60 protein-coding genes and 1 pseudogene (1 of these 61 only partly in view) are annotated in these 57411 nt (G+C 43.5%); 38 read left to right on the top strand and 23 right to left on the bottom strand.

The features are described 5' to 3' along the window. Positions 1-1096: the 5' portion of an amidohydrolase gene (locus tag VK097_RS10770; RefSeq protein ID WP_324211813.1), read on the bottom strand. Its footprint begins 74 nt before the window's first position; the window shows 1096 of its 1170 coding nt (coding positions 1-1096); its start codon is at positions 1094-1096; its stop codon lies off the left edge, out of view. Positions 1097-1343: 247 nt separating this feature from the next. Continuing rightward, positions 1344-1778: a ferritin-like domain-containing protein gene (locus VK097_RS10765; RefSeq protein WP_324211812.1), complete on the bottom strand. Its 435-nt coding sequence runs from the start codon at positions 1776-1778 to the stop codon at positions 1344-1346. Positions 1779-1949: 171 nt separating this feature from the next. Between VK097_RS10765 and VK097_RS10760 the strand changes: the two genes are divergently transcribed. The 6 genes from VK097_RS10760 (at position 1950) to VK097_RS10735 (ending at position 6178) form a co-directional block, all read left to right on the top strand. After that, a complete protein-coding gene (locus VK097_RS10760; protein WP_324211811.1) occupies positions 1950-2597 on the top strand; it encodes a phosphatase PAP2 family protein in 648 nt (215 codons plus the stop codon). A 94-nt stretch (positions 2598-2691) separates the two neighbouring features. Then, on the top strand, positions 2692-3447 hold the full coding sequence (gene liaF / locus VK097_RS10755; RefSeq protein WP_324211810.1) for a cell wall-active antibiotics response protein LiaF: 756 nt from the start codon (positions 2692-2694) through the stop codon (positions 3445-3447). A gap of 15 nt (positions 3448-3462) precedes the next feature. After that, on the top strand, positions 3463-4500 hold the full coding sequence (locus VK097_RS10750; protein WP_324211809.1) for a sensor histidine kinase: 1038 nt from the start codon (positions 3463-3465) through the stop codon (positions 4498-4500). Between the two features lie 17 nt (positions 4501-4517). Next, entirely contained in the window at positions 4518-5156 is a 639-nt protein-coding gene (locus VK097_RS10745) for a response regulator transcription factor (protein WP_324211808.1), read from the top strand. A gap of 80 nt (positions 5157-5236) precedes the next feature. Continuing rightward, on the top strand, positions 5237-5665 hold the full coding sequence (locus VK097_RS10740) for a disulfide oxidoreductase (protein ID WP_324211807.1): 429 nt from the start codon (positions 5237-5239) through the stop codon (positions 5663-5665). Between the two features lie 3 nt (positions 5666-5668). Then, positions 5669-6178, top strand: a complete 510-nt coding sequence (locus VK097_RS10735) for a thioredoxin family protein (RefSeq protein WP_324211806.1) — start codon at positions 5669-5671, stop codon at positions 6176-6178. An 81-nt stretch (positions 6179-6259) separates the two neighbouring features. Here the strand turns inward: VK097_RS10735 and VK097_RS10730 are convergent, their stop codons facing one another. Then, positions 6260-6760 carry an antibiotic biosynthesis monooxygenase family protein gene (locus VK097_RS10730; RefSeq protein ID WP_324211805.1) on the bottom strand — a complete coding sequence of 167 codons (501 nt, stop codon included), beginning with the start codon at positions 6758-6760 and terminating at the stop codon, positions 6260-6262. Positions 6761-6979: 219 nt separating this feature from the next. Here VK097_RS10730 and VK097_RS10725 point away from each other — a divergent pair, with 219 nt between their 5' ends. From VK097_RS10725 to hemY, 4 genes are all read left to right on the top strand, one after another. After that, entirely contained in the window at positions 6980-9109 is a 2130-nt protein-coding gene (locus VK097_RS10725) for a transglycosylase domain-containing protein (RefSeq protein ID WP_324211804.1), read from the top strand. Between the two features lie 145 nt (positions 9110-9254). Beyond that, positions 9255-10292: a uroporphyrinogen decarboxylase gene (gene hemE, locus VK097_RS10720; protein WP_324211803.1), complete on the top strand. Its 1038-nt coding sequence runs from the start codon at positions 9255-9257 to the stop codon at positions 10290-10292. 24 nt (positions 10293-10316) lie between these two features. Then, positions 10317-11255 (top strand): ferrochelatase, encoded by a 939-nt coding sequence (hemH, locus tag VK097_RS10715; RefSeq protein WP_324211802.1) that lies wholly within the window; start codon positions 10317-10319, stop codon positions 11253-11255. Beyond that, complete coding sequence (gene hemY, locus VK097_RS10710) at positions 11252-12658, top strand: protoporphyrinogen oxidase (protein ID WP_324211801.1); 1407 nt, start codon at positions 11252-11254, stop codon at positions 12656-12658. Before hemH ends, hemY begins: the two co-directional genes overlap by 4 nt. Positions 12659-13037: 379 nt before the next feature. Here hemY and pepF read toward each other — a convergent pair whose 3' ends face one another. Both pepF and yhfH read right to left on the bottom strand, forming a co-directional pair. After that, positions 13038-14849 carry an oligoendopeptidase F gene (gene pepF / locus VK097_RS10705; RefSeq protein WP_324211800.1) on the bottom strand — a complete coding sequence of 604 codons (1812 nt, stop codon included), beginning with the start codon at positions 14847-14849 and terminating at the stop codon, positions 13038-13040. Positions 14850-15068: 219 nt separating this feature from the next. After that, positions 15069-15197 (bottom strand): protein YhfH, encoded by a 129-nt coding sequence (yhfH, locus tag VK097_RS10700; protein WP_324211799.1) that lies wholly within the window; start codon positions 15195-15197, stop codon positions 15069-15071. A gap of 101 nt (positions 15198-15298) precedes the next feature. On the opposite strand from yhfH, the gene VK097_RS10695 reads away from it, so the two are divergent. The 4 genes from VK097_RS10695 to VK097_RS10680 all read left to right on the top strand — a co-directional run bounded on the left by VK097_RS10695 (position 15299) and on the right by VK097_RS10680 (position 19465). Next, entirely contained in the window at positions 15299-16033 is a 735-nt protein-coding gene (locus tag VK097_RS10695; RefSeq protein ID WP_324211798.1) for an MBL fold metallo-hydrolase, read from the top strand. A gap of 71 nt (positions 16034-16104) precedes the next feature. Continuing rightward, positions 16105-17100: a lipoate--protein ligase gene (lplA, locus tag VK097_RS10690; protein ID WP_324211797.1), complete on the top strand. Its 996-nt coding sequence runs from the start codon at positions 16105-16107 to the stop codon at positions 17098-17100. Positions 17101-17237: 137 nt separating this feature from the next. Then, positions 17238-18776 (top strand): fatty acid--CoA ligase family protein, encoded by a 1539-nt coding sequence (locus tag VK097_RS10685; protein WP_324211796.1) that lies wholly within the window; start codon positions 17238-17240, stop codon positions 18774-18776. A gap of 167 nt (positions 18777-18943) precedes the next feature. Then, entirely contained in the window at positions 18944-19465 is a 522-nt protein-coding gene (locus VK097_RS10680; RefSeq protein WP_324211795.1) for a competence protein ComK, read from the top strand. Here the strand turns inward: VK097_RS10680 and VK097_RS10675 are convergent. Next, complete coding sequence (locus VK097_RS10675; RefSeq protein WP_324211794.1) at positions 19413-19802, bottom strand: YhjD family protein; 390 nt, start codon at positions 19800-19802, stop codon at positions 19413-19415. The two genes, VK097_RS10680 and VK097_RS10675, sit on opposite strands and share 53 nt — an antisense overlap. A 251-nt stretch (positions 19803-20053) precedes the next feature. Between VK097_RS10675 and VK097_RS10670 the strand changes: the two genes are divergently transcribed. The 4 genes from VK097_RS10670 (at position 20054) to addA (ending at position 28914) form a co-directional block, all read left to right on the top strand. Beyond that, entirely contained in the window at positions 20054-20716 is a 663-nt protein-coding gene (locus tag VK097_RS10670; protein ID WP_324211793.1) for a TVP38/TMEM64 family protein, read from the top strand. A 68-nt stretch (positions 20717-20784) separates the two neighbouring features. Next, on the top strand, positions 20785-21339 hold the full coding sequence (gene lepB, locus VK097_RS10665) for a signal peptidase I (protein ID WP_324211792.1): 555 nt from the start codon (positions 20785-20787) through the stop codon (positions 21337-21339). A 364-nt stretch (positions 21340-21703) separates the two neighbouring features. Continuing rightward, complete coding sequence (gene addB / locus VK097_RS10660) at positions 21704-25195, top strand: helicase-exonuclease AddAB subunit AddB (RefSeq protein WP_324211791.1); 3492 nt, start codon at positions 21704-21706, stop codon at positions 25193-25195. Beyond that, entirely contained in the window at positions 25195-28914 is a 3720-nt protein-coding gene (gene addA / locus VK097_RS10655; protein ID WP_324211790.1) for a helicase-exonuclease AddAB subunit AddA, read from the top strand. The genes addB and addA overlap by 1 nt, the downstream gene beginning before the upstream one ends. A 305-nt stretch (positions 28915-29219) precedes the next feature. On the opposite strand, the gene VK097_RS10650 is transcribed toward addA, so the two are convergent. The 6 genes from VK097_RS10650 to VK097_RS10625 form a co-directional block, all read right to left on the bottom strand. Beyond that, positions 29220-29438, bottom strand: a complete 219-nt coding sequence (locus tag VK097_RS10650) for a spore germination protein (RefSeq protein WP_324211789.1) — start codon at positions 29436-29438, stop codon at positions 29220-29222. Positions 29439-29507: 69 nt separating this feature from the next. Beyond that, entirely contained in the window at positions 29508-29882 is a 375-nt protein-coding gene (locus tag VK097_RS10645; protein ID WP_324211788.1) for a spore germination protein GerPE, read from the bottom strand. Between the two features lie 9 nt (positions 29883-29891). Continuing rightward, the gene (locus VK097_RS10640) at positions 29892-30071 is read right to left on the bottom strand and encodes a spore germination protein GerPD (protein ID WP_324211787.1); all 180 of its coding nucleotides are present in this window, start codon (positions 30069-30071) and stop codon (positions 29892-29894) included. Then, positions 30052-30624, bottom strand: coding sequence for a spore germination protein GerPC (gene gerPC / locus VK097_RS10635; RefSeq protein WP_324211786.1), 573 nt, complete (start codon positions 30622-30624; stop codon positions 30052-30054). The genes VK097_RS10640 and gerPC overlap by 20 nt, the downstream gene beginning before the upstream one ends. A gap of 65 nt (positions 30625-30689) precedes the next feature. Then, a complete protein-coding gene (locus VK097_RS10630; protein ID WP_324211785.1) occupies positions 30690-30893 on the bottom strand; it encodes a spore germination protein GerPE in 204 nt (67 codons plus the stop codon). 16 nt (positions 30894-30909) lie between these two features. Beyond that, positions 30910-31122, bottom strand: a complete 213-nt coding sequence (locus VK097_RS10625; RefSeq protein ID WP_324211784.1) for a spore germination protein — start codon at positions 31120-31122, stop codon at positions 30910-30912. Positions 31123-31247: 125 nt separating this feature from the next. Between VK097_RS10625 and VK097_RS10620 the strand changes: the two genes are divergently transcribed. Beyond that, positions 31248-32420, top strand: coding sequence for a DUF418 domain-containing protein (locus VK097_RS10620; RefSeq protein WP_324211783.1), 1173 nt, complete (start codon positions 31248-31250; stop codon positions 32418-32420). Positions 32421-32550: 130 nt separating this feature from the next. Here VK097_RS10620 and VK097_RS10615 read toward each other — a convergent pair whose 3' ends face one another. Beyond that, positions 32551-33747: an ornithine--oxo-acid transaminase gene (locus tag VK097_RS10615; RefSeq protein WP_324211782.1), complete on the bottom strand. Its 1197-nt coding sequence runs from the start codon at positions 33745-33747 to the stop codon at positions 32551-32553. A gap of 159 nt (positions 33748-33906) precedes the next feature. Here VK097_RS10615 and VK097_RS10610 point away from each other — a divergent pair, with 159 nt between their 5' ends. Continuing rightward, entirely contained in the window at positions 33907-34272 is a 366-nt protein-coding gene (locus VK097_RS10610; protein WP_324211781.1) for a YisL family protein, read from the top strand. Between the two features lie 276 nt (positions 34273-34548). Here VK097_RS10610 and VK097_RS10605 read toward each other — a convergent pair whose 3' ends face one another. Continuing rightward, on the bottom strand, positions 34549-35514 hold the full coding sequence (locus tag VK097_RS10605) for an iron-hydroxamate ABC transporter substrate-binding protein (protein ID WP_324211780.1): 966 nt from the start codon (positions 35512-35514) through the stop codon (positions 34549-34551). A gap of 128 nt (positions 35515-35642) precedes the next feature. On the opposite strand from VK097_RS10605, the gene VK097_RS10600 reads away from it, so the two are divergent. The 3 genes from VK097_RS10600 to VK097_RS10590 all read left to right on the top strand — a co-directional run bounded on the left by VK097_RS10600 (position 35643) and on the right by VK097_RS10590 (position 39380). Next, the gene (locus VK097_RS10600) at positions 35643-36662 is read left to right on the top strand and encodes a FecCD family ABC transporter permease (RefSeq protein ID WP_324211779.1); all 1020 of its coding nucleotides are present in this window, start codon (positions 35643-35645) and stop codon (positions 36660-36662) included. After that, a complete protein-coding gene (locus VK097_RS10595) occupies positions 36659-37672 on the top strand; it encodes a FecCD family ABC transporter permease (protein WP_324211778.1) in 1014 nt (337 codons plus the stop codon). The genes VK097_RS10600 and VK097_RS10595 overlap by 4 nt, the downstream gene beginning before the upstream one ends. 211 nt (positions 37673-37883) lie before the next feature. Further along, entirely contained in the window at positions 37884-39380 is a 1497-nt protein-coding gene (locus VK097_RS10590; protein ID WP_324211777.1) for an alpha-amylase family glycosyl hydrolase, read from the top strand. Positions 39381-39495: 115 nt separating this feature from the next. On the opposite strand, the gene yppF is transcribed toward VK097_RS10590, so the two are convergent. After that, positions 39496-39681, bottom strand: a complete 186-nt coding sequence (gene yppF, locus VK097_RS10585; protein ID WP_324211776.1) for a YppF family protein — start codon at positions 39679-39681, stop codon at positions 39496-39498. Positions 39682-40217: 536 nt separating this feature from the next. Next, the gene (locus VK097_RS10580; RefSeq protein ID WP_324211775.1) at positions 40218-41078 is read right to left on the bottom strand and encodes a DegV family protein; all 861 of its coding nucleotides are present in this window, start codon (positions 41076-41078) and stop codon (positions 40218-40220) included. Between the two features lie 99 nt (positions 41079-41177). Between VK097_RS10580 and VK097_RS10575 the strand changes: the two genes are divergently transcribed. Next, complete coding sequence (locus VK097_RS10575) at positions 41178-42020, top strand: YitT family protein (RefSeq protein WP_324211774.1); 843 nt, start codon at positions 41178-41180, stop codon at positions 42018-42020. Positions 42021-42162: 142 nt separating this feature from the next. Here the strand turns inward: VK097_RS10575 and VK097_RS10570 are convergent, their stop codons facing one another. From VK097_RS10570 to VK097_RS10555, 4 genes are all read right to left on the bottom strand, one after another. Next, on the bottom strand, positions 42163-42426 hold the full coding sequence (locus VK097_RS10570) for a NifU N-terminal domain-containing protein (RefSeq protein WP_324211773.1): 264 nt from the start codon (positions 42424-42426) through the stop codon (positions 42163-42165). Positions 42427-42622: 196 nt separating this feature from the next. After that, positions 42623-42829 carry a DUF3813 family protein gene (locus tag VK097_RS10565; RefSeq protein WP_324211772.1) on the bottom strand — a complete coding sequence of 69 codons (207 nt, stop codon included), beginning with the start codon at positions 42827-42829 and terminating at the stop codon, positions 42623-42625. 1 nt (position 42830) lies between these two features. Then, positions 42831-42980 carry a hypothetical protein gene (locus VK097_RS10560; protein ID WP_324211771.1) on the bottom strand — a complete coding sequence of 50 codons (150 nt, stop codon included), beginning with the start codon at positions 42978-42980 and terminating at the stop codon, positions 42831-42833. 253 nt (positions 42981-43233) lie between these two features. Then, positions 43234-44067 carry a Cof-type HAD-IIB family hydrolase gene (locus VK097_RS10555; RefSeq protein ID WP_324211770.1) on the bottom strand — a complete coding sequence of 278 codons (834 nt, stop codon included), beginning with the start codon at positions 44065-44067 and terminating at the stop codon, positions 43234-43236. Positions 44068-44249: 182 nt separating this feature from the next. Here VK097_RS10555 and VK097_RS10550 point away from each other — a divergent pair, with 182 nt between their 5' ends. The 8 genes from VK097_RS10550 (at position 44250) to VK097_RS10515 (ending at position 50163) form a co-directional block, all read left to right on the top strand. Then, a complete protein-coding gene (locus VK097_RS10550) occupies positions 44250-45011 on the top strand; it encodes an alpha/beta fold hydrolase (protein WP_324211769.1) in 762 nt (253 codons plus the stop codon). Between the two features lie 111 nt (positions 45012-45122). Beyond that, positions 45123-45434 (top strand): metal-sulfur cluster assembly factor, encoded by a 312-nt coding sequence (locus VK097_RS10545; protein WP_324211768.1) that lies wholly within the window; start codon positions 45123-45125, stop codon positions 45432-45434. Positions 45435-45574: 140 nt separating this feature from the next. Then, positions 45575-46081 (top strand): molybdopterin-guanine dinucleotide biosynthesis protein B, encoded by a 507-nt coding sequence (gene mobB, locus VK097_RS10540; protein ID WP_324211767.1) that lies wholly within the window; start codon positions 45575-45577, stop codon positions 46079-46081. Further along, positions 46074-46547, top strand: a complete 474-nt coding sequence (locus VK097_RS10535) for a molybdenum cofactor biosynthesis protein MoaE (protein ID WP_324211766.1) — start codon at positions 46074-46076, stop codon at positions 46545-46547. The genes mobB and VK097_RS10535 overlap by 8 nt, the downstream gene beginning before the upstream one ends. After that, complete coding sequence (gene moaD, locus VK097_RS10530; RefSeq protein WP_324211818.1) at positions 46540-46773, top strand: molybdopterin converting factor subunit 1; 234 nt, start codon at positions 46540-46542, stop codon at positions 46771-46773. The genes VK097_RS10535 and moaD overlap by 8 nt, the downstream gene beginning before the upstream one ends. A 538-nt stretch (positions 46774-47311) precedes the next feature. Further along, positions 47312-48310 carry an ABC transporter substrate-binding protein gene (locus tag VK097_RS10525; RefSeq protein ID WP_324211817.1) on the top strand — a complete coding sequence of 333 codons (999 nt, stop codon included), beginning with the start codon at positions 47312-47314 and terminating at the stop codon, positions 48308-48310. 69 nt (positions 48311-48379) lie between these two features. Continuing rightward, complete coding sequence (locus tag VK097_RS10520; RefSeq protein WP_324211765.1) at positions 48380-49366, top strand: ABC transporter permease; 987 nt, start codon at positions 48380-48382, stop codon at positions 49364-49366. A gap of 2 nt (positions 49367-49368) precedes the next feature. Further along, positions 49369-50163, top strand: coding sequence for an ABC transporter ATP-binding protein (locus VK097_RS10515; RefSeq protein ID WP_324211764.1), 795 nt, complete (start codon positions 49369-49371; stop codon positions 50161-50163). Positions 50164-50270: 107 nt separating this feature from the next. On the opposite strand, the gene VK097_RS10510 is transcribed toward VK097_RS10515, so the two are convergent. Beyond that, positions 50271-50960: a Crp/Fnr family transcriptional regulator gene (locus VK097_RS10510; RefSeq protein ID WP_324211763.1), complete on the bottom strand. Its 690-nt coding sequence runs from the start codon at positions 50958-50960 to the stop codon at positions 50271-50273. 309 nt (positions 50961-51269) lie between these two features. Here VK097_RS10510 and VK097_RS10505 point away from each other — a divergent pair. Then, a pseudogene (locus VK097_RS10505) lies at positions 51270-51404 on the top strand (radical SAM/SPASM domain-containing protein); the annotation flags it as partial. Positions 51405-51579: 175 nt separating this feature from the next. Here VK097_RS10505 and VK097_RS10500 read toward each other — a convergent pair. Beyond that, on the bottom strand, positions 51580-52395 hold the full coding sequence (locus tag VK097_RS10500) for an undecaprenyl-diphosphate phosphatase (RefSeq protein WP_324211816.1): 816 nt from the start codon (positions 52393-52395) through the stop codon (positions 51580-51582). A gap of 101 nt (positions 52396-52496) precedes the next feature. Here VK097_RS10500 and VK097_RS10495 point away from each other — a divergent pair, with 101 nt between their 5' ends. Beyond that, positions 52497-52829 (top strand): hypothetical protein, encoded by a 333-nt coding sequence (locus VK097_RS10495; protein WP_324211762.1) that lies wholly within the window; start codon positions 52497-52499, stop codon positions 52827-52829. Between the two features lie 128 nt (positions 52830-52957). Here VK097_RS10495 and VK097_RS10490 read toward each other — a convergent pair whose 3' ends face one another. Next, positions 52958-53137: a DUF2929 family protein gene (locus VK097_RS10490; protein ID WP_324211761.1), complete on the bottom strand. Its 180-nt coding sequence runs from the start codon at positions 53135-53137 to the stop codon at positions 52958-52960. A 111-nt stretch (positions 53138-53248) separates the two neighbouring features. Between VK097_RS10490 and VK097_RS10485 the strand changes: the two genes are divergently transcribed. From VK097_RS10485 to fabF, 4 genes are all read left to right on the top strand, one after another. After that, complete coding sequence (locus VK097_RS10485; protein ID WP_324211760.1) at positions 53249-53830, top strand: hypothetical protein; 582 nt, start codon at positions 53249-53251, stop codon at positions 53828-53830. Between the two features lie 182 nt (positions 53831-54012). Then, complete coding sequence (locus tag VK097_RS10480; RefSeq protein ID WP_324211759.1) at positions 54013-54978, top strand: BMP family ABC transporter substrate-binding protein; 966 nt, start codon at positions 54013-54015, stop codon at positions 54976-54978. Positions 54979-55121: 143 nt separating this feature from the next. Beyond that, positions 55122-56063, top strand: a complete 942-nt coding sequence (locus VK097_RS10475; protein ID WP_324211758.1) for a beta-ketoacyl-ACP synthase III — start codon at positions 55122-55124, stop codon at positions 56061-56063. Positions 56064-56092: 29 nt separating this feature from the next. After that, on the top strand, positions 56093-57331 hold the full coding sequence (gene fabF, locus VK097_RS10470; protein ID WP_324211757.1) for a beta-ketoacyl-ACP synthase II: 1239 nt from the start codon (positions 56093-56095) through the stop codon (positions 57329-57331). Positions 57332-57411: the final 80 nt, after the last annotated feature.

Here is a 57411-nt window from a genome sequence, read left to right as displayed (position 1 = left end):
CAAATTTCGGATGATGGTGGGGGTAACTGTGGCCTTCCTTTTGTGCGCCTGTGAAAAAGAAGGCGCCCGGTTTTTCCATCGTGTAATAGGCAAAATCCTCGCCGGCCATAACCGGGTTGACCTCTTCAGCAGTTTCAATATCGTTAATATCTTCTGCCGCTTCAAGAACCAGTTCAGCTTCCTTCGCATTGTTGACGAGTGGCGGGTAGCCTTTTTCATAGTTGAATGAATAGGTTACATCATTGGCGATGCAAAGGCCTTCAATTACTCGTTCCATCTCACTGATGACCTGTTCCTGAATGTCCTCCTTTAAGTATCGAACCGTACCGACAAGTCTTGCTTTATCAGCGATGATATTAAACGCGCTGCCTGCTTCAAATTGCCCGATGGTGATGACAGCTGTTTCCAGCGGATCGAGACGTCTTGAAACAATTTGCTGCAGCTGGGAGACGAGCTGTGCCCCGATTGTAATGGCGTCTTTTGTCTGATGCGGATAGCCGCCATGACCGCCCTGACCCTGCACGATTATCTCAAAGCGGTCGGGACCGGCCATGAAGACGTCCTTTGATGTCTGCAGAACACGAAACGGGGTTGTTGCCCAAAGGTGAGTTCCGAAAACTGCATCGACATCATCAAGTGCACCTGATTCAGTAATCGGTTTCGCCCCGCCTGGAGCGTATTCTTCAGCATGCTGGTGCAGAAATACTATCGTCCCAGGCAGATCATCCTGAAACATTTTCATTGTTTTGGCTAGCATCAGCAGTTGTGCTGTATGCCCGTCATGACCGCACGCATGCATCACGCCGTCGACTTTTGATTTATAGGGAACGTCCTTCTCATCCTGAATCGGTAGTGCATCAAAATCAGCCCGCAGTGCAATTTTATTGCCCGGTTTTCCGCCTTTTAGTGTTGCCAGCACACCATTTCCGCCGACATGTGTTTGATAGGGGATACCCAGATGTTCGTAAAAATCGGCTATATACCGTGCTGTTTCGGTTTCTTGAAACGATACTTCCGGATATTGATGCAGATAGCGCCGGATGTCGACCATTTCAGGGTACAGTTCATCTAATTTTTTATGTATCTCCTGTAACAAAGGAATGCCCTCCTTTTTATCTGTTTTCCGACTATTATAACATTAATTCGATGCAGCAAGTAATTAATATGAAGGTGAAATGCTCGAGTTATCTGCATAAGAATGGAATTATCAACAGAACAATCGAAGTATCGACAGAAGAAAGGATATATCACCAGAAGAACAAAAGAAGTAAAGAGTGCGCTGTATGTCAGTTGATTGCAAAAAAAGCTCCGGAAATTCGCTTCCCGGAGCAGATTGTTATCTCTTAGTTAACTCTTGGATCGGTCAATAGACGTTGAATTTCTTCTTCATGACCTGTTTCGTCTGCGATCATATCTTCAATTTTTACAACTAACTCGGTGTAGCCTAACTTCTCAGCTTGTTGCTTGCGCTTCTCATAACGCTCAATAGTAGCTTTTTCAGCTTCCAATGAAGCTTCCAATAGATCTTTCACTTCTGTAGGCTGCGGGACATCAGCCGATTTTGTCGTTGGTGTTCCGCCTAATGATTTAATCTTTTCGGACAAGTACAGCGCATGTCCCATCTCGTCATTGATCTCGCCTTCGAAAAACGGCTTCAATGCAGAACGATATAATCCGGAAACAACGGATGCGCTATACGTATATTGAATGGCAGCTGCATATTCATGTGATAAATCTTCATTCAGTCCATCAATTAAATTTTGAAGTTCTTGATCCATACTATATCCCAACCTTTCTCATATAATGAGCACATAATTAATATACCCTTCATTATTTTTTTGAAACATGAGAGCAGGGGGGGACTTTTTCCTGAAAACTTTAAAAAGAAAATTTATCTGACTGTAATGGCAAAGAAAAATAAGATATGATGGAGTCAGGAGGTTTGGGACGTGTGGCATAGACGGAATTATTTCGTATTATTTTTATTAATGGCATTATTATTGGCAATAGGCATTTGGGTGTTTCGGATCATCAGCGGGAAAGTCCTTTATGTCGATCAGCTGACCCGCGACTTCGTTGAAAAATTGGATGATACCGCTGTTTTCACATTTTTTCGCTGGGTCACTGAGTTAGGGTCGGGTACTTTTTTAACACCCTTCACGATTTTAATGGCACTTGTGCTATGGTTCTTGTTTCGGGACTGGCTGCCGGCACTGGTATTTGCTCTTGGCACTTTGAGCAGTCATGGACTTAATATACTCATTAAACATCTCGTTGAGCGTGAACGCCCAAGTATTTTTGTCGCAGCTAATGCTGAAGGATTCAGTTTTCCATCCGGACATGCGATGATTCCAATGGTATGTTACGGACTGCTCGCTTACTTTCTTGCTAAAAAACTGACGTCGTCCCGAGCTGTTTTAATCGCTCAAATCAGTCTTGCACTGCTGGTTTTTATGATCGGAATCAGCCGTTATATCATTAACGTTCACTATTTAACGGATGTCCTTGCCGGATTCATTTTTGGTTTCATCTATCTGATCGGTTTGATTTATTTATATGAATGGCTGCAATATTTAAGATATCCGTCGCAAGGCTGAGACAAAAACATGCTGAGGACGATTACCGTTTATACAAACGTCATGTAAAATGGAGACTAAGAAAAATCTTAGCAGGGGGAGCGGGGTGAATTAATTGGGACGGTTTATGCAGTATGTTTTGGCGATTATTCTAATTTCGATTGGTGCAGCACTGGTGCTTGAGAATATCGGAATCATTGAATTTAATGTTAATAATGCCTGGCTGTACATTTATCCGATTTTGTTCATTATATTTGGACTGAAGTGGATGGCTGATCGCATCAGGCATCGCGGCGGCAGCTGGGTCTTCGGATCGTTTTTCTTCATCTTTGGCACACTGCTGCTGATTGACCGATTTGACGTGATTACCTTTCATTTTAATGATGTCTTTAAATTATGGCCGCTCTTGATCATTTATATAGGGTTTTCATTCATCAGCAGTACAAGGGGCTATAAGCGGACGTTTAAACATCACCGGAGAAAATACAAGGGGAAAGATGCCGGTGATTTTGGGTTTTTTTCAGTCGGCGAATATGAATACAGCCAGCCGAACTGGAAGGTTGAACCGATGAACTTAAGGAATATGGCGGGGGAATTTTACCTGGACTTTTCAAAAGCGTATATTCCAGAAGAAGAAATCCCGATTTCGATCAATTCTTTGGCTGGTGACGTTCATATAATCATTCCCGGGAATGTAGTGTTTCGGGTCGAAGCATTGGTCAAAGCCGGTGATATTGATATTGCCGGTCAGAAAAAGGATGGAATTAACCGGGCCATGAGGTATGAAACACCGGATTATGAAGAAGCAACACAAAAATTGGATTTGTTTATAAAAATACAGGCAGGCTCAATCAAAGTGGTCAAGGTTTAAGGGGGCAAGGGCTGAATGCTGAAAAAACTGAGCAGTATCCGCTATATGTACATTCGTTCCCATCTGTATGCGGTTTTTTTGACGACTATTCTATTACTGTCCACCCTGTTAAGCATTTATGTCATTTTTTCACCTAACTGGCTCTCGGTGGGAAGTATTGTTGCATTTATTTTGTTCTATGACCTGTTTGGAACCATCATATCCTTTTATGCCGGTTTTAAGTTTGGCGGACAAATGAAAGAACGGTTCGATAACTTGTCGGTTCTGATTACACAGTTTGCGAACGGCAATTATGATTATCGCATTTATTTTCATGAACGTGACGAGATAACGAGAATCAGCAATGAAATGAATGAACTTGGCGAAAAGCTGCAGAACCAGGTGATGTCTCTTAAGCGGATGGCTGATGAAAAAGCGGATTATGCCAAATCAGCGCACAAGGCTGCCGCCATGGAAGAGCGACAGCGGCTTGCCCGTGATTTGCATGATGCTGTCAGTCAGCAGCTGTTTGCCCTAACGATGATGTCGGAAGCGGCAGTCAGACAGGTTGATAAACAACCGGAAGCTGCCAGGTCACAGATTAAGGAAGTGGCAGAGACTGCATTAAAGGCGCAAACCGAGATGCGGGCACTGCTTCTTCATTTGCGGCCCGTTCATTTATCTGGGGACCCGTTGCCGGTTGGAATCAGAAAGCTAGTTGAAGAACTGCAGCATAAAACAAAATTGGAATTCACAGTTAATATTGATGATGACCTGACGCTTTCTGAGACGATAGAGGAGCATTTGTTCCGAATCATTCAGGAAGCATTATCAAATATATTGCGCCATGCCGGAGCGGACTTAGTAAAACTCGAACTTTTCACTCGTTCAAATGAACTCTTTTTGCACATTCGCGATGATGGACAGGGGTTTGACGCAGAAGAAAACAAAAATCGCAAAACATCGTACGGTCTGAAAACAATGAAAGAACGTACGGAAGAGCTTGGGGGAATATTCATAGTAAGGTCCGTCAAGGGGGAAGGGACGTACATTGATATTCGTATTCCGTGTTAAGTAAAGGGGGAGTTTAATTGATTCGGGTTGTCGTTGTTGATGATCATGAGGTCGTACGGAAAGGCATTGTGGCATATTTGCAGACAGAGGACGAAATAGATGTTGTCGGTGAGGCGTCGGGCGGTCATGAGGGGGCGGATTTGATTTTAGGCACCGAACCTGATGTGGTCCTGATGGATTTAATTATGGATAATGGCAGCGGGATTGACGCTACTGAAAAAGTGATGAAGCAGCTTCCGGCATGTAAAATTATTATTCTGACAAGTTTTTATGATGATAATCAGGTATTTCCTGCACTTGAGGCAGGTGCGTTTAGTTATCTTCTGAAAACCGCTTCCGCCTCGGAAATTGCCGATGCGATCAAAAAAGCTGCCAATGGTGAGAATGTGATTGAGTCAAAGGTAGCCGGGAAAATGATGTCCAGTTTCCGCAGCGGGGAGAAGAAACTGCATGAGGAATTAACCGAACGTGAGCTTGAAGTGCTTCTGAGTATTGGTGAGGGGCTTACAAATCAGGAAATAAGTGAAAAATTGTATATCGGTGTTAAAACAGTGAAAACACATGTAAGCAATGTTTTGTCCAAACTGGAGGTTCAGGATAGGACGCAAGCTGCTGTATATGTTCATAAAAATGCCTTATTTAAAGAAAATGATTAGCAGCTGAGAGACTTCTCTTTTGATTTTTCGCTGTTTTTAATTGTATAATACGTAAGAAAATGAAATGAGAGGACGTCCATATGGAAAACAAAAAAACAAATGAAACGCTGCTTATGATTATATGGGCGCAGTCACTTATCGCCACACTGGGCAGTCTGTTTTTCTCAGAAATCATGGGCTATGTGCCGTGTGAACTGTGCTGGATGCAACGGATTTTCATGTATCCGCTGGTCGTTATCTATGGGACGGCTCTTATTAAAAAAGATTTATCCATTGCACTACCTGGCTTAATTCTTAGTGGTATCGGCATGTTTATCTCGCTATACCATTATTTGGTACAAAAATTGCCGGCTCTGCAAGAAGCTGGAGGCTCGTGCGGGACAGTACCCTGTAATACGGAGTATGTGAATTATTTCGGTTTTGTCACGATACCATTTTTAGCGGGCATCGCTTTTATCATTATTTTTGTATTGCACATCATGCTGCTGAAAAATCGCGGGAGGAATTAATGAATGAAGAAGAAAATGCTGATTATTATCGGTTCGATTGTCGTATTATTTGCCGCCCTTTATTTTGTGATTGATTATAAAAATCAGCAGGCAACCGGCGGTGGTGATAACCCATATGGCACAGATGACTTGGAACAGGCAACTATTGATCAGTTGGATAACCCCAACTACCAGAATCAGATTTTACCGGATGAATTGGAAACAAAACTGAACAACGGTGAAGATATGATGGTTTATTTTTACGATCCGACATGTCCGCACTGTCAGGAATTAACACCGCGGCTTGTTCCTATTGCGGAAGACATGGGAGTAGATATGAAGAAACTGAATCTGCTTGAATTTCAAGCTGCGTGGGGAACATATGGAATTGAGAGTACACCAACACTTGTATACTTTGAAAATGGTGAAGAGGTCGACCGTGTGAACGGGGCCCAGTCAAATGAACTATTCCGGGCATTTTTCAATGAGTATGCCGTTAACGATTCAGGAAACAGTGATGAACAAGCAAGCTAAGGGAAACCCGGCTTGCTTGTTTTAGGCTCTTTTTGTGAAAGGTTGTTATTATCTAACCCGCAGCCCGCATACATTCACTCGTTATTCATCCATGTCGATCATCTGATATTTTGTCACAAATGGTCTGTCCAGGAAGTAAGCAGGCGGTTTAACGTCTCCGCCGTCTTTGTGTGCCTGTTTAAATTGATTCGAGTTCTTCCAGTTTTCAAAGTCAGCTTCTGAGCCCCATTGGGTCATGACTACATAGGTGTTGCCTTTTTTCGGCCGCAGTAGTCGGAAGGCCTGGAATCCGGGCATTGACTCTACATTTTGCTTACTTTGTTTGAATTTGTCCTCAAATATTGCCATTCCGTCATCAGCCACTGGGATATTGTTCATGACAACATAACCATTCTCTTGTAATGTACCGCTTGTGGTGACTGTTTCATATTCCTTGCCTGAAGCAAAGATGTTTTTCTTTTCATTTTCGTAATAAACTAAAGTACTGCCGCTTTCACGCATAAAATAAAAGTCGATGTTCGTATGTTTTTCCGGCAGCTTTTTCAAAAAGTCGAATGTTCCTTTTGTCATAAATACATTCATGACGTAACCCCCTAACAAATAATGTACCACTATGTTAACATACCCTTTTTGTTTGTACGTTAGTCCCCAAGCTTTCATTAAGGTTTCTTAGAAATCGTTTATTTTATGGTGATACTGAATTGGATGTCATTTAATAATAATTATTATTTAACAGTAAATATAATTCTTTCATCACTGCAAAAATTGTCGTATACTGATTTTGAGGTGAATTCACATAAGATGAAAAAGCTAAAATGGCTGTTGCTTTCACTAACTTTCATGTTGGGAATCGCAATCGTTGGATATGCTGTCATACTGTTCGGCGGAGGTCTAATCGCGGATGATGAGGATATGATTCTTGATGCCACAACAACGATTGAAACAAATGATGGAATGGTCATCGGCAAGTTATATGATGAAAACCGGATACCTGTCTCGCTCGAAAGTATTCCCGACCATGTCCAGGAAGCATTCATAGCTATAGAGGACAGGCGATTTTATGAGCATTCGGGAGTTGATTTCATTTCAGTTGTCCGTGCCGTTTATCGGGATATCGTGGCAATGGCAAAAGTGGAAGGCGCCAGCACAATCACTCAGCAGCTTGCGAAAAATTTATTTCTAAGCAATGATAAAACGTGGCTGCGCAAAACCAAAGAAGTGATGGCTGCCATTCACCTGGAGCGTACCTTAACCAAAAACGACATTCTGGAATTATACTTAAATGAAATCTATTTTGGTGAAGGTATCTACGGGATTGAAGCTGCATCCCGGAATTTTTTTAATAAATCAGCTGACGCGTTATCCTTAACAGAAGGAGCGCTTTTGGCAGGGATGGCGAAAGCACCGAACGGCTACTCGCCAATCCATCATCCCGAAAAAGCTGAGAACAGGCGGAATATTGTTCTGCAGGCAATGGAGGAAACCGGAACGATTTCAACTGAGGAACGGTTGGCGGCACAAGGGAAAACACTTGGGCTGGATGTGCAGGAATATGAGCCTAAACCATGGGCTGCAAGTTATATTGATCTTGTGATAAAAGAGGCAGAAGATGAATACGAGCTGTCGGCTGAAGAATTACAGCGCGGCGGCTATGAAATAGTTGTTAACATCGATCCTGAGATTCAGCAGGCTGCCTATGAAAAAATTCAGGATGGGTCCTATTTTCCGGGGAATACCGACGGGGCTGAAGGTGCCTTCGTGATGCTCGAACAGGCTTCAGGAAAAATTGCTGCAGCGATCGGGGGCAGGGATTACAAAATAGGTGATTTGAATCGTGTGACATTGAACCGACAACCGGGATCGGCCATGAAACCACTTGCTGTGTATGGTCCCGCCATGATGCAGGAAACGTATCGGCCGTATTCGCTGATTCCTGACCAAAAAATGGAAATAGACGGCTATACGGCAACGAATTATGATGACCGGTATGCTGGTGCGGTTTCTGTTTATGATGCTTTGGTGGAATCGAAAAATGCACCTTCCGTATGGCTGTTAAACGAAATAGGCATTTCGTATGCGAAGGAGTATTTGAAAAAACTGAACATGCCGATTGATGACGAGGGATTGGCAATCGCGTTAGGCGGCTTATCAGAAGGTGTGACACCTTTACAAATGGCAGAAAGCTACCACGTGTTTGTGAATGACGGTGAGATAATTGATGCGCTTGCGATCGAGCAAATCATCAACAGGAAAGACGAGGTTATCCATCAAGCAGAAGCCAAAACCGCTGAAGTGTTCAGCCCGCAAGTAGCCTGGAACATGACAGAGATATTATCCAGCGTTGTCACAGATGGCACCGGTCGTGCGGGCGATTTTCCGAAAGCGCTGGCTGGCAAAACCGGTTCGACCCAGCATCCGCATGTTGAAGGGGCAGTGAAAGACGCGTGGTTTGTCGGCTACACACCAGAGTATGTGAGTGCCGCCTGGATGGGGTATGACACGTCTGATGAAAATCATTATTTGACAACAGGAAGTGAGATGCCGACTAAACTGACAAAAGATATTTTAACAGAAATTGATAAACGGAAGAGTCTGGCAGCATCATTTGAAAAACCGGACAATGTGGCGGCATTGCCGGAACCGATTGATTTGCCGGAGAATATTACATTACATGGCGATTATTCGTTTGGCGGCTTTTCCTTATTCAATGGCAGACTTGAATGGACGAAGCCTGAAGATGACCGGATTGTTTATCATGTTTATCAGGAAAAGGAAGGGCTCGACGAACGGATCGGCAGAGTGGAAGGAGCCAGCGAATTTACAGTTGAACGTCTTCGGATTTTCGGTTCATCACGGTACTATGTCGTCCCGTATGATCCGCTGACCAAAACGGAAGGACAGAAATCAAATACGGTTGAACTGCCCATGTGAAGGTAATGCTGGTAGCAGGGCTGAAAACGAATCCCAATTTAGACAAATTGATGACAATCCCCGGTGTTTTCTATACAATAAAACGGGATATCGCTATAGTTAAAGTTAGGCAATTGTACTTACGTTGAGAAAAAGGGTGAAGTAAGTGACGAATAATTTTAATGATACAATCTTGAAAGCATACAACGGAGAAAAGACGGATTATACGCCTGCATGGTTTATGCGTCAGGCGGGCAGATCGCAGCAAGAATATCGCAAACTGAAGGAAAAATACTCCTTGTTTGAAATTACGCACCAGCCGGAATTATGCGCCTATGTTACGCGTCTTCCAGTGGAACACTACGAAGTTGATGCAGCTATTTTGTATAAGGATATTATGTCACCGCTGCCGTCACTTGGCATAGACGTTGAAATTAAAAAGGGCATCGGTCCGGTGATTGACAACCCGATTAGGAATTTTCAGGATGTTGAACGGCTGGGGATGATTAATCCGAAAACGGACGTGCCATATGTACTTGATACGATTCGTCTTTTGACGGAAGAACAGCTAAATGTGCCGCTCATTGGATTCAGTGGTGCCCCGTTTACATTGGCAAGTTATATGATTGAAGGCGGGCCATCCAAAAATTACAGTAAAACCAAAGCACTCATGTACAGTCAGCCGGATGTGTGGTTTACCCTGATGGATAAACTGGCGGACATGACGGTTGCTTATGTGAAGGCACAAATTGATGCCGGTGCCCGTGCGGTTCAAATTTTCGATTCATGGGTCGGCGCTTTGAACGCAGAGGATTACCGGTATTATATCAAACCGGTTATGAATCGGATTTTTACGGAACTCCGACCAAAAAATGTGCCGTTGATTGTGTTCGGTGTTGGTGCACGGCATCTGCTGATGGAATGGAACGATTTGCCGATTGATGTCATCGGACTTGATTGGCGCACGTCCATTCGTGAGGCAAGAGAATTGGGAGTTACCAAAGTATTGCAGGGTAATCTTGATCCGACAGTGCTACTCGCCGAATGGGACACAATTGAAACGAAAACGAAAGCCATTTTAGATGAAAGCATTGAACAGCAGGGAGCACATGTCTTTAACCTTGGTCACGGTGTCACACCGGACATAAAGCCGGAAACACTTAAGAGGTTGACAGAGCTTATTCATACGTATTCGAAACGATAAATTGAAACTGATGAGGTGTTGCAAATGGGAAAGAAAAAATTGGGACTGCTTGTGATGGCTTACGGAACGCCTTACAAGGAAGAAGACATTGAACCGTACTACACGGATATCCGCCATGGAAGAAAGCCATCCGAGGAAGCATTGCAGGATTTGAAAGACCGCTATAAGGCAATCGGCGGTATTTCACCGCTTGCCAGAATTACGGAAGAACAGACAAAAGCGCTGGAAGAAAAATTAAATGCCTCTCAGGATGATGTTGAATTCAAGGCATACATTGGTCTGAAGCATATCCACCCGTTTATTGAAGATGCTGTTGGGCAAATGGCGGAAGATGGTATTGAGGAAGCTGTTTCAATTGTTCTGGCACCGCATTATTCAACATTCAGCGTCAAATCGTATAACAAGCGTGCTAATGACACAGCTGAAAAATACGGGATTTCCATTGAATCAGTTGAAAGCTGGTATGACGAGCCGGGCTTTATCAAATACTGGGCTGACGAGATCAGTGCCGTTTATGATGAAATGCCTGCGGAAGAGCGGGAAAAAGCTGCCCTGGTCGTTTCCGCACACAGTCTCCCGGAAAAGATTTTGAAAGACGGCGACCCGTATCCTGACCAGCTGAAAGAAACAGCCCGTCTGATTTCTGAAGCGACCGGGATCACAAATTATGCAATCGGCTGGCAAAGTGAAGGGAACACCCCTGATCCATGGATTGGACCGGATGTTCAGGACCTGACCCGTGATTTATATGAGCAGAAAGGCTACCGTTCGTTTGTGTATGCGCCGGTCGGCTTTATTGCTGATCATCTGGAAGTGTTATATGACAATGATTACGAGTGTAAGGTGGTTTGTGATGAACTTGGGGCAAGCTATCACCGTCCGGAAATGCCGAATGCCAATCCGCAATTCATTGCCACACTTGCTGATGTTGTCATGAAAAAAGTGAAGCGTGAAGTGCGATGAGTAATTCGAAAAAGATATTGATAGCAGGCGGCGGCATAACAGGTTTATCCGCTGCCTACTATTTGCAAAAAGAGATTAACGAAAAGGATTTGCCGTGTGAGGTGAAGCTTGTCGAAGCAGGAAGCCGGCTTGGCGGCAAAATCAAAACAACCAGACGCAATGGTTTTGTCATTGAGCAGGGGCCTGACTCATTTTTATCGCGTAAACAGCCAGGTGTTAAACTGGTCAGAGAACTCGGATTAAGTGATCAGCTGGTTCGAAATGGCACCGGTCAATCCTTTATTCTTGTTCATAACAAATTGCATAAAATACCTAAAGGTTCTTATATGGGAGTCCCTGTTAGCCTTCGTCCATTTTTATCTTCGGGTATTTTTTCAACTCAGGGGAAACTTCGTGCCGGAATGGATTTTGTGCTGCCAAAAGGAAAAACAGGCGATCAGTCACTGGGAGGATTTTTCCGCCGGCGCTTTGGAAATGAGTTGGTAGAGAATTTAATCGAGCCGCTTCTGTCGGGGATTTATGCCGGTGACCTTGATGATATGGGCATTATGGCGACATTTCCGAACTTTTATCAGCTTGAACGGGAGCATCGCAGTCTGATGAAAGGCCTTCGGGAAACAATGCCGGAAAAAAAGGTTCAAAAAAAATCAGGCGGAAAAAAGCAGGGGATGTTTTACTCGTTCGAAAACGGACTGGAAACGTTGGTTGAACGTCTCGAGGAAGTCCTGGGCGATAGTGTTTCGCTCGGCATCGGAGTTGATCACGTCGAGAAGAAAGAGCATGGTTACCACGTTTTATTGAGCAATGGTGAAGTGTACAAGGCGGATGCGGTTGTGATGGCAACCCCGCATGATACTATGCCGAAGCTGTTCAGTCAATTTGATGTATTCGATGAATTCCAGGATATCCCGGCAACCTCTGTTGCCAATGTCGCCATGGCATTTGACGAATCAGTGGTTAAACAAGATATCGACGGAACCGGGTTTGTTGTATCACGAAACAGCGACTTTAGGATTACGGCATGCACCTGGACACATAAAAAATGGCCAAATGCCGCACCCGAAGGCAAAGCACTTGTCCGCTGCTACGTCGGCAGGCCAAGTGATCAGTCTGTTGTAGATTTATCAGATGACGAGATTACCGACATCGTCCTGAGTGATTTGAAAAAAACCATGGACATAACAGCAAAACCGGAATTCAGCGTTATCAGCCGCTGGAAAGATGCAATGCCACAGTATACCGTCGGACATACCGAACGGATTGCAAACGTACGGCAAAGGATGAGGCAGAAGCTTCCAGGCGTCTTTTTAGCCGGCAGTTCGTATGAAGGCGTCGGCATACCGGACTGTATTGATCAAGGGGAAAAAGCAGTTGCTAATGTAATGGAATATTTGCATGGTTAATTTTTGAGATCGGCATCAAATCGTATGTTTGATGCCGATCTTTTTGTTGAATAGGAAACTATAAATTCCGCGGTTGTGGATAGCACGGTAAGAACTTTCAAATTGATTCTCTCAATGATGCTGATGATACCATTCTCATAGTGCAGTTAAATGACTCATGGCGAATATCGGCAGAAGAAGCCAGGAATCTGCAGAAGAGAAATTAAATCAACAGAAGGCGGGGGAAATCAACAGATAAACGGTAATATCAACAGAAGAGAAAATTTATCTGCAGAAGAGTAATAGTATCGACAGAATACAGGCACTATCAACAGAAGCATCACCGGACAAACCTTCCAGATGTAAAAAGTGCCCCAGTCGAAACCGGGACACAGTGTTCCTATTCATAACTCTTTTCCAGTTCATCGACCAGCTTGCCGATATAGGAAACAGCTTCTCTGATGGCATCAGGCTGCGACATGTCGATACCTGCTGTTTTAGCGAGGTCGAGTGGTTTCATCGTACCGCCGGCCTTCAATACAGACAGCCAGCGATCGACGGCCGGCTGACCTTCTTCGCGGATCATTCCTGCCATAGCGGTCGAAATCGTGAGACCGGCTGAATACGTATATGGATATAAGCCCATATAATAGTGCGGCTGGCGCATCCACGTTAAACCGGCTCCTTCATCTACCGAGACGGCATCTCCCCAGAAGTTTTCGATTGCCTCTTTTTTCTGCTCGGACAAAACCGTTGCTGTCAGCGGTGTTCCTTCTTCAGCCAATGCATAAACGCGGCGCTGAAATTCTCCTTCCAGCAGATGGGTCACGAAGTTATGGTAATAGGTTCCAAGCAGCGAGCTGATTACCCAGCGTTTCATCCGCTTGTCATCGGTATTGGCCATCATATGGTCGGCAAGCAATAATTCGTTCAAAGTTGATGGTGCCTCTACGAAGTATGTTGATGGACTTGTATTTACAAGCGACTGATTTTTGCCGGCAAGATAGAAATGCCCGGCATGACCAAGTTCATGTGCCAGGACAAACGCTCCCCGCATCGTGTCTGTCCACGTTATTAAGATATAGGGATGAACACCATAAGGAGAGGCACAGAATGCGCCGGTCTGTTTTCCGACGTTGTCAGCCCGGTCAACCCAGCGGTTATTGATCCCTTTCTGAATGATATCACTGTACTCCGACCCCATAACCTGAAGCGCTTCACGTATCGTATCTGTCGCTTCCTTATATGTTGTCGCCGGATTAAACCCCGGATCAAGCGGCGCTTTCAGATCGGCGTAGCGCATTTCCTCAAGTCCGAGTTTTTCCTTTTTCAGTTTCGCGAAACGGCGCATATGTGGTGCCAATTCTTCCTGGATGACATCCAGCTGATTATGATACATATCTTTGGTTACCTGCTGTGGCTGAAGCAGCATATCCGTTACCGAATTATAGGTGCGCAGGCGTGACATTGTAACCTGTCTTGTCACTTCAGTAGCGTATGTTGCCGCATACGTGTTTTTGTATTGGTTCAGTGTTTTAATAAATGAGTCATACGCATTTCTGCGGGTATCTGTATCAGCTGATAATTCGTAACTGTCCTCGAAAAGAGCGGCTGACATTGGCAGCTCATTGCCATCACCGTCCTTTATAGGATCAAATTGCATGTCAGCGGATTTGCTCCGTTCATAGATCATGAATGGTGCACTATGTACCTCATCAAGTGCAGCGAGTGTTTTTTCAATTTCAGGCGCCAGCGTGAACGGTTTTTTCTCCAATATGTCATCAAGCATTTTCCGGTACGTTTCCAGCTCCGGTTCTTCGCTTATGAAATGGTCGATCATATCGTCCGTTAATTGCAGCAGTTCATTTTCAACGAAGGATAATTTCGCACCAATCGCGGCCATTGCAGCTGATACTTTGGCGGAATCCGCCTGGTTTTGCGGGTCAGATCCGTCGGTACTCGATTTCAGATTGGCGTATGTCGCTACACGGATCAGTCGCTTTTCAAAATTTTTCTTTGCTTTCAGACCGTTTAACAGATTTTCGGCGCTTAATACCAGCTTGCCTTTAAATTGGGTAACATCACTGACATTTGCCTGAAGGGCCTTTAATTCATGTTCCCATTCTTCGCGGGAAGCAAATAAGTCAGTTAAATCCCATGTCTGTTCTTCAGGCACTTCAGTTCGTGTCATACGTTTCGTTTGTGTGGTCATAACATTACTCCCTTCCAGATTATTTCGCTTCTCTAATAAATTATAGAATAAAAATAACTGATTTAACATCATTTCCGAGATTTTTATAAAAAATCACGGGATAAGTGTCCGTTTTACAGTGAATAATTATGAAAGCATAAAAAAATACAACTGTATCAAAACAGCTGTATCAATGGAAAGGCAGTGGATAGTACAGTAAAATGAAAATGAAGTTTCACTTTATCTCGCAGGATGGTCACATTCGTCACAAAGGTTGCCGTAACAGTCAGCTTTCTCATACATCTCGTGACCGCAATTGCGGCATTTTTTTCGCGGCAGATTTCTGAAAAACTCAACAACGTTCATCATGTCTAACATCCCCTTTTGATTTGGTAAACTCATTGTATTATAACAGTATGCAACATGTCAATACTGTGTTACAACAAAATTTAAATTTGAGGTGATTTTTTATGAAAATAACGATTGTCGGCTGTTGGGGCGGGTATCCTGCGCCGGGCGGAGCAACGTCAGCATATATGCTGGAAAAAGATGATTTTACATTACTGATTGATGCCGGAAGCGGTTCATTGTCAAAACTGCAAAACATGAGACATGTCATGGATCTTGATGCGGTCATTCTGTCCCATTATCATCATGACCATGTAGCCGATATCGGCGTTTTGCAGTATGCATGGCTGGTCCAGTCCTATATTCATGAAAGCAATGAAATCCTGCCGATATATGGTCATACGGAAGATAAGGAAGGATTCAAGTCATTAACACATAAAAAAACAGAAGGAGTCGCATACGAGCCAAGCGAAACATTGGAAACTGGCCCGTTCTCCATCACGTTTTTAAAGACGGAACATCCGGTGCCATGCTACGGCATGCGGATCACCGATGGAAGAACGACACTTGTTTACACCGCCGATACCGCCTTTAAGGAAGAATGGTATGAGTTTGCCAAAGATGCGGATTTCTTAATTGCGGACTGTAACTTTTATGAAGATCAGGATGGCTCATCGGCAGGGCATATGACAAGCAAGGAGGGGGCTGTGATCGCTGATAAAGCAAATGTCGGAAAATTGATTCTCAGCCATCTGCCGCAATATCGTGACAACAATGATCTGGTAAAAGAAGCAGAACAATACTTCGACGGGAGTATTGAACTCGCAGCAGAAGGTCTCGTGTGGGAAAAGTCGTAATTTTTGCCTGAAACCGATATTTTTATTAGACTACAAAATAGGACGTTAGAATTACAAAGGGAGGACGGATCATGAAATTTATTGATAACCAGGGCATTACCGATCCGGCTATAAATCTGGCAATCGAAGAATATATTTTGCAGAATTTCGGGGAAAAAGATACATATTTATTATTTTATATCAACAACCCCTCGATTATCGTCGGCCGGAATCAGAACTCAGTTGAAGAAATCAATACCGAATACGTGGATGATAACGGCATTAAAGTTGTCCGCAGGCTTTCCGGCGGCGGTGCGGTCTACCATGATCAGCAGAATCTTAATTTCAGTTTTATTACGAAAGATGACGGGGAAAGCTTCCAGGATTTCGAGAAATTTACCCAGCCTATTGTTGACGCACTGAATAAGCTGGGGGTGCCTGCTGAAATGAAAGGACGGAATGATCTGGCTGTTGAAGGCCGCAAAATTTCCGGGAATGCCATGTTCTCAACAAAGGGACGCATGTTCAGCCATGGTACATTGATGCTTGATTCAGAAATTGAAAATGTCGTATCAGCCTTGAATGTAAATAAGGAAAAAATCGAGTCAAAAGGCATCAAATCAATTCGCAGCCGTGTCGCCAATATCTCTGAGTATCTTGATGAAAAGATTTCGATGGACGAGTTTAAAGAAATGATTCTGAAATACGTTTTTGATGTGGAAGATGTCAAAGATGTGCCACAGTATGAGCTGACTGAAGCCGATTGGGAAGAAATCCATAAAATCTCGGAAAACCGCTACCAAAAATGGGAATGGAACTATGGCAGGTCACCTAAATTCAACGTGCAGGCATCACATAAGTTTGATGCTGGTCTGGTCGATGTTCGTCTTGATGTTAAAAACGGGATGATTGAAAACTGCAAAATCTACGGAGACTTTTTCGGATTGGGAGAAATAAGCGATCTTGAAAATGAATTGACAGACGTACGCCATGAGCGTAAAGCAATCCAGGAAGCACTGGCAGATGTTGATGTCCCGTATTACCTTGGCAAAATTCCAAAAGATGAATTTATTAAATTGCTGTATTAATACAGTGCAAAGCCGGCTCTATAATTCATGGGCCGGTTTTTAAGTCAGTTTTGGCAAGCGCTTTCTCTTGAATTTCCATAGTTGCTGTTTTACAATAAAATGAATGATTATTCATTCAATTCAAGGAGAGAGAAACTGTGAATATAACTAAACAATTAACAATGACCGCGAGAAAAAACCGTCACAAACCAGCCTATATTTTCCAGGACCAGGAAACAAGCTATATAGAGCTTGAAGGCGCCGTGACAAAATTTGCTTCTCGGCTGCAGCAGCTTGGCTATAAGAAAGGGGACCATATTGCCCTTGTCGTTGGAAATAGCCCATATTATATTATCGGGTTATACGGCGCATTGCGTATGGGTGCCGTAGTCATTCCGGTCAATCCAATGTACACATCACATGAAATGTCTTACATTTTGCGGAATGGGGATGTGAAAGCAATCATCACAATGGATGTGTTATTGGAGAAATTTGAGCCGATTGCAGATCAGCTTCCTGATGTCCGGTATTACATAACTTGTGAAAGCGGTGCCGATATAGCACACGACAAAAGTCCGTTATCAGCAAAAATGAAATCGTTTACGCAAATGATCGAGGAAGGCAGCCTGGGGTTTGACGATCCGGGATCAGATGATGAGGATACGGCGATTATTCTTTACACCTCTGGAACGACGGGGGAACCAAAGGGCGCCATGCTGTCCCATAAAAATATTTACTCGAATGCGAAAGACGTTGCTGATTATTTAACCATTAACGGGGAAGATCGGGTGATCGCTGCATTGCCGATGTTCCATGTGTTCTGTCTGACGGTTGCGGTGAATGCACCGCTGATGAATGGCGGAACGGTATTGATTATGCCGAAATTCTCACCACAGGAAGTGTTCCGGGTTGCGCGTGTTCATGAAGCAACCATTTTTGCAGGTGTGCCGACTATGTACAATTATCTGCTGCAAAGTGCCGAAAACGGTCAAAGTGATTTTTCTGGCATCCGTTTATGTATTTCCGGTGGGTCAGCGATGCCGATTTCACTGCTGAAAGGTTTTGAAAAGGCTTTCGATGTCAAGGTTTCTGAAGGTTACGGGCTGTCGGAGTCCTCACCGGTTACATGTTTCAATCCGCTTGACCGTCCGCGCAAGCCGGGTTCAATTGGGACCAGTATTCTCAATGTGGAAAATAAAGTTGTCGACGAGTTCAGCGAGGAAGTGCCGCCTGGTGAAGTCGGCGAATTGATTGTTCGTGGTCCGAATGTTATGAAGGGCTACTATAAAATGGAGGAAGAAACGACTGCAGCGTTAAGAGATGGCTGGCTCTACACCGGTGACATGGCACGAATGGATGATGAAGGGTATTTTTATATTGTCGACCGGAAAAAAGATATGGTTTTGGTGGGTGGATTTAATGTATATCCGCGCGAGGTGGAAGAGGTGCTTTATGACCATCCCGGTGTAGCGGAAGCGGCTGTGATTGGAACACCGCATCCCGAATCAGGCGAATCCGTTCTTGCTTTTATTGTCGCAAGCGATTCTTCATTGGATGAAGCGGCTTTATTGGAATTTTGTAAAGGACATCTGGCCAAATATAAAGTTCCGTCGAAAATGGAATTCATGGACGAACTGCCGAAGAACACGACAGGGAAAATATTGCGGAAGAACCTGCGTGAATGGATAGCACAATAAGCGCAGAGGTGTTCCGGCAACGCGGAGCACCTCTTCTGTTTTTTGAACACGCACTTTCGGGGTAATTTTAAGAAAATAGTGAAATTTATATTGTCTTTTTTATTTAGAATTGGTAAATTATAGGTATACCTCTTTCTTTTCATGATACATGAAAGGATGAAAAAAGAATGATAGATAATTTTTATTCTTCATCACACGAAGTGACTCCCCTTACAATGGCAGTTATCGCGCAGCAGAATGAAAACGGAAGTACCAGTACACTGGTTTTGGAAGAGCACGAAGAATATTCTGTTCCCCACCCCCCAAGTAAAATTATTGATTATGCATGCAAGTTCTTTGGGAGCAGCCTGCGTGGCAGACAGGATGGAACACGCGGCATTTGCGGTATCACACATAAAGCCCCCGTCTCCATTGATCCAACCAGCGGCATGTATTTTTTTCCCACGACTTCGCCTGCCAACCCAAAATGTTCATGGATTGCCCATTCACATATTGACCAGGTAAATCAGGGCCCGGGAAGGCAGACGGAGATAGTTTTTAAGAATCATAAATCCATTCTTTTTGAAATTTCATTTGGTTCAATGCTCAATCAGGTGCAGCGGACGGCGCAATACCGGTATTTATTGGACAACCGTATCAAGTATTTGCAGAATCATGCTGCTGATAAAGTGGCAGAGCCTTTTGCATAAGTTCCTGAATGATCGTTTCCACTTTTTTGCGGATTGCCGGGTTAAAATAATTTCGCTTCTCTTCACGTCCCCTGCAAAGAAATAAGTAAGATGAAAAGGAATCATTTTTATTCAGTGTAACGACCCGAATCTTTTGATCCTGCATCGCTTTTTGCAGCCTTCTGCGTTCATTTGCGGCTTCGGTATTCATTTTTTCCAAAAGGTCTATATAAGGTTCTTTTATTTTAAATGTGCCGTTCCGGATGTTGTAAAGATCCTGCTGAATAACCACCATCGCCATTGAAAGAAACAGGAAGCGTGAAGCAAGCTGTAATTCTTCGTCATTCAGATAGCGCATGTCATCCCCTCCGTAACCGAACATTAGTTCTGCATTTTATTATATGATAAAATGAACAAAAAATACACTAAAAAATTTTATATAAGGTAAAATGGAGAGAAAGAGGTATATACAGCCTTGTCAAAAGGCGTACCAAAGTAAAATTTTCGGTAATGGCTGCTGAATCTACGAATGACGGATAAATTAAAACAAAAACAGTTATACTGGAAAATAGACGAAAAAGACGCTTCAGATTAAGGGGACAAAGATACATGTATTTGTTAAACGTCAGCATTATGGACTGGAGAATTTGGCTTGAGCAGGACAAGTTGGACGAGTATCTCCAGCATTTGTTAAATGAATACGAAAGTCTGGGGCCTTTACCGGGCATTCTTTTGCCATTTATTGAGGCCTTCCTCCCATTTTTGCCACTGATTGTGTTCGTAATGGCCAATGCAGCGGCTTATGGTCTGTGGAAAGGTTTTATATTATCGTGGGCAGGGGCATGCGTCGGTGCGATAATGGTATTTTTACTTATTCGAAAACTTGGGGACAAACGGTTATTCAGGGCAATAAGCCGGAACAAGCAAGTGGTTCGAGTGACCACTTGGGTGGAGCGGCATGGTTTCGGTCCGCTCTTTCTATTAATGTGTTTTCCATTCTCCCCGTCGTCGGTGATCAACGTTGTATCGGCGCTGTCAAAAATTAATATACGGCAGTTTATCCTGGCGGTACTCATGGGTAAGACGGTCATGATTTTTTCGATTGCCTTTGTCGGTTCGAGCATCGTTGAATTTGCACAGAAGCCGGTCAGAACAATTGTTGTCGGAGTTTGTATTGTCCTGTTCTGGCTGTTTGGGAAATATATTGAGAGGCGTCTGCAACGAAAGACGATCATAAGGGAAATTTCCGAGCGTGAACAGGTTAAAAAGTGAATAAACAGGGTAGACTAGTATAAGTGGAATGTCGCCAAGAAACTTGTCATACCCTGGAGGAAACTGAAATGAATAAGAGATATTTTCGTAAAATAATGCCGGTCATACTATTTGCATTGGTTCTGGCCATTATTTTCCGGTCTAACTTGTTTGCTAGTTATATTGTCAATGGCGAATCAATGGAACCAACGTTGTATGACGGCAATCTATTGATGGTCAATAAAGTGGTTTATAACCTGACAGATATAGAACGCTTCGATATTGTTGTGTTCCATGCGGATGAACAGGATGATTATGTCAAGCGGGTCGTCGGTTTGCCCGGCGATGAGATTGTTTACAAGGATGATAAATTGTATATTAACGGTGAATATATAGAAGAACCTTTTCTGAAGCGATTTCGAAAAATGAGCGATAAAGAGCCATATACGAAAGATTTCACGCTGGAAGGTGTCACTGGAAAAACCGAAGTGCCTGAAGGAAAACTGTTCGTGATGGGAGATAACCGCGGCGAAAGTCTCGATAGCCGTGAAATCGGGTTTGTTAACGCCGAAACAATTGTCGGGAAAGTGGATGTCAAGTACTGGCCGTTCTCAGAAATGCAATTAAGTTTCGGGGAAAAGTAGAAACTTCATTCAGTGGGCGCTTTTCCCACTGAATGTTAGTTGAACAAATCGGGCATTTATAGATCGTCAGCCGTTATTATCCGGCCGTTTGCTGGAATGAAAAACATACGTTTGTAAAGTGTCTAAAACCTGTTTCTCTGTTAAAATGAGAAATAGGTTTTATTATTTTATAGTGGCATAGGTGAGACCCCGCAGGGCGTCAGCCTGAGGAGGCTCACCAGCCGCCCGCGGAAAGCGGCGTGTATTTTCGGAGCGGTAGAAGACGCACCAACTTATACCTTAAGTTACGTCGCAGCTTATGGATTTTGTGTTATAATCAACAATCTTTTAGAAAACAGCCTATTATTTGCAGGGGGCGGAATGTATGGGAGTCCGATTTTTATTAGGCAGAGCCGGAACCGGCAAAAGTGAACGGATTTTGAATGATATACGGCAACAATTAACCGACAACCCACAAGGGTCGCCAATCTTTTATATTGTGCCTGATCAAATGACATTTCAGCAGGAATACGCATTATTTCAGGATGAAGCTATCAAAGGAAGCATCCGTGCCCAGGTGGTCAGTTTTTCGCGGCTTGCATGGCGCGTTATGCAGGAAACCGGCGGCAGCACCAAACAGTTCATCAGCTCGGTCGGAACCCAAATGATGCTCCGTAAAATAATCGCCGAAAAAGAAAGTGAATGGGATATATTTCAGAAGGCTTTGGAGAAACAGGGTTTTCTGGAACAGCTTGAGAACATGATTACTGAGTTCAAACGTTACCGGATTACACCGGAAATGCTGGATTTGCAAATGAGACAGATGCAGCAATTTGTTCATAAAGAACCTGGTGAGGCTGCACTGGCGGGTAAGCTCAATGATCTGGCTTATATCTATGAAAACCTGACGCGTGCAATGGAAGATAAATATATTGATAGTGAGGATCAGCTGCAGCTGCTTGCCGATAAAATACAGGCGGCGCCGCAGCTTGAGAATGCTGATATCTATATCGACGGATTTCACCGGTTTTCACCGAAGGAATTGCTTGTTGTCGAAGCCCTGATGAAAAAATGCAATTCGGTGACGGTGGCATTAACAGCTGATATCCCGGACCAGGATAATCTTTCTGAACTGGATTTGTTTTATCAGACAAAAGAGACATACCAAACATTGCGGACAATCGCACAGGAGAATAACATTCCCATAAAAGAACCGGGCATATTGGACCGGGATGATGGATGGTTACAGAACCGCCCGTATTTTGCTCATTTGGAACAGTACTTTGATGTCAGACCTGCACCTGTATATGACGATGAAGTGCCTATCCAGATCGCCGAGGCGGTTCACCCGCGTGCAGAAGTCGAAGGAGTCGCCCAGGAAATTCTCCGTCTTGTCAGGGAAGAGCATTATCGTTTTAGAGATATAGCGGTCTTTATTCGTCAGACCGATGTCTATCATGATTTGATCGATACGATTTTTGATGACCATGATATACCTGTTTTTATCGATGAAAAACGAAGCATGCTGAATCACTCACTGATTGAATTTATCCGTTCGGTTATGGATATCGTCGAAGGGAATTGGCGTTATGATGCTGTTTTCCGAGTGTTAAAAACAGGATTCATCCCGTCCCGTGATGCCAACCATCCGCTGACTGATGATGCGATCGATGAACTGGAGAATTATGTGCTTGAATATGGCGTCCGGTCCCGGCAACAGTGGTTTGCTGATAACGAATGGGTCTTTCAGCGGTTCCTTGGGTTTGACCAATCAGCCCAGACGGATGCAGAAAGGAAGACACAGCAGCGGATTAATGCGTACCGGAATCAGGTGGTCCTTGCTTTACAAGAATTTGACAAGGAAATCCGCGAGGCTGAAACGGTACGAAAACGATGTGAAATCATCTATTTGCTGCTGGAACAGCTTGATGTGCCCGGCCGGCTTGAAAAAATGCGGGAAACCTTTGACGCGGAAGGCCAAATTGAAAAAGCGCGTGAACAGGAACAAGTATGGAATGCTGTCATTCAGCTGCTGGATGAAATGGTTGAAATGGCCGGTGAAGAGCCGATGACGATGGAAACGTTCCGTGCTGCAATCGAAGCGGGTTTTGAGTCACTGACATTCGCTCACGTTCCGCCAAGTATTGACCATGTCATTGTTGGCACGATTGACCGTTCCCGGATCAGCGGCATGCAATGCTCATTTTTGCTTGGCGTCAATGATGGCGTATGGCCGATGAACCAGGCAGAGGATGGGCTGATTAATGAGCAGGAGCGCAGCATTCTGGCAGAACAGGGAATGGAACTGGCGGAGAGCAGTAAACGGAAACTGCTGGATGACTGGTTTTATATGTATCTGGCATTCACTTTGGCTCAAGATTATTTATGGATCAGCTATCCGCTCAGTGATGAGGAGGGTAAATCAAAAATGCCGTCACAGCTGGTTAAGCGGGTGGAGGATCTGTTTCCTGCTTGCTGTGATCATCTGTTGCTCCAAGACCCTGAAGAGCTGACTGATGCCCAGCGGTTTATCACCACACCGATTAAAACAAGATCAGCGCTGACTGCCCAGCTTGCCCGCAGCCGCAAAGGGTACCCGGTGAAAGAAGTATGGTGGCATGTTTTGAATTGGTACATGCGAAATCAGCCCAAATACAGTACGACATATACCATTTTGCAAAGTCTGTATTACCAAAATCAGCCGGTTAACTTATCACAGCAGACAACTGAACGGCTGTATCCAAAACAGGTGAAGTCCAGTGTGTCACGGCTTGAAACGTATTACCGTTGTTCATATCAGCATTTTGCCCAATACAGTCTGCAGCTGCAGGAACGAAAAATATATAAACTCGATGCACCTGATATTGGTCAGCTTTTTCATGAAGCACTGAAAAAAATCACCGAATGGATTCAGAACTCAGGCAAGGATTTCTCGCAATTAACCCAAAGGGAAGGTGCCGGTTATGCGCAGCAGGCTGTCGAGAAACTTGCACCTGTATTGCAGCATCAGATTTTGCACAGTTCAAACCGCTATAAATATATCCAGCAAAAATTGCAGGACGTTATCACACGCGCAACCTATATTTTAAGTGAGCAGGCACGCCAAAGTGATTTTTCACCGGTAGGGCTTGAGCTTGGTTTTGGTGATAACCAGAAACTCAATCCGGTAACACTGCCGCTCCCGAATGGATTTGAATTAATGCTGCGCGGACGGATTGACCGGGTTGATAAGGCTGAAAGTGCGGAAGGGTTATTTTTGCGGATTATTGATTACAAATCAAGCGAAAAAGGATTAAGTCTGCTTGAGGTTTATTATGGTTTGGCCCTGCAGATGCTGACGTATCTGGATGTTGTACTTTCCCAATCTGAACAATGGCTTGGGGTAAAAGCGTCACCGGCTGGCGTCCTCTACTTCCACGTTCATAATCCAATGGTGTCTGGCAGCATGAAAATGTCCGATGAGGAAATCGAAAAAGAGCTGTTTAAAAAGTACAAAATGCAGGGGCTGCTGCTGTCGGATGAACAAATTGTCAAAATGATGGATACGACGCTGGAATCGGGGAGAAGTCAGATCATCCCGGCAGGTGTTAAAAAGAACGGCGATTTTTACAGCGGTTCAAAAGTTGCTGATAATGAAACGTTCCATAGCCTGCAAAACCACATCCATCATTTGATGACGCAAGCAGGCATTGATATGACATCAGGCGGTGTGCATTTAAATCCGTATCAGTATAAACAACAGGTAGCATGCACCTATTGTCCATTTCTTTCTGTCTGTCAATTTGACTCAAGTTTAGAAGAAAATAACTACCGTAAACTGACCGATATGAAGGATGATGAAATTCTGGATAAGCTCCGTGGAAAGGAGGGATCATGATGGTGAACTGGACAAGAGAACAGGAGGAAGCCATTTATACGGACGGCAGTGACGTGCTTGTTGCTGCTGCAGCAGGATCGGGTAAAACGGCTGTGCTCGTGGAGCGGATTATCCAAAAACTGCTGCGGGGAGAAAACCCGGCAGATATTGACTCACTGCTTGTTGTCACATTTACGAATGCGGCAGCCCAGGAAATGCGAAACAGGGTCGGACTGGCACTGGAACAGGCTTTGGCAAATGATCCGGAGTCCAGCCATTTGAAAAAACAATTATCACTCCTGCAGCGCGCATCGATCTCGACATTGCATTCCTTCTGTCTTGATATCGTCAGGCAACATGCGTATTTGCTCGATATTGATCCGTCATTTCGGATTGCTGATGATATGGAAGCTGATCTGATCAAGCAGGAAGTCATTGATGATCTGTTTGAAGACTGGTATGGAAAAGAAGCAGAGGACCAGCAAAACTTTTTCGCGGTGGTTGACCGTTTCTCCAGTGACCGCAGTGATACGGATGTAGAAAGTCTTGTCCTTGATTTATATACATTTGCAATAAAGAATCCCTGGCCGGAGGAGTGGCTTGACGGACTTGCAGACGTTTATGACATTCCGGAAGACTGGCAGGAGGGCGATTTGGACTGGCTTTCAATCATCAAAAAGGAAGTCAGAAACGAGTTTGAAGCAATCAATCAGGAAATGCAACTGGCAATGGATATAACCAGGGAAAGCGATGGACCATATCATTACGCCGAGACAATCGAATCCGACCTTGCTAATTTGTACGAGGCTAAAGAAAATCTTGATTCCTGGGATGGTTTGCAGCAGTTTATGGCATCCAGTTCATTTGCGCGATTATCCGGAAAAAAAGCCGATTGTGATGAAACAAAGAAAGAAAAAACAAAAAAGCTGCGGGACAATTATAAAAAGCGCTGGAACAACATGAAAGACGGGTGGTTCAGCCGTAATCTGGATGGTCATATTGCCGATATGCAGGAACTGGCTCCGGTCATCAGACAGCTGACGGAAGTGGTCAAACAATTTAAAGCCCGATTTGCTGAACAAAAGCGCGAACGGGCAATTGTTGATTTTTCCGATCTTGAACATTACAGTTTGCAGCTGTTAATGGACGATACATCAAATCCCGGGGGTGTCATACCGTCCAATGTTGCTGTTAACCTGAGGAAGCAATTTACGGAGATTCTGGTTGATGAGTACCAGGATACGAATCTTGTCCAGGAAACGATATTGTCACTGATAAGTGATCAGCAGGGTCCCGGAAATATGTTTATGGTCGGTGATGTGAAACAAAGCATTTACCGATTCCGCCATGCTGAACCATCACTTTTTATTGACAAATATAAACGATTTGCCAGTGATGCGCTGTCAGCGAAGCGGATTGACCTGGCTAGCAACTTCAGGAGCCGGGAGCAAGTTCTTTCAGGCACCAACTATATTTTTAGACAGATTTTGGATGAGTCACTGGGTGAGATTGATTATGAACCGGATGCTGAACTGATTTATGCGAATAACATGTACGATGACTTGACTCACCCTGAACCGGAGCCTGAGCTTGTCATTATTGACCGTGAATCACCGGAAGAAAAAGAGGACTTAACGCCGGAAGAAGAAGACTATCAGGATCTGGAGAAAGCACAGCTTGAAGCGCGTGCCTATGCGGAAAAAATTAAAAGCTGGATTGGCCGGAAAGATAAGGATCCGCTGAAAGTCCATGATAAAACAACTGATACACAACGGGATGTTCAGTACCGTGACATGGTTATTCTGCTCAGGTCCATGACATGGGCGCCCACGATTGTGGATGAGTTGAAAAAACAGGGCATTCCTGTTTATGCCGAGCTTTCAACCGGTTATTTTGAGGCAATCGAAGTGAAAATCATGTTGAATCTGCTGAAAGTGATTGACAACCCAAGGCAGGATATTCCGCTTGCCTCTGTTTTGAAATCACCGATTGTCGGGCTGAATGAGGAGGAGCTTGGTCAGGTGCGGTTAGCCGACAAACGCGGAGCCTACTATGATGCGCTGACAGCGTTCCATAGGCAGAATACAGGTGGTACAGCCGTTAAAGTGGCTAATTTCATGGAAAAATTGAAACAGTACCGGCTTGCTTCTCGGCAGGGAGCTTTATCAGAGCTAATCTGGCAGATTTACAGGGAATCAGGCTATTATGACTTTGTCGGCGGCATGCCGGGAGGACGGCAGCGGCAGGCTAATCTAAGGGCGCTTTATGACCGGGCAAGAGGCTACGAAACAACATCATTCCGCGGTTTATTCAGGTTTTTGAGGTTCATAGAACGAATGGAGGAGCGCGGTGACGATTTAGGAGCTGCAAGAGCGCTCAGTGAACAGGAAGACGTCGTTCGGATTATGACAATTCATAAGAGTAAAGGACTCGAATTTCCCCTCGTCATTCTTGGTGCCATGGATAAGCAGTTTAATATGCAGGATTTGAGCCGGCGCTATTTGTTGCATAAAGACCTTGGCTTTGCCAGCAAATACATTGATCCGGTTAAACGAATCACGTATCCCACGTTGTTCTATCATGCTTTAAAACAGGAAAAATTGCGAGAGATGCTTGCTGAAGAAATGCGTGTTTTATATGTCGCGCTGACACGGGCTAAAGAAAAACTTCTGATGGTCGGCAATGTCGCGTCATTTGCCAAAAAGCAGGAGAAGTGGGAGCAGATAATCGATCATTCCGGCTGGATTTTGCCTGCGCATTACCGCATTCAGTCGAAAACATATTTGGATTGGATCGGCCCCGCATTAATCCGCCACGAGACGAACGATGTTTTGCGGACAATGGAAGTACCCGATCAGGTGCTTGAAGCCATCCGGATTGATCCGTCTGAGTGGAACGTATCGATTGTGCATGGGAGTTCTTTCGCCAATCTGGACGGGGAAGACACTGAAGAAGCCAGCAGACTGAGGGAAAATATTGTAAACTGGGAACCGCTTGATATTGATGACAATGTATATGATCAGGCCGTAGATAACCGGCTGTCGTATACTTACCCATATGAACAAGCAGCACATTCCCGTGCCAAGCAGACCGTTACGGAAATAAAACGGCAGCGTGAACTGAAGGATGAATACAGCAGTGATCAGCTTGTCCAGAAGTTTCAGCCGCCAATCGTCAAGCGTCCGGCGTTTATGCAAAAACAGCAGATGATTACGGCTGCCGAACGCGGAACCGCTATGCATACTGTGATGCAGCATATACCACTGGAAAAACCAATGCAGCCTGATGAAGTTGCCGAATATGTGGAGTCACTGGTCGAACGGGAGATGTTGACAAGCAAGGAAGCAGATGTCATTGATATTCAAGCTGTTGAGGCATTTTTTGAAACCGGCATCGGCCGGCTGGTCATGAACGCCCCGATTGTCTATCGCGAGGTGCCGTTCAGCCTGACACTGCCCGCAAACGAAGTCTATGCCAATTGGACGGGTGAATCAGATGAACACGTATTGATCCAGGGGGTTATTGATTGTGTGATCCCTATGGATGATGGCTGGATTATTCTTGATTACAAGACAGATGCAATTACAGGCGAAGTGACTGATCATGTAAAGGATAATCTTTCCAAACGGTACAAGGTGCAAATGAATCTGTATAAACAGGCTCTGGAACGTATTTGGAAGGAACCGGTCAATACAGCATACCTTTATTTCTTCGCTCGGCAGCTGGAATTAAAAATTTGACCGTATGAATAGTGTTTTGTGTTTACCTGCAGCCGGCGAAGACATGTAAAAAAATCGCTGCAGTTATCTGCAAATGAAACAGATTATCGACAGAACAGCATGGCTATCTGCAGAAGATCGAGAATATCAACAGATGAGTGGAATTATCGACAGATGGAGTACAATATCTGCAGAACAGCGAATTTTTCTGCAGAAAGAAAGCAATATCAACAGAAGGCAGAATATACGCTGCAGAAAGGAGACGGACTCCGAGATTAGTAAATGGAACACAGCAAAAGGTCTGCGCAGCATCTGCTGTGCAGACCTTAAGCGTTTCCTGAAACATTTTGGTCGTTAACATCAGGATCAAGTGGATTAGTTGAACTAACACCATTGTTTGTATTAATGAAATCGCCGGTGTTAAAAGACCCCGAACCGGAACTCGTTTTCGACGTACTTTTTGGCGCCAGGTAGAATGAGTCGCCGAAGTTCATGACGCCCCCATCGACACTGTTAATCTTAATTGGTCCCACTATTGATGGCATAAAAACACCTGCTTAGCTTGTTAAATCTTGCTGTGATAGTTTATGAAATTGACAAGCACCTGTGTGCAATTAAACGCTGGAATATCTGCGGAAGTGTTTTATTCTTGATTCACTGTAAGATTTTTCGAGATTTCCGATCTGGAATAAAGCTGCCTCACTGATACCGATAATGTCTATGTTATTTACGCTTATTGTGTCTGAATGATGAATGGTTTCTTTTTGAACCGGTGTGACGATTTCCGGTAAATTCATTTCACGGTTAAACAAGGAATAATCATTAAAATTAATATTATTTTCAGCTTTAAACCGTGCACCTTCTTTTTGTAAGGCAATGCCTTTCGATGTTGACTGGATATGCTTGGTATCACCGATGTTAAAAATACCGCTGAATGTTAACCCGCCTAAACTGACATAGCCTGCAGAAGCAATTCGTTTTTCCTTCATAAAATCACCTTAACTGGAACTGGCCAGTGGGACAATTGATCCGAGTGCTGCCGCTTCAGGCGGGGTATCGAAAAATGACGACAGGGCAAATTCGTCATTGTCACCGATTAAAAACACGGAAGATGCTGTTACGGTGGTGATCTCAACATTTCCGACGTTCAGATCCCAATTATGGACTTCCATTTTCATTTTGCGGTTCATCCCCTTCCATGTATTTGTTCAGGGAGTGATGGATTTCCTGTTTGATTTGCTCGCTTATATGATCCTTAAGCTGGTTTTCGCTCAATCCCCGATAATTTTGCGTAACTTCATTTTGATAAAATGCGATGCGTTCAGGCAGCTGTTTTGCCATGTCTTCAATAAGTATATCCGAATCTATGTTATCCCGTGAAACATGCTTTTGTGCAGCAATATCAAAAATAATCTGTTCGCCATTTTCATCTAAATACCTGTTTAAATCGGCTGCCAGCTGTTGTTGTAGCGATGATTTTTCGGCGTCTGGCACAGAAAAATCATCAATACCTTCTAAATCTTCCGGTGATAAGCCGATATGAAGTGTTCCATTCAGGTTTTCGATTTTTAGCTGATCGAAGTTATATTCGATTTTTTCAACCGATTGTTTCTGGTTCTGATACGAATCATCTTCAAGGTGCTGTAGCCTCTTTTCCAGTGAGCGGATCTTCCGGTCTTGTTCATTGATATGCTGATAAAGGTTATAAAGGTAGTGATTCCAGCTGTCCATAAGAATGTCCTCCTTATTGGGCAAAGGCCTGCACATAGCATATGCACGACTGTTTGCTATGTGCTTTAATCCGGCTGTCGCAATCGAATGATAGAAGGCTCACCGACTGGCTCGGCTGGTTCAGCAGGTTCGGTATACCCGCCGGTGTTATGAATATCCGATTGGGCACTGATACTTCCGGTACTCCCGATTTGAAACACAGAGGAATTCGATATCGCATTGATTTTAATAAAATGAATCGAAATCGATTGATGAATGGTGAAATTCATGGTAAACACTCCATTATCACGTAATATTCTGGTCAGCATTATCAGTATCTGTTACATTGGTTACTGATCGCCCGAGTCTGATATAGGTTCCATCGCCGGTATTAAAAGAACCGCCGCCGGCAAAGGTTTTTGCAGAGCTTTCCGGGGACATGGAATAAACATCTCCAATGTTGAAGGTACCTGAATCACTTATATTATTAATTTTTACAGCACCAACTTTTGCCGGCATTGAAATATCCTCCTTCTGATATAGTTTATGTGCAGATGCGGAATTGTGAAACTTGGAAGGATCCATAATCGTATAGTGTAGAGTATGATGCAGACATCCGGTTTAACGGAAAGGTTGAAAAAGCCATGAATTTTGCCGAACCATTACATAAATCTGAACGTATGATGTGGATCGATGCAGCCAGAGGGTTTGCGATTTTAGGAATCTTCGTGGTCAATATTGGTGCATTCTCAGCACCGTATTTTTTATATGGCGGGGAGAAAGATGTATGGCCTCTGCCGATAGATCAAACGACTCAAATGCTGATTGACATGTTCTTTCAGGCAAGCTTTTATACGTTATTCTCTGTTTTGTTTGGTTTTGGCCTGCAGATTTTGAAGGAACGCCTGATAGTTAAAGAGATTGCTGTCATGCCATTTTTAATCCGCCGGCTGACCATATTAATTATGTTTGGAATGATCCACGCATTTTTAATCTGGCATGGGGATATTTTGCTGTCATATGGTATTATCGGATTGATTTTTATGGTGTTTATTTACCGGAGTGACCAAACGATATTGCTTTGGGGCTCGTTTATGCTTGGTATCAGCGTATTTCTGTATACGCTTATGTTATATAATATCAGAGCGCTTCTCGGCAGTGCCAGCATGTCTGAAATTAATCGTGCAGAAAGAAGTTATGCAAGTGATGACTTGTCCGCAATTTTGGGGCAGAACCTGAATGACTGGCTTTATTCCAATAGTGTCTTTTCTTATATGCTGCTGGGGACGACACTTTTGCCGCTGTTCCTGTTTGGCGTGTATTTGGCCAGAAAACGCTGGCTGCACAATCCTCAGGCACATAGACAGAAGCTTTTAGCCGGCTGGATCATCAGTTTAATCGTGTTTATTGTTCTGAAGATGGGACCGCATCTATACGGGAATCCGGTGTGGTTTTCATACGTACAGGACAATGTCGGCGGAACTGCCTCAGCAATCTTTTATTTATTCTCGATTACACTGCTTGGCCAAAGTATGCTTGGTAAAAAAATGCTGAAGCCGTTCAGTTATATTGGACGAATGTCGCTGAGCAATTATATACTCCAATCACTATTCTGTTTTGTGCTGTTTTATGGTGTTGGTTTTGGGTTGTATGGGTCGGTCAGACCGGTACAGGCTATGGGGATTGTTGTCCTGTTTTATGTGATTCAGGTTTTTGCCAGCAAATGGTGGCTCGCGAAATTTCGGTATGGTCCGCTGGAATGGGTCTGGCGGAGTTTGACTTATAAACGGAAACAGCCGTTGCGTGAGAGAGAATAATTTGGTGTGGTATTTGACAGATATGGGCGCGAGAGCGGGAACATGGGTGCGAAAGCTGGAATATTAGCAGAAGGCGACAAGTAAATAAGAAGAACAGGCCTCCCCATTTCGTGGAAGCCTGCAATTCACTTTATGATCCTAATACTTCTTTGATGTGGCCGATCGCCCATTCAAGATCTTCTTTTTCAATGATGAGCGGCGGGGCAAAGCGGATGACATTTTCGTGTGTTTCTTTGCACAGAAGTCCTTTTTCTTTCAATGCTTCACAATACGGCCGTGCCGCTTCAGTCAGTTCAACACCAATAAATAAGCCTTTGCCGCGCACTTCTTTTATTTTCGGGTTGTTGATTTTCTTCAGTTCGTCCATCATGTAATTGCCAAGTTCCTGTGAACGGTCAGCTAATTTTTCTTCTTCAAGCACTTCCAGTGATGCCGTAGAGACAGCACATGCCAGCGGGTTGCCGCCAAATGTCGATCCGTGTGATCCCGGATTGAATACACCGAGGATATTTTTATTGGCCACTACAGCTGAGATCGGAAATACGCCGCCGCCCAGTGCTTTACCCAGAATCAGAACATCGGGTGTAACGTCTTCCCAGTCGCAGGCGAACATTTTGCCTGTACGTGCAAGGCCTGACTGAATTTCATCAGCTATATACAGCACATTATTTTCTGCACAGATATCATATGCTTCCTTCAAAAATCCTTCCGGCGGGATGTTGATACCCGCTTCACCCTGAATCGGCTCGAATAGAAAGGCAGCTGTATTTTCATTAATTGCTTCTTTCAGTGCGTCGACATCACCGTAAGGAATGGTTTTGATTCCTGGAAGAAGCGGGCCAAATCCGCGCTGATATTCTTCCTCCGATGACAAGGAAACAGCTGTCATGGTACGGCCGTGGAAGTTACCCTCAGCAACAATGATTTCAGCGTTATTTTCTGTAACACCTTTGACATCGTATGCCCAGCGGCGTGCAGCTTTTACAGCCGTTTCCACAGCTTCCGCACCGGTATTCATCGGGAGCGTCATTTCTTTATTGGTCAGTTTGCAGATCTTTTCATACCATGGACCAAGCTGGTCATTATGAAATGCACGGGAAGTCAGGGTGACAGCATCTGCCTGTTTTTTCAGTGCATCGATGATTTTTGGATGACGATGACCCTGGTTTAATGCGGAATATGAACTCAACATATCCATGTATCGGTTGCCTTCAGGATCCTCAACCCATACACCTTCCGCTTTGTTTATTACAACTGGTAGGGGATGATAGTTTTTCGCACCATATTCCTGTGTCTGATCAATAATTTCCTGACTTGTGTTCGCCATATTATCCCTCCGAATTAAAAAATACCGTTCATCTTGAGTATAACAGGTTTTATTTAAATTTACTTCAGGGAAGTTCAATAAACTTTCAAATGATTTTCCTGGCAGGACATGTTAAAATAGGTAAAAGCAAGTAGGTATTTGAAGGAGGAACGGTTGAATATGAGTACACATTTGCACGTGACTGCGTGGGTTTTGGCATTTATTCTCTTTATTGTTGTTGTCATACTTAATAAGTCAGGCAAAGCTAAAGGTGGCAAAATCCTGCAAATGATTCTGCGCCTGGATTATTTATTAATTCTTTATTCCGGCGGCACATTGCTCGCTGCATATTTTAACGGTCCGCAGATGGGCGAAGCAATTTTCAAGGGGCTTGCCGGTATTTGGGCGATTTTTGCAATGGAAATGATCAGCTTGAAATCCGGCCGGGAAGAACCGACAAAAAGCTGGTGGATTCAGCTCGTCATTGCAATATTGCTGACACTGATTTTAGGTTTCGGCCGGCTTGGATTAGGGTTTTTGCCATAGGCTGTACAAGAAACAAGGACTTTCCCATTGGCGGAAGTCCTTTTTAATTCTTTTTCTCAAATTCCCATAAAACAAAAAGATGTCATGGCTTTCAGGAAAATCCATGACATCATTTTTCCTGCATGTAAAGGTCGTAAAGGTCAGTAACCCGCCAAAGAACACCGGGTAACTAGCCCTAACCCTAAATGTCCGATTCTGCAATCATTCAGCAGAGAAATATACTCTGCTGAATGAAGTTTCGCTTTATCTGTGACATTCGATGATAATAAAAGAAGATTACTCGGCGAGTGTTTCAATCACGTCATCGATTGTTTTTTTGGATGCAATTAATCCTTTGTTTGTCCAGTTACTTGGTTTATTTATCGTATATACGTTGCCATTTTCAACTGCGGGTGTACTTTGCCAAACGGAACTTTCCTTTAGGGTTTGTAGTCCTGGTTCACCTTTTTCTGCCAAAAGAAACACATGATCCGCTTTTAATTGAGAAAGTTTTTCCAGAGAGATAGGATTCCATTGCGTTTGAGCTTTACCAAGTTCCTTGACTAATTCAGGCTGGTTGATACCGAGTTCGGAATAAAGTACTTCTGCGCTGTGACGGTTTTGTTCAAATAAAAAGAATTGATCTCCTTTAGCCCATACGGCCGCCACCGTTTCATCGCCGATTGCATTGTTTAATGTTTCTTTTGCATTGGCAACTTTATCATCATACTGATTCAGGACTTTGTCCGCCTTTGATTCCTTGCCAAGTATTTTGCCGAAAGTATCGATTTGCTTGCGCCAGTTATTGGTTGTTTCTTCAGTCATGACATATGTCGGGGCAATCTTTTGATAATCTTCATAAGACCCTTCATAACTGTCCGTGCCATTTTCTAAAATAAGTAAATCCGGTTCATGCTTTAGAACTTGTTCCTGAGGCATATTCCATTCAAGTTTTGGAACCTCTTTCAACTGGCCTTCCAGATAGCCTTGAACTGTTTGCCCGATTGCCCATTTAGCTACTGGCTTAACACCTAAAGCAAGTAATGCATCTTCATGGAAAGGGGCGATGATACGCTCAGTATTTCCGGGGATAGTCACCTCACCCTTTGCACTATCCAGTGTCACGTCAGATGTACGCTGGTTATCCTGATCACCGGAAGCTGAATCGCTGTCACTATCATTGCCGTTACAGGCGGTGATCAGTAGCGTTAACAGCAATAAAAAACCTATTATTAATAAACGGGAATTGTTTATTATTCGCATATGTGAGTCTCCTCTATGTTATAATAGTTTTCTAACGGTAATGATAATCATTTTCAATTACTATGTCAATTGCTTTAACACGATTGCAGTGAGCAATATAATTCATTATAGATGTGCAGGAGTAAATCATGTTATCCAATATTCAGCAATCAAAATTTCTTAAATTAATGATCGTGATGTTGACCTTAATCGCACTGTTCTTTTCCATAGGCCTTTCGGTTTCCTTTGGAGCGGCAGATATTCATTTATCGACTGTATGGCAGGCAGTCGCCAACTTTAATGATAACCTTACATCCCATAAGGTGATTCAGGAGTTACGATTACCGAGAGCTTTTGCGGCTGCAATGACAGGTGCTTTTTTAGCGGTGTCAGGTGCGGTTATGCAAGGTTTAACACGCAACCCTTTAGCATCACCTTCTATTATGGGGGTGACAAATGGAGCAGCATTTGCACTTGTGTTAGTGATGGCTTTTTATCCTGCTGTGTCAAATTTCGGGATGACCATTGCTTCATTTGCAGGTGCCGGGATCGCCGTTGCATTGATTTTTATGATTGGTTCTTTTTCCACAGGTGGTTTGACGCCGGTTAAACTTGCATTAGCCGGGGTTGCAATTGGTACATTGTTAAGTTCGCTTTCATCAGTGATTGCGCTTCACTTTCAGCTGGAAAAGCAGCTGGGATTCTGGATGGCAGGCGGATTAGCTGGAACAGACTGGACGTCAAATCAGGTTCTGCTTATTTCCGGTATTATCGGTATCGTGATTGCTCTTATGATTTCCAAATCGATGACAGTACTTAATCTTGGGGAAGATGTCGCTGCAGGGCTTGGCCAAAATAATATCGTGATCAAAATAATGGGGATTTTAACCGTTCTATTATTGACGGGGGCAGCTGTGTCTGTTGCGGGTGCAATTGGTTTTATAGGGCTTATTATTCCACATATGACACGTTTTATAATGGGGACAGATTATCGGTGGATCATTCCTGTCTCAGCATTGTTCGGAGCCCTGCTGCTCGTTTTGTCAGATGTCGTTTCACGGCTGGTCAATGCACCATATGAAACGCCTGTCGGTGCGATAACATCACTTATCGGTGTTCCTTTCTTCTTGTATCTTGCCCGGGGAAGAAGCGGGGGTGATAAAAAATGACCCAGATAAACAAGCACAAATCAAGACGGTTTATCGGTGTAATAATGTTATTGATTCTGTTAATTATCGTTATGTTTTTTATGACTTTGGGAACAGGTGTCATCAATATATCACCGCTGGATGTCATCCGGACATTGCTGGGGAGTGGAACTGATCGGCAGGAGCTGGTACTATTTGAATTTCGCTTGCCAAGAATTACTTTAGCCCTCTTAATAGGCACGGGCCTTGCAGTGTCTGGTGCTATACTGCAGAGTATTACGCAGAATGATTTGGCTGAACCGGGTATTTTGGGCATTAATACGGGAGCAGGATTTGCAGTTGTTTTATTTATATTCTTTTTACAGGACTTAATGGGCAATGTTTTCTCTGTTCTAGTCATGCCATTATTCGCTCTGATGGGTGCCTTATTGGCAGCACTATTGATCTATGTGCTTGCATGGAAAAATGGTGTTAGTCCAATCAGGCTGGTACTTGTGGGGATAGGTATAAATGCAGGATTTTCCGCGGCATTGGTTATCCTTCAGCTGAAAATGAACCCGCAGGACTTTCGTCAGGCGACTGTATGGCTGTCTGGTGATATATGGAGTGCTAACTGGACGTTTGTTCTTGCACTGCTGCCGTGGATACTGATACTTGTCCCATACGCCCTTCAAAAATCGAATACTTTAAATGTGCTGAATTTGGGAGACGACATTGCAGGAGGGCTCGGATCAAAAGTGGAAAACGATCGGCGTCTGCTGCTGATCATAGCTGTTGCTCTGGCTGGTGCAAGTGTTGCAGCCGGTGGTGCCATCGCTTTTTTGGGACTTGTTGTCCCACATATTGCCCGAAGAATTATTGGACCATTGCATCAATATACCATTCCAATTTCTGCTTTGATGGGGGGCTTGCTTTTAATGGTGTCTGATACGATTGGGAAAAATTTATTGACATCAATGGAAATACCGGTTGGGATCGTTGTAGCCATACTCAGTGCCCCTTATTTTGTATATTTGCTAATCAAAGAATAATGAACCCTTAAGTAAAGGAATTAAGTTATGCAGCAATAATTATGAAGGATTTTTAACAATATATCGATTGGCATTGACTATCCATATAAAACGTTAATAATAGAAAAAGAACGCATATTTCGCATGTAATGGACAGTGACCCGCTTTAAACGGAAACTACTGTCCCTCAATGCCCGAATGAAGCACACAACACATATGAAGGAGTACATATATGAAACGCCTATGTTCAGTATTTTTTGTGGTTCCGTTGTTGTTTGGATTTTCCGGTACTGCTGCTTTAGCGGAACAAAATCCAATCGACAGCGAAATCTTTTATCAAATTCTGGTTGATCGCTTTAATAATGGTGACAGCACCCTGGATGATCAGATCGATCTTGATGATCCGGCTGCCTATCACGGTGGGGATTTACAGGGGATTACCGATAAACTTGGACACTTAAAGGAAATGGGTTATACGACACTGGTCTTATCCCCGATTATGGAAAATTCGTCCGATGGCTATCATGGTTATTGGGTTGAGGATTTTTATGAAGTGGATGACCAGTTCGGAACGATGGCTGATTTGAAAGAATTGGTAAAAGAGGCACACGCGAACGATATGAAAATTGTACTGGAATTTGTGACAAATTATGTGTCCGAAAATCACTCAATGACAGATAATCCGGATAAACGTGATTGGATTAAAGAAGGCAGCGGTAAGCCGTCTTTCCGGTGGCAGGAGCAAACAGCTGTGCTCGACCAGTCCAATCCTGAGGTGCAGGATTTCTTAACGGACGTGGCAGATTATTGGATTGAAGAAGCTAATATAGACGGGTATAAATTTCATGCTGCCGACAAAGCAAATCAGGCATTTTTAGATGAGCTGACAACCCATATCCGCAGCAACAACCCTGAATTCTATATGTTGGGAGATATATCGAATGCAGAATCATATAACGGTAATCTCACTGAAAATACAGCTATACAAGCAGTTGAAAATCATGCATTATATGAACCGCTGACTGAAGTGTTTGCCAATGCCGGGACACCGCTGACAAACATTCGTGAAACGTGGCAATCTATTGGTGGACAGGGCGTATTAAACTATCTGGATAATCAGCATACAACACGGTTCACCCAAAGATTCCAGGAGAATGGGCGGAACAATGTAACAGCATGGAAGTTGGCGTTAACTTATCTGTATACTGCCCCGGGTGCTCCGATGGTTTATCAAGGATCGGAAATCCCAATGGGCGGTGACGGTTTTCCTGAAAATCAGCAGCTGATTAAATGGAACAGCTCGGATGAGGATTTACAGCAATTTACCGACCGGGTCGGGGCACTTCGTTCACAATTTCCGGCACTGCAGCATGGCGATTATGAGCTGGTGGATTCCAGCGGTGCAATGAGTTTATTTAAGCGGTCATACGAGGGTGAAACGCTCTTCATTGCGATTAATAACGATACGGAATCACAGGATGTGTTAGTGGATGGAGTTGCATCCGGCAAACAACTGAAAGGGCTGCTCGGTGATAACCTTGTAAGAGAAAATGAAAATGGGGAATTCCGGGTCGGTCTGCCGCGCGAGACTGCTGAAGTTTATGTTGTTCAGGAAGACGCCGGTCTAAATTGGACAGTGATTGCTCCGGTTGCAGCTATTTTTATGATATTTATCGCAGGCATCATCTATCTGACCAGACAGCAAAAAAAGCGGGAAGCTGACGCATAATTGCACAGCCTCCCTTTAAGGGACAGTAACCCGCCCAAACACGGCGGCTAACTGTCCCTCAATGCCCGATTCTATTCAACTAACATTCAGCGGGGAAAAGCAATCCGCTCAATTATCATGCAAGTTCATGGGCTGAAATTGCCCCCTGGCGATGCAAATAATGATAAATCTTCCGGTAGTCATTTATGTTAATATCGCCAGTGATGTATTTCTGCTGATAAAAATCCAATAAAGCATTAATTGATTCTGGCGGCTGATGTCGTTCTGTTTCAAAAATCGTGATTAGCTCGAAAATACTCACCTGAATCCTCCTTTACTAATATTTCCGGTTTAGGTTGTCCTATGGGAAATATATGTGCAGAGGAAGAGAAACATGACAGGTGACATTGGCAGCAAGACCTCCATTACTAATAGTACAAGGAAATTAGGAAAAATAAGCGGGTGATCAGCTGCCCGTAACGGTCGTCAGTTTAATTGAAAAGGGCTTAAATTTACACAACAAAGGGTACCCAGACTTATTGGATACCCTTTGTTCTTGTTTAGGGAGCTATCAAATTCCGTGGTTTTGTATAACTTTTGTGATTCTGCGGCGGGAATGGAATCAAAGGGGTTGAATAATTCGCCCGAGGACCTGCCAATTTCGCGCGAAGTTCATGTGATATCGCGCGGCTCCCATGGAATTTCGCGCAAGGTTGGCATAAAATCGCGTAACGAGCCATGGATTTCGCGCGACGTGCACCTCTTTCATAATGTGCTATATTTATATTGACCATCAAAAACTAAATAAAGCATTTTTTATGACATTCTTAATCCAATTAGTTTCAATCAGTCTAATGACTATTTATAGTTGCTGTTTAAAAAGAAAATGGCAAGCGTACCGGGACCGGAATGTGCACCGATTGTTGAGCCGACCATTTCGATCAGGACATCTTTAGCATCAAATTTTTCTTTAACCATGTCGGCGATTCTTTCTGCTTTCTCTAAATCATCACCATGACTGATGCCGATGGTCTGATTTGAAAAGTCGATGCCGCGCTCTTCCATAATATCGAGCATTCGGTTCAAAAGCTTCTTGGACCCGCGGATTTTCTCGAGCGGAACCAGTTTACCGTCTTCCACATGAAGGATTGGTTTGATTTTGAGAAATGACCCGACGAATGCAGCTGTTTTACTGACGCGGCCGCCACGATACAGGTATTCAAGATCATCGACGGTAAAAATATGTTCCATGTGTTCAGAATGATAGGTTGCTGTATCAATAATTTCCCTGCTGCCGGCACCATCTTTAGCCAGCTGGGCTGCACGGAGAATGACAAGGCCGTACCCGATTGATGCACATTTTGTATCAACCACATGGAGTTCAGCATCTGGGTAGGCTTCTTTTACTTCCTGCTCCATCATTTTGGCGGTCTGGTATGTACCTGATAGTTCTGAAGAGAAGGCAAGATACACTAATGGTTGATTTGCTTCGGCGTACGATGTAAAAATAGTTTTAAAGGCTTGCGGCGATACTTGGGATGTTTTTGGGCTTTTTCCTTCCCGCATAGCGTCATATACCTTTTTTGGCTTAATGTCAATGCTGTCTTGATATTCCTGACCGTCAAGATGAACAGTTAAAGGTATCATTTCTATGTCATATGTTTTATAATGAGTCTCGGACAAATCACATGCAGAATCAGCAAGAATTTTAATCGTCATTTTAACACCTACATTCCACGGAATTATTATTTACTTAAGTTTAAAACTATACAGAAGAATAGTCAAAAAATAGTATATGCCCGGAAGAGGAGGGAAAGAATGTTTTACGTTGAAGCAAAACGAATCATTATTGTTATATTTGGAGCTCTCTTAAATGCTTTATCACTGAATTTATTCCTGATTTCAGCACATGTATATGCAAGCGGATTTACAGGTGCGGCACAGCTGTTTTCCAGTATATTCAATGATTTTCTGAATATTGGCTTGTCGACCGGTATCATTTTATTCGTATTAAACATTCCAGTGGCGATATTGGGCTGGTACAAAGTCGGCAAAGGATTTACCATTTACAGTGTCATTTCAGTCCTTGTGACAACAGTTTTCCTGGAGGCTATTCCTGTTGTATCACTTTCAGAGGATATTATCTTAAATGCCGTGTTCGGCGGTGTCCTCGGCGGCACCGGTGTCGGGCTGACATTAAGGCATGGTGCCTCCACAGGCGGCATGGATATTGTTGCTATGGTATTATCCCGGATGAACGACAGACCGATTGGGATTTATTTTCTGACGTTGAATTCAATCATAATTGCTATGGCCGGAGTTTTATATGAACCGGAAAACGCCTTGTATACATTATTGACATTATATGTGACGACCCGTGTGATTGATGCCCTCCATACACGTCATGAAAAAGTAACCGCTATGATTATTACTCATAAAGCGGAAGAACTGCAAAAGGCAATCCACGATACAATGGTTCGTGGCATCACGATCCTTCCTGCTAAAGGGGCTTATACACGGGATGACAAAAGTATGATGTACCTCGTTGTCACTCGGTATGAGCTTTACGATCTTGAGCGGATCATTGGGGAAGTGGATCCGAATGCTTTCACGAATATTGTCCAGACAACCGGCATTTTTGGATTTTTCAGACGCGATTAAAACTTGGTAAATACAAGTGTCTTATACGATAAAATACAAAAAGACGAGACTGCTGATGAAAAACATGCTTTGATTAACTTAAGCAAGGAAATAAAAAAAGACAGCAACATAAAATTGCTGTCTTTTTCCAGCTATGTATAACTCAGTAGCCGTATTTTTCGATGACGTCAATCACTTTGGGCTGCAGTTCATCCCATTCAACGTCAAAGGCTTTATTGACGGTAATGAAATTCTGATATCCAAATACGTTATCGACACCATTCACTTCCATCAGATCATTTAAAATATCGTGTTCGCTTGTATCGCCTGGCATGACGGAAATACTGCTGTCACCTTCAAAAATAAGACTGTCGGTCGTAAATTTCAATGCGTTCGGGTTTGGCGTAGTTTCAGCTCTTACTCCCATTATTCTTACCTCCATCGTTATCCATACTTGTCTCTATTCTAACAGAAAATAATCAGAAGGAAAACACCCTTATCCGGATATACGGATAAGGGTGTTCATACATGTTAGAATCCCGCTTTTCATCATACATTAATGAATGGTGGATCGTTAACATCGCATGATTGTTGCTGCCAAGGTTTTGACTGATGCTTGGAGGTTACTGCAATTGTTGTTGTTGCCTCAATTGCTGCTCAAGCTGCTGCAGCTGCTGTTGCTCTTCGGCTGATGCCTGGTTTTTGGCAGCCTGAATTGCATTTTGTGCAGCCTGCTGTTCCTGCTGGTTTGCATTACCTTGAGCGTTTGTTAATTGGTTAACGGCATTCCTGGCGCGCTGCATCAAATTATTGTTCTGTTGCTGTGCCATGTTAAACCCCTCCTAATGTGTGGCTGTCAGTGTCATCCTGATTGCGTTTCACTTCTGAAAAACGCGTTCTGTACGGAAACAGTTCGTCATGTTTTTTGACAGCATCAGCACTGTGCTGGGCGAACCGTCTTGACTTGCTGTTTTTTCCCATCGGCAATTCCTCCCATGGAGTAAGCCTTGTGCAAACGGCAGAATTTCCGTGCAGGAAGTCATCAAAGCAAATAAGAAAGTGAACGCTTTATGCGTTCACTTCTAGTTTGGTCCGAAATCAGCCTGATATGACAGGAAATTTTTAGAGCTTATTTAAAAATAATACACTGAGTGTGTGTTCAAGAAGGAGGATAAAGCTTGATCCAGCGGGATGATTTTCTCCGCTGAATGTTAGTTGAATAGGAATATCCTTACTAAACCACGTTGGTCTGAAGCTTTAAATAATCATCCAGGAAAATGCTGATTCCATCATTTTCATTCGTATCAGTAACATGTTTGGCAACAGATTTCAGCTCATCGATTGCATTGTCCATCGCAACACCCACACCTGCATAGTCAATCATTTCGAGATCGTTGTCTTCATCTCCGAATGCAATAATGCGCTCATCCGGGATATGATAATAATGTGCAATTTTTTGCAGCCCAACGGCTTTGTTCAGCCCTTTTTTGACAATCTCGATAATATTCCACGGGGCACCCCATTTACGGTGCTCAATCACCTCTGCGTGGAAATCGTCCAAATGCTGTCTTAGTGAGTTGATATTGTCTTCTTTAGGATGAATCAGCAGTGAGGTCGGGTCAGTTTGCAGCTTATTTTTAAGACTTCCGATTGTAATAGGTGAATCATCTTGCCGCGTCGTTTGAAAAATTTCCATTATCTTTTCGTCGTATCGATCCATGTATACATTATCCATTACTTCGGCGAGAATGTTATGAACGTTCAGGCCATAACATGCCTCAACTATCCGGTGTGCTGTCCTGACCGGCATAGGGTTGTGCAGCACATCCCATTTATCATCAGCCGGATGATGGATTAAAGCCCCGTTAAAATTAACCATTGGTGTATCGAGTGCGAGCGTGTGGTAGTAATCGATGCTGGCACGGTGTGGTCTCCCGGTTGCAATGACAACGATATGGCCTTCGTCGATTGCTTTTTTTAGTGTCTCCCGGTTGCGCATACTGATTTGTTTGTCATCGGTCAATAATGTTCCATCCAGATCCAGTGCAATTAGATGTTTGCCTTCCATAAATTTTCACCTCGTATTCTTTATAGTTTATAGGTGATGGTACAATATGTAAAGGATTCGTGAGCATTTTGTAAAAACTACATCGATTTAACCAAGGAGCCCCGTCGAAATCTTTGATTTAGGTAAGTAGTTGGCATTATGATATTGATTAGAAACAAATTTACAGGAAGGGAACCTTGGTTATGATAGGAGTATCTCGCAATAAGATTGCCTCAATAAATTGTCTCGTTATTGTCGATCACACAAATGAAAACGAAGCGCTGCCAACGCTTACATATTTTCACGGTTTTACCAGTGCAAAAGAACATAATCTGCCGCTCGCTTACTTGCTTGCTGAGGAAGGGTTTCGGGTTATTCTTCCCGACAGCATGTATCACGGTGAGCGTGAGAAAGAAATATCCAGCATTAAAAAGCAAGTATCATTCTGGGATATTGTGATGCAGAATATAGAGGAATTAAAGGACATCCGGGATGAGCTGAATGCAAAAGGGTATATAGCTGATGGGCGTTTTGGCGTTGCCGGCACGAGTATGGGCGGGATCACAACTGCTGCAGCACTGACCCAATATCCATGGGTTAAAACGGCAGGGATACTGATGGGCTCACCGAAAATCACGACATATGCAAAAACACTGGTTGACAGCTTTAAGAAAATGGGTAATTTGCCTGTAACTGAAGACGTGATTGAGCATTTGTATCATCGGCTTGAACAGTATGATTTGTCAAAGCAGGCAGATAAACTGAATGAACGCCCCGTCCTGTTCTGGCATGGCGAAAATGATGCGGTGGTGCCATTTGACCATTCATACACGTTTTATGAAGACGCCAGACGCTATTACACCGACCAGAAAAAGATCCGGTTTATCAAAGAGGAAAACCGGGATCATAAAGTAAGCCGTTATGCTGTACTGGAAACGGTGAATTGGTTTAAGACATATTTATAAAGATCTGCTTATGTTATATTCTGTTCAACCGCTAATAGTGTGATTTAAATCATTTAAAAAAAAGCTCGAATATGTTTAAATAAGACTATGAACATTGAAGGAGGGATTGTCATGGACGCAGCTCTCGAAGAAAATATTATGGGTGCACTTGAGAATGTCATTGACCCTGAGCTTGGCATTGACATTGTCAACCTTGGATTGGTATATGGCGCTGATATGGATGATGAAGGTGTCTGTACCGTTACCATGACGCTGACGGCAATGGGCTGCCCGCTGGCAGGTCATATAGAGCAAGATGTAAAGCGTGCACTTTCAGATCTTCCTGAAGTTGAGCAAGCAGAAGTGAATATCGTCTGGGACCCGCCATGGGGTAAAGAAAAAATGTCACGTTATGCCAAAATCGCCCTCGGTATTCCTGATTAACAATGCAACGTAAATGGTTGATTCATCTCTCATGAATCGGCCTTTTTTTATATCGCCTTAACGGGCAGCAAGATCCCCCCTTCAATATTTCAAGGGGACCAAAAAAGATAAGCGGGTTTTATAAAAATGGGGTCGTTTGTATGCAAATTTATCAAATTGCGGGATATAAAAATTCGGGGAAAACAACGCTTATGAATCAGCTGATACGCTATTTTTCAGAGAGAGGTCTGAAAGTCGGTTCTTTGAAACATCATGGCCACGGCGGTGAGCCGGCTATGGTTAAAGGTACCGACAGCGACAAGCACCTTGAATCCGGGTCGATCATTAGTGGTGTGGAAGGCGATAAATTGACACAGCTGACGCTTCAGATGCCTTTTGAGCTTGAAAAATTAGTTCAGCTGTACGAGAAGTTTCAACTTGAATTACTGTTGGTTGAAGGTTACAAAAACGCAGATTACCGCAAAATCGTCTTGATTAACAGCGAAGCGGACCTTTCGCTTTTGCAGGAGCTTTCGAATATAATGGCAGTAGGCACGCGGGATATGAAATTGATGGATAACCAGGAGTATCCCGTTTTTGATATGAATCATTTGTACAAAGACATTTCAGCACTAGCTGATCATATAAGAAGGGATTTTGATGACTAATAATTTTTGGATAACACAGGAACCGATTAATCCGCATGACTGCATTGAAAAAGTTGTGCGTAATGAAGCAGGAGCAGTGAATACATTTATCGGTACGGTCCGTGAGTTTACAAAGGGTAAACGGACGCTGTTTCTCGAATATCAGTCATACATACCGATGGCCGAAAAGAAACTTGTGCAGATCGGCGATGAAATCCAAGAAAAATGGGGAAACGCCGATACGGCGATTGTACACAGAATCGGCAGACTGGAAATTACGGATATAGCAGTTGTTATATCTGTGTCAACGCCGCACCGTGCTGATGCATTTGAAGCAAGCCGTTATGCCATTGAGCGGATGAAGGAAATTGTGCCGATATGGAAAAAGGAACACTGGGAAGACGGAACACAGTGGATCGGTGATCAGAAAGAAAAAACATCCTATGAGAAAGAGATTCCTTCAGAGGAGGAGATGCGTGATGGTTAATGTCCTGTTTTTTGCTGAACTGCAGGAAGCTGCCGGCAGCGAAAAAATAAATGTGGAAGCGGATGGCTTATCCGTAAACGAACTGAAAACGAAATTGAAATCATCGCATGATCTGGCCAATTTGGATCATGCCATGACGGCGGTTAACGAGGAGTATTCTCATGAAGACACAAGGTTAAAAAGCGGAGATACCGTAGCTTTCATTCCACCGGTCAGCGGCGGTTGAGTCAGTTCACGGTCAGTAACCTGCTAAAACGGCGGAATACTGACCTTTGCTTCTTTTTTCACTCAACATTTTGGCAGCGTATTCGAAAACTGTATCCAAAAGACAGTCAAAACCGCTCAATAAAGCAAAAGCACCATGATAATGGTATAAGTCAGTATCGTTTTCTTCTCTGATAATATAATTGCTTATTGACGACGTACACGAAATTGGTGTAGTATTATTCATAATATTTTCAAGTTCTATTAAATTCACCTCGCCTGTCGACATCATAACCTGTTCTTAAAACTATCTGAAAGCAGTTTATTTTTGGGAGGTGAAACAGCTTTAGATTAAACTGCATACATATAGAAGAGAGGCTGTCGGGAGGGGAGACTGTTCACATTCCCGGGTGAATTGCTGCTGGCTATAGATTGAACTATTGCGGCGAGCAATTCGTTTTGTCAGTAACTTGGGCATCTTTGCTTTAACAATTTAAAGTGCGGAAGCAGAACAATAATATTCAGATTATTTATTTGTAATAGGGGGAAATGAGATGAAGATGAAAAAATGGTTGCAGATCATGACAGCTGCAGCAGTTTTCAGTTTATTAGCTGCTTGCGGATCCGGTGATGGCTCTTCCGGGGAAACCCAAGCATCTGGGGAATCTGAAACATATCAGATAGGCGCTACACAAATTGTGGAGCACCCGTCATTGGATCAGGCATATAAAGGCTTCCAGGCTGCATTGAAAGATAAGGGATTAGATGTGGAATATGACTTCCAAAGCGCACAAAACGACCAAAATAATGTAAAGCCTATTTCTGATAATTTTGTTGCAGATGGTGTTGACCTGATTTTCGCCAATTCGACACCAAGTGCACTTGGAGCATTACAGGCTACAAATGACATCCCTATTCTTTTCACATCAGTCACGGATGCTGTAGGAGCAGGATTAGTGGAGTCCATGGATGAGCCTGGTGATAATATTACCGGTGTACTGGACCTTCATCCGGATGCCATTAACAAAACGGTCGAATTTATCGATGCAAATTTCCCGGATGCTACTGTAGGCACAGTCTATAACGCAGGCGAACAAAATTCCGTTGCTCAAATAGAGTCTGTCAAGAAAGCAATGGAAGGCACAGGGTTAAAATTGACCGAGCGAACGGTTGCTAACTCATCAGAAGTAAAGGATGCAGCAACGACGTTAGTTAGTGAAGCAGATGTATTTTATATTATTACCGATAACACTGTTGTCTCCGCTTTAGATAGCGTTGTGGGTGTTGCAAACGAACAGGATATTCCATTAATGGTCGGTGAGCCCGATTCTTTAAAAGGAGGCGGATTTGCCACTTATGGAATTGATTATCATACCATTGGCTATCGAACCGGTGAAATGGCTGCAGAAATATTAAAAGGAGAGAAAACACCTCAAGATTTTCCAGTGGAGTATCCTCCTGAAATCCAGCTGTTTATCAATAAACAAGCTGCTGAAGAACAAGGAGTTGAATGGAATGATTCCTGGGATGAAGAAGCAGAACTTGTTGAAACCGAATAAGAAGTAAAGACACAACTTTAGAAGCCGGGCTAGTGGAAATTAAATCCATCTTGCTGTAAGGAGGCAATCATGCTTATATCATTATTTGGAGCTGTCGAATCAGGAATGATTTATGCCATTATGGCTCTTGGTGTTTATTTATCCTTTCGTATCCTGGATTTTCCTGATTTAACAGTTGACGGCAGCTTTGTTACCGGGGCTGCAGTAGCAGCGTTATCAATCGTAAACGGGGTACCTCCTGTAATTGCGTCTGTTTTGGCTGCAGTTGCCGGTTTCATAGCAGGGTGTTTAACCGGTATTCTACATACGAAAGGAAAAATTAATGCTTTATTGGCAGGAATTATTATGATGACTGCTCTTTATTCGATTAACCTGCGTATATTGGGGCAGCCTACTCTGTCCATGCTAAACGAAACAACTTTGTTTAAACAGCTGGAATCCCTATGGGCGACTGCGGGTCTTGATTCCTTTTTTAATGGTATATTGACAGCAATGGGAGCAGACCGTACCCCTTCAACATGGGTTATTATTGCGGTTATGATACTGATTACCTTCAGTATCAAGCTCTTAACTGATTATTACTTAAAAACAGAAATTGGCCTGGCGCTGAGGGCGACCGGTAATAATAAAAAAATGATCCGAAGCCTTTCAGCAAATACAGATTATCTTATTATTAGCGGTATTGGCATATCAAATGCTTTTGTAGCCCTCTCTGGAGGCTTGATCGCTCAGCATGGCGGTTTTGCCGATGTGAATATGGGTATAGGAATGATTATTATTGGGCTGGCTTCTGTTATAATCGGGGAATCAATATTTGGCGTTAAAACGATTGCGAGAGCCACGTTAGCTGTGATCGGCGGTGCGATTATTTACAGGATTTTTGTTACGATGGCGCTTCGTGCTGATTTCCTGGAGACAGGAGATATGAAACTTATCACAGCAGCACTTGTAGTATTAGCATTGATTGCCCCAAAAATTGTTCAGGCGCGTAATGAGAAAAAAAGGCGAACCAATAAACAGACTGAGCTTCTGCAGCAGAAAGCCAGGGAGGTGTGAAAATGCTCCAATTACAGGATATCTCCATTACCTTCAATGAAAATACACCGGATGAAAAGCGGGCATTGCAATCGATTAACCTTGAACTTCCCAAAGGTGAATTTGTGACGGTGATCGGAAGTAACGGAGCGGGTAAATCCACGCTGATGAATGTCATTTCCGGCAGTCTGGTACCCGATGTCGGAAGTATTGTTGTTAATAACAGGGAAGTAGCCAATCTTCCGGAACATAAACGATCCCAGTTTATCGGCCGTGTATTTCAGGATCCGATGGCTGGAACGGCACCATCCATGACGATAGAAGAAAATTTAGCTATGGCTTATGCAAGGAATAAAAAAAGAAAGCTAAAACCAGGCGTAACAAAAAAACGAAAAGCGATGTTTAAGGACTATTTAGCCACACTGAATTTAGGACTTGAAAATCGCTTGAAGGCAAAAGTGGGTCTTCTTTCCGGCGGTGAACGTCAGGCGCTTTCTTTGCTGATGGCGACTTTCACAGAACCTGATATTTTGCTTTTGGATGAACATACAGCTGCACTCGATCCCTCAAGAGCTAAATTGATTATTGATATTACCCGTGATGTCGTGGCCAAATTTGGACTTACAACGCTTATGGTAACACATAATATGCGACAGGCCCTGGACTTGGGAGATAGACTATTTATGATGGATAACGGTGAAATCATTTTAGATGTCTCCACAACTGAAAAACAAAAACTGACTATTGAGGATTTAATGCAGGAATTCCAAAAGAAACGCGGCAGTAGCTTTGAAAGCGACCGGGCGATATTGGGCTGATTGATGGCGAAAACACCCGAAGAAGGAACATAACATTTCCTTCCTCGGTGGTTAAGCCCATCCAAAGCCAAGCATATCTTTGCCGCAACGCAGGATGATCTTTACCTTTAAAACAGCTCGTCCTCCAGTGCGTCGGTATCTAAAACTACCGCACCGGATTTGTCGGCGACCATATTTTGTTTTTTTAGCTGGGTCAGCGTACGGCTGACCGTTTCGCGGCTTGAGCCAATCATGTTGGCGAGTTCGCGGTTCGTAAACTGGGTTGTCAGTTTGACCATGCCATCACTTGCTTCTTTTCCATAGTTTTTCGAAAGTCGCAGCAGCAGCATAATAATTTGCTCGTACGTGTTATGGAGGATTTTTTCTTCCAGTCGTCCCTGCAGATCGACGATAATATCGCCGAGAACACGGAAAAGCTTCACACAGATTTCGGGGTGGTTAATCAAAAAGTTTTCAAATGATTCAATAGGAATATAGATTAAAACCGCGTCTTCCAGCACTTCTGCATGAGCGGGGTAATCATCCTGTCTGAAAAATCCTTGATGGGGAAACATATCGCCAGGCTGGAGAACATTCACAATTTGCTCTTTCCCGTGGAAGTCGGTTTTATAGATTTTAATTTTACCCTGGTGAATAAAATAAACATTTGTCAGCGGATCACCTTGCATAAATATGTGGGTGCCGTGCCGGTACATCCGGTGCTTTGCCAGGTCGATAATCGGCTCCATCTCATAGTTGGTCAGGTCTTTAAAAAGGGGCACTTTTTGGAGCAGCTGCTTAATGGTACCCGTATGCATTGGATTACCTCCTTTTTCAAGGGTGGCTATCATTTTATATCGGTATCTTACTGTTAATTTAATCCTATCATATTACAAATATGTCTTTCTTTGTTGATTTTGAACGTTTTGTGATCAAGTGATGAATATCATACATAGGTCATGCCCTTGCTCACATCATTTTGATTCAGGAAATTATATGATGGAGTTGTTCAGGAAGCAAATCAATTACGGATGATGATCGAACGTGAAGGGTCATTTACATGGGAATATCTGGAACTGGGACCGCCGATGTGGCGCATAGCCATCGGGAAAAAATAAACTGCTTCTCGTCATGTGTGCGGAAGCTCAAGATCCCGAGCATACAATGTGACAGGGGACTATATGGAAAGCGAGCCATATTGCGTCTACATTCCAAAAGCGCGGCGTGAACAGCATAAGCGAAAGAAAGTAAAAAACTTCTAACCGATTCGCGGCTAGAAGTTTTTGTTAAGGCGCTATCTTCGAAAATTGTTATCATTGACACAAAAAACCATAAATTGTGACGTAACTTTTTGTGAATCTTCCTACTGAGACTATGTGCTGGCAGGTCGCTGCGGGATCTTCAGACTGCTCCTTTTCCGCAGCTTAGCAATGTGTTCTACAGGAACAGGATGACAAGTATCCCGACAGCGAAACAATAATAGGCAAAATACTTCAGGTTGCCTTGTGCCATAATGTTCATAAACCAACGCAATGAATAATAGGTGGCTATGATGGCTGCTGCAAACGCCAGGATTGATGGTATGGCTACAGCGCTGAATTCACTGCCACCCCCGATGAGATCACCGGCTGATAACATGGTTATACCAAGGCTGACCGGTATATATAACAGAAATGAAAATCTGAGGGCTGTTTCAGTTTTCATACCGACGAGCATTGCTGCAACAATCGTAGCACCGGACCGGCTGATACCTGGAACGAGTGCGACAGACTGGGCAAGTCCAACAATAATAGCGTCTTTAACAGTGATTTCGCCGTCATTTTTGCGCCCTCGCAAGTTACGGATGATCCATAATGCGGCACCTGTGATTAATAGTGTCACACCAACAACCGCAACTCCACTCAGTTTGCTTTCAATATAATCTTCAAATAGGAGACCAATAATCCCGGTTGGAATCGTTGCGATCACCAGAAACAGGATGAATTGAAAATCACTTTTCGCATCGTCCGCACGAGTGGTTATGTAGCGTATTCCATTTTCCACAAGCCGGTATATATCTTTCCGGTAAATGACCAGGACAGCAATCAATGATCCGAAATTGACCATGATTTCAAACGAAAGCCCCTTAATTCCAACATCAAAAAGTTCCCTTACGATAATCAAATGGCCGCTTGAAGAGATTGGAATGGGTTCTGTGAAACCCTGCAGCAGCCCAAGAATAATATATTTAATCAGTAACCAAAATGCTTCGATTGTTTCCATAAATCGCTCACCTCTATCTGCTGATTTTCAACCCGGGACGTGTCACCAACCCATAGGCATTTGAATAGGCTGAATGGTGAGGAGGTTGAAAAATGAACTATAATCATCAACATATGTATGAGTTGTGCAAACAGCATATGCATTCGTATGTGCTTGCTGAAATGAATGACGGTTCGCAAATTGACGGCATCATCACCGGGCTTGATGATGAATGTGTCTATATGGCCATACCTCTGGGTCAGGATAACCAAATGCCCGGATATCATCACGATAATCGCCAATTCGGATTTGGCGGCTTTGGCTACGGCTATCCGGGTTACGGATACTCCGGTTATGGGTACGGCTATGGCCGGCCGAGAAGATTCAGACGTCTGATACTGCCATTGGCTGCGCTCACCGCCTTGAGTGTACTGCCCTGGTACTAATCCAGTAAAGCAGCCCGGCGGATTTGACTATTATACCATTACGCTGTTTGTAAACACGAAACCCTTGCCATCGTTACCTTGAAGGCAAGGGTTGTTTGCAAACTGAAATCATAATCCAAAGGTTTTGTTTAATGATTACTTTCGCCTTTTAAGACACCTTCACCCAGTATAAAAACGGCCAGTGTAATGACGATGGTTGCTGCAAATGTGCTTACTATTTCAAATTCATTACCTGCCATGCTGATTAATACATATGAAACAACACAACTAATAAAAAAAGCCCAGATAAGCGGCCACAAGAAACGCATGATAAATACACCTCTATTTTTATTTACTGCCTGATTTTCTGCTATCTTCATATAGTTTAGCAAATCAGTTCGAAAAATAAAAGGATTTGTTTTAAGAGAAGGATGATCATTATGTATTTTTTGGTGGAAAATTGCTTCCATTGGATTGGTTTTCATATAGTCAGTCGTTTGCTTGATAACGGCTGGCAGGTAGACGGAATGGATGATCTTGATACGGACAAGAAGGAGCATTTGTCCATGTTTCTCGGCCGGAACGACTTGTTTCATCATGTATCTTCCTGCGAGCGGAGCAGTGACTATGATGCAAGGGTAAGCGTCGGCAACCGTGAATTGGTTTTGCAGAAACCCGAATCGATAACTATTAAGCTCCCCCTGATTTTTGGCGAATGGATGCCGATGAACGAGGAAGGAATATACACACAGAACGATTTTATCCGGTTTGATTCAGAACCATTTTTGTCGAGGGCTGTTCATGTGGCAGATGTATTTGAAAGTCTGGAGCAGTGGATCGCTTCATCTGAACTTCCTGCGATATTGGATGTCAGGTCGTTTCATGACCGGCAAACGGACAATATAAAACTTGAAAATGCTGTCTATATACGAAACAATAGACCTATAAACGAACAGATAAAAATGGTAAAAAAACACTATGGAAGGTATAAGAAATTTTATCCCGCATGTAATGGACAGTAGCCCGCCAAAATACGGCGGTTAACTGTCCCTAAATGCCCGATTCTGTTCAACTGACAATCAGAGGGAAGTTTAAATTACCTGATGTCATGAAAATGTAATGGCCGTGTACGTTTACGGGGCATTATTTAATCGTTACAATATTTTGTACAAGTTAATCAACGTCCGGAAATGGAGTGGAAACGGTGAAAAAGTTATCAATCATCATACCGGCTGCTTTCATATTAATGCTATCCGGCTGCGGCAACTATTTTGACTCGGGTAATCTGCAAAACGTCGGAATGCTGGTGGAAACATCAGCTCATGACGAACCTTGGGATAAAAAAGGTTATAAAGGGCTGATGGCAATTGAGAAACAGTTTAACACCGATGTATACTACAAAGAAGAGGTTAAGACCATGCAGGAAGTCAGAGACGCTGTTGATGAATTAGTGGAAGATGGTGTGAACCTGATCTTTGGACATAGTGCTAAATATGGTAAGTTTTTTGAAGAGATTTCTAAAGTTTATCCGGAAGTCCATTTTGTTTATTATAATGGCGGCCAATTTACAGAAAATGTAACAAGCTTGAATTTTAACTCACACGCCATGGGTTTTTTTGCCGGTATGCTGGCAGGTGAAATGACCGAAACAAATCATGTGAGCGTAATTGGTGCCTTTGAATGGCAGCCGGAGATAGAGGGTTATTTTGAAGGTGTTACGTTTCAAAACCCGGAAGCGGAAGTGCATCTTAATTATGTAAATGACTGGAATGGCAAAGAAAAAGCGATGGAGATGTATAAGACAATGCGGGGGCAAGGTGCTGATGTGATTTACCCTGCCGGCAATGCCTACAGTGCATCAATTATTGAACAGGCAAGCGCGGATGGAATATATGCGATTGGTTATGTTGCGGATCAATCGCATATTGCTGAAAAAACCGTTTTGACGAGTACTGTACAGCACGTAGAGGATCTTTACACAATGGCGGCAGAGAATTTCAATGATGGTGATCTGCGTGGTGGTGTCACAACGTTTGATTTTCAGGATGACGTGATTTCATTGGGGGAATTCAGTCCTGAAGTTCCGAAAGATGTTCGCAGCCAAATTCAGGAAGAAGTAAAAGCGTACAAAGATACAGGATTGCTTCCAAATGAACGAAAAGCCGAGTAAATCATGCTTGCACATAAGTAAGGTTTGCATTAAAATTAGTACCAAGTCATAAGAATTACTAATAACAGGAGTCGGAAAAAGGGTGAAAGAGATCGGAAATTTACGATCATTTTTAAATAATTGATTTTAAGGAGATGGGTATCATGGGCGTCGGACTGTTAGGTACCGGGCATTATGTTCCGTCCAATGTTGTTACAAATAAAGATCTTGAAAAAATAGTGGATACGAGTGATGAATGGATCAGAACGCGAACCGGCATAGAAGAAAGACGCATTGCTGGAGATGATATGGAAACATCGGATATGGCATTTTATGCGGCTCAGGATGCATTGGAAAAAGCGAATCTCAAGGCAGAGGATCTTGATATGATTCTCGTTGCAACCGTGACACCTGACACACCATTTCCGTCTGTCGCATGCATGCTTCAGGACCGGCTGGGTGCAGGCAAAGTTGCCGCGATGGATGTCAGTGCAGCATGCTCTGGTTTTATGTACGGTGTGATTACTGCCAAACAGTTCATCGAATCAAATGCATATCAAAACGTTTTGGTGGTCGGTGTCGAAAAACTTTCTAAAATCACGGACTGGTCTGACCGGAATACGTGCGTTTTGTTCGGCGATGGGGCAGGAGCAGCTGTTGTCGGTCCTGTTTCAGAAGGAAAAGGTATTCTTTCGTTTGAACTTGGATCAGATGGTTCAGGCGGAAAAGAACTTTATCAGGATAAGGAAACCGACTATTTGTTCATGAACGGACGAGAAGTGTTCAAGTTTGCTGTCAGACAAATGCCGGAGTCGTCGGTAAATGTTGTTGAGAAGGCTGGATATAATAAAGGAGATGTCGATTATTTAATTCCGCACCAGGCGAACATCCGGATCATGGAAGCTGCCCGCGAACGACTGGGCATTGCCGAGGATAAAATGGCAACTTCGGTCAAAAGATATGGCAATACGTCTTCAGCTTCTATTCCAATCGCTTTATCCGAAGGGGTCAATAGTGGTAAAATAAAAAATAATGATTTACTCGTTCTTGTCGGTTTTGGCGGAGGGCTGACGTGGGGCGCCATTGCCTTGCGCTGGGGCCATTAATGACTTCAAATCTATAGGAGGAGCAACAAATGGAAAGAAGAAGAGTCGTAGTTACCGGTCTCGGGACCATTTCCCCTAATGGTAATGATGCTGGAACAATGTGGGATAATGTTGTTTCCGGGAAAAGCGGTATCGATTTTATAAGCCGTATTGAACGCAGCGGGTTGCCGGCAGCTGCAGCAGCTGAAGTAAAAGATTTTGATCCGAAAAATTATATGGAAAAAAAAGATGCCAGAAAGATGGATCTGTTTACACAATACGCAGTAGCCGCCGCACGAATGGCGGTTGACGATGCCGATCTGACGATTGATGATAGCAATGCCGATCGTGTCGGAGTCTGGGTCGGGTCCGGAATCGGCGGCATGGGCACCCTGGAAGATCAGCATACGAAACTGCTTGAAAAAGGGGCGCGCCGAATCAGTCCGTTTTTTGTGCCGATGATGATCCCTGATATGGCAGCAGGACAAGTGTCCATTCAGCTTGGAGCTAAAGGCATCAATTCATGTACGACGACCGCATGTGCATCAGGTGCCAATTCAATTGGTGACGCATTTAAAACGATTGAACGCGGGGATGCTGATTTTATGATCGCCGGAGGAACTGAGGCCCCGATTACGAATATGGCGTTTGCCGGTTTCTCGTCAATGAAGGCACTATCAACGAGTGAAGCTCCGAAAAGTGCAAGCCGCCCGTTCGATAAAGACCGTGATGGCTTTGTCATGGGTGAAGGTGCAGGCATTTTAGTTTTGGAGACACTGGAATCCGCAATCGAGCGCGGTGCACATATTTATAGCGAAATCATCGGCTATGCCGCAACGGGTGATGCTTATCATATTACAGCACCTGCAGAAAACGGGGAAGGTGCTGCACGGGCTATGCAGCAGGCCGTAGAGGATGCCCGTGTTTCGACTGAAGAAATTGATTATATCAATGCGCACGGTACAAGCACTCAACTGAACGACAAATATGAAACTCAGGCCATTAAACATGTATTCGGTGAGCATGCAAGGGAGTTAGCAGTGTCGTCCACAAAAGGCGTGACCGGCCATTTGCTTGGTGCTGCCGGTGGGTTGGAATCCGTTATTTCGGTGAAAACAATTGATGATGGTGTTATCCCGCCAACAATGAATTACGAAACACCTGATCCGGACTGCGATCTTGATTATGTGCCGAATGAATCAAGAAAACAGGACGTCAATGTTGTTTTGAGCAACTCACTTGGATTTGGCGGCCATAACGTCACACTGATTTTTAAAAAATATCAGTGAAGTGGAGCGCTTGTCACCCACTGAATTTTAGTTGAGCAGAATCGGGCATTTCAGGTAAGTCAGCCTTCGTTTTTTGAAGG

The organism is Lentibacillus sp., assembly GCF_035301675.1.
GTDB lineage: Bacteria > Bacillota > Bacilli > Bacillales > Amphibacillaceae > Lentibacillus.
Note: the sequence above shows the minus strand (reverse complement) of the source record. Positions and strands in the feature narration are given on the sequence as shown.

Excerpts from the sequence above, each read along its gene's own strand:
- VK097_RS10550 (WP_324211769.1), top strand. The coding sequence starts at position 44,250 with ATGATAGGAGTATCTCGCAATAAGATTGCCTCAATAAATTGTCTCGTT.
- VK097_RS10640 (WP_324211787.1), bottom strand. The coding sequence starts at position 30,071 with ATGAAAATGGAAGTCCATAATTGGGATCTGAACGTCGGAAATGTTGAG.
- hemY (WP_324211801.1), top strand. The coding sequence starts at position 11,252 with ATGAGTAATTCGAAAAAGATATTGATAGCAGGCGGCGGCATAACAGGT.
- VK097_RS10750 (WP_324211809.1), top strand. The coding sequence starts at position 3,463 with ATGCTGAAAAAACTGAGCAGTATCCGCTATATGTACATTCGTTCCCAT.
- VK097_RS10525 (WP_324211817.1), top strand. The coding sequence starts at position 47,312 with ATGAAAAAATGGTTGCAGATCATGACAGCTGCAGCAGTTTTCAGTTTA.
- pepF (WP_324211800.1), bottom strand. The coding sequence starts at position 14,849 with ATGACCACACAAACGAAACGTATGACACGAACTGAAGTGCCTGAAGAA.
- VK097_RS10555 (WP_324211770.1), bottom strand. The coding sequence starts at position 44,067 with ATGGAAGGCAAACATCTAATTGCACTGGATCTGGATGGAACATTATTG.
- VK097_RS10580 (WP_324211775.1), bottom strand. The coding sequence starts at position 41,078 with ATGACGATTAAAATTCTTGCTGATTCTGCATGTGATTTGTCCGAGACT.
- VK097_RS10590 (WP_324211777.1), top strand. The coding sequence starts at position 37,884 with ATGAAACGCCTATGTTCAGTATTTTTTGTGGTTCCGTTGTTGTTTGGA.
- VK097_RS10625 (WP_324211784.1), bottom strand. The coding sequence starts at position 31,122 with ATGCCGGCAAAAGTTGGTGCTGTAAAAATTAATAATATAAGTGATTCA.
- VK097_RS10740 (WP_324211807.1), top strand. The coding sequence starts at position 5,237 with ATGGAAAACAAAAAAACAAATGAAACGCTGCTTATGATTATATGGGCG.
- VK097_RS10765 (WP_324211812.1), bottom strand. The coding sequence starts at position 1,778 with ATGGATCAAGAACTTCAAAATTTAATTGATGGACTGAATGAAGATTTA.
- lplA (WP_324211797.1), top strand. The coding sequence starts at position 16,105 with ATGAAATTTATTGATAACCAGGGCATTACCGATCCGGCTATAAATCTG.
- addB (WP_324211791.1), top strand. The coding sequence starts at position 21,704 with ATGGGAGTCCGATTTTTATTAGGCAGAGCCGGAACCGGCAAAAGTGAA.
- VK097_RS10730 (WP_324211805.1), bottom strand. The coding sequence starts at position 6,760 with ATGAATGTATTTATGACAAAAGGAACATTCGACTTTTTGAAAAAGCTG.
- VK097_RS10620 (WP_324211783.1), top strand. The coding sequence starts at position 31,248 with ATGAATTTTGCCGAACCATTACATAAATCTGAACGTATGATGTGGATC.
- VK097_RS10615 (WP_324211782.1), bottom strand. The coding sequence starts at position 33,747 with ATGGCGAACACAAGTCAGGAAATTATTGATCAGACACAGGAATATGGT.
- VK097_RS10650 (WP_324211789.1), bottom strand. The coding sequence starts at position 29,438 with ATGCCATCAATAGTGGGACCAATTAAGATTAACAGTGTCGATGGGGGC.
- VK097_RS10595 (WP_324211778.1), top strand. The coding sequence starts at position 36,659 with ATGACCCAGATAAACAAGCACAAATCAAGACGGTTTATCGGTGTAATA.
- hemH (WP_324211802.1), top strand. The coding sequence starts at position 10,317 with ATGGGAAAGAAAAAATTGGGACTGCTTGTGATGGCTTACGGAACGCCT.
- VK097_RS10735 (WP_324211806.1), top strand. The coding sequence starts at position 5,669 with ATGAAGAAGAAAATGCTGATTATTATCGGTTCGATTGTCGTATTATTT.
- VK097_RS10515 (WP_324211764.1), top strand. The coding sequence starts at position 49,369 with ATGCTCCAATTACAGGATATCTCCATTACCTTCAATGAAAATACACCG.
- VK097_RS10520 (WP_324211765.1), top strand. The coding sequence starts at position 48,380 with ATGCTTATATCATTATTTGGAGCTGTCGAATCAGGAATGATTTATGCC.
- VK097_RS10495 (WP_324211762.1), top strand. The coding sequence starts at position 52,497 with ATGAACTATAATCATCAACATATGTATGAGTTGTGCAAACAGCATATG.
- VK097_RS10490 (WP_324211761.1), bottom strand. The coding sequence starts at position 53,137 with ATGCGTTTCTTGTGGCCGCTTATCTGGGCTTTTTTTATTAGTTGTGTT.
- lepB (WP_324211792.1), top strand. The coding sequence starts at position 20,785 with ATGAATAAGAGATATTTTCGTAAAATAATGCCGGTCATACTATTTGCA.
- VK097_RS10545 (WP_324211768.1), top strand. The coding sequence starts at position 45,123 with ATGGACGCAGCTCTCGAAGAAAATATTATGGGTGCACTTGAGAATGTC.
- VK097_RS10645 (WP_324211788.1), bottom strand. The coding sequence starts at position 29,882 with ATGAAGGAAAAACGAATTGCTTCTGCAGGCTATGTCAGTTTAGGCGGG.
- VK097_RS10510 (WP_324211763.1), bottom strand. The coding sequence starts at position 50,960 with ATGCATACGGGTACCATTAAGCAGCTGCTCCAAAAAGTGCCCCTTTTT.
- VK097_RS10475 (WP_324211758.1), top strand. The coding sequence starts at position 55,122 with ATGGGCGTCGGACTGTTAGGTACCGGGCATTATGTTCCGTCCAATGTT.
- VK097_RS10695 (WP_324211798.1), top strand. The coding sequence starts at position 15,299 with ATGAAAATAACGATTGTCGGCTGTTGGGGCGGGTATCCTGCGCCGGGC.
- VK097_RS10485 (WP_324211760.1), top strand. The coding sequence starts at position 53,249 with ATGTATTTTTTGGTGGAAAATTGCTTCCATTGGATTGGTTTTCATATA.
- VK097_RS10725 (WP_324211804.1), top strand. The coding sequence starts at position 6,980 with ATGAAAAAGCTAAAATGGCTGTTGCTTTCACTAACTTTCATGTTGGGA.
- addA (WP_324211790.1), top strand. The coding sequence starts at position 25,195 with ATGGTGAACTGGACAAGAGAACAGGAGGAAGCCATTTATACGGACGGC.
- moaD (WP_324211818.1), top strand. The coding sequence starts at position 46,540 with ATGGTTAATGTCCTGTTTTTTGCTGAACTGCAGGAAGCTGCCGGCAGC.
- VK097_RS10560 (WP_324211771.1), bottom strand. The coding sequence starts at position 42,980 with ATGGGAAAAAACAGCAAGTCAAGACGGTTCGCCCAGCACAGTGCTGAT.
- VK097_RS10605 (WP_324211780.1), bottom strand. The coding sequence starts at position 35,514 with ATGCGAATAATAAACAATTCCCGTTTATTAATAATAGGTTTTTTATTG.
- VK097_RS10610 (WP_324211781.1), top strand. The coding sequence starts at position 33,907 with ATGAGTACACATTTGCACGTGACTGCGTGGGTTTTGGCATTTATTCTC.
- VK097_RS10570 (WP_324211773.1), bottom strand. The coding sequence starts at position 42,426 with ATGGGAGTAAGAGCTGAAACTACGCCAAACCCGAACGCATTGAAATTT.
- mobB (WP_324211767.1), top strand. The coding sequence starts at position 45,575 with ATGCAAATTTATCAAATTGCGGGATATAAAAATTCGGGGAAAACAACG.
- VK097_RS10565 (WP_324211772.1), bottom strand. The coding sequence starts at position 42,829 with ATGGCACAGCAACAGAACAATAATTTGATGCAGCGCGCCAGGAATGCC.
- VK097_RS10600 (WP_324211779.1), top strand. The coding sequence starts at position 35,643 with ATGTTATCCAATATTCAGCAATCAAAATTTCTTAAATTAATGATCGTG.
- VK097_RS10680 (WP_324211795.1), top strand. The coding sequence starts at position 18,944 with ATGATAGATAATTTTTATTCTTCATCACACGAAGTGACTCCCCTTACA.
- VK097_RS10535 (WP_324211766.1), top strand. The coding sequence starts at position 46,074 with ATGACTAATAATTTTTGGATAACACAGGAACCGATTAATCCGCATGAC.
- VK097_RS10675 (WP_324211794.1), bottom strand. The coding sequence starts at position 19,802 with ATGCGCTATCTGAATGACGAAGAATTACAGCTTGCTTCACGCTTCCTG.
- gerPC (WP_324211786.1), bottom strand. The coding sequence starts at position 30,624 with ATGGACAGCTGGAATCACTACCTTTATAACCTTTATCAGCATATCAAT.
- VK097_RS10630 (WP_324211785.1), bottom strand. The coding sequence starts at position 30,893 with ATGAATTTCACCATTCATCAATCGATTTCGATTCATTTTATTAAAATC.
- fabF (WP_324211757.1), top strand. The coding sequence starts at position 56,093 with ATGGAAAGAAGAAGAGTCGTAGTTACCGGTCTCGGGACCATTTCCCCT.
- VK097_RS10575 (WP_324211774.1), top strand. The coding sequence starts at position 41,178 with ATGTTTTACGTTGAAGCAAAACGAATCATTATTGTTATATTTGGAGCT.
- VK097_RS10670 (WP_324211793.1), top strand. The coding sequence starts at position 20,054 with ATGTATTTGTTAAACGTCAGCATTATGGACTGGAGAATTTGGCTTGAG.
- yhfH (WP_324211799.1), bottom strand. The coding sequence starts at position 15,197 with ATGATGAACGTTGTTGAGTTTTTCAGAAATCTGCCGCGAAAAAAATGC.